Genomic DNA, 56,278 nt, shown 5'->3' with positions numbered 1-56,278 from the left:
CGGCCACGTAGAATGCGCGGCATTGCGCGTTGCGCTTCCCGCATTTCGAGGCACCCATTCTCATGTCTTCCTCCTTTACCGTCTCCAGCGCGCCGGATGCGCGTGCCGAGTTCCTGGGCCTGCTGGCCGACGCCATGGCCGATGGCAGCCTGACCCGCTTGGTGCTGGCCCGCCATGTCGGCGCCGACCAGACCTTGCAGCGGATCATCGCCAAGCCGGTGCTGATCAAGGGGGAGCCATGCCTGCAACTGGTCTACCGCCACCAGACCCGCGACATCACCCGCAACCTGCCGCTGCCGCAGGCCCAGGCGCTGGCTGCCGAACTGCTGCCGACGAGCTTTCGCAATGCCCATCTGTTCACCGGCGCCGGTGAGGTGCAACTGGAGTTCAGCAAGAAGGGCAAGCCGATGATCCGTCGCCATCTCGCCCAGCAGGCTCCGCGCGAAGCGGCGGCGGGCGGGCATGACCGGGAGAAGAAGCGTTACCTGGAGTTGTCGCGGCCTTTCCTGCGTGATCTTGGGGTGACCGATGCGCAAGGTGCGTTGATCCCGTCGATGTCACGCAAGTGGAAGCAGATCAACAAGTTCATCGAAGTCTTCGACCACGCCCTGGCCGGTGCGCCGGTAGCGGCGAACCAGGTGCTGCGGGTGGCGGACTTCGGTTCGGGCAAGGGCTACCTGACCTTTGCCATGCACGACTACCTGAGCAACACGCTGGGTCGCCAAGCGCAGGTTACTGGCGTCGAGTTGCGTCCGGACATGGTCGAGCTGTGCAATGCCGCTGCCATGCGCCTGGAACACCCGGGGCTGGTGTTCGAGTGTGGCGATGTACGCAGTGTTGTCCCCGAGGCCATCGAGGTGATGATTGCCTTGCATGCCTGCGATATCGCCACCGACTACGCCATCCATACCGGGATCCGCTGCAACGCCGCGATCATCATGTGTTCGCCGTGCTGCCACAAGCAGGTTCGCCCGCAGTTGCACAGCCCGGGGCTGCTGCAGCCGATGCTGCAGTACGGGCTGCACCTGGGGCAGCAGGCCGAGATGCTCACCGACAGCCTGAGAGCCCTGTACTTGGAAGCTTGTGGTTATGAGACCAAGGTTTTCGAGTTCATCTCGCTGGAGCACACCAACAAGAACAAGATGATCCTCGCGGTCAAGCGCCGGCAGCCACAGGACAACCGTGTGCTGCTGGAGAAGATCGACCAGCTCAAGGCGTTCTACGGCGTGCGCGAGCACTGCCTGGAAACCCTGTTGCGGGCTGATGGGCTGATCGCTTGAGTGCAGGGCAGCAAGCGCAGAGGTTTCGCTGGTTTGGATAGGCCGTTTCCGAAGCGCTAGTTTTCAGGAAAACGCCTGCGGCACAGGGCCTAGGCTGGGTCGGGACAGCGCTTGTCGGCGCTCCTTGGTTGTCACTTGACAACTTTTTTTCTCGGCCCATACTGGAGCCCTGCCAATGGCCCGTCCCGTCCATCCAGACAAAGAAGTCGAACAGTCCCTGAGCCATGCCGAGACACGTGGCTGGCGAGTGGTGGTACGTGGCGGCCACTGTTGGGGGCGCATCTACTGCCCCCTTAATGACCGTGATTGCCGTTGCGGTGAGTTCTGCATCAGCAGTGTGTGGAGCACGCCGCGAAACCCGGGCACTTTCGCCCGGCAGTTGCGCCGGATCGTGGACAACTGCACCTCGGCACCCCACCCGCAAGCGGAGCACAAGTGATGGAGTACGAATTCACCCTCAAGTACCAACTCAGCGACGATCAGGATCTCGACGCGCTGGTCGAGCGTCTCGGCGCGGAGGGTTGCGATGACGCGGTGGTCGGCATCGGTCAGCCAGGGCGGCTGGCCCTGGCCTTCGCCCGCGAGGCTGCGAGTGCGCATGAGGCCATGCGCAGTGCCCTGGCGGATGTGCACCGGGTGATCCCCACGGCCCAGTTGATCGAAGCCAGCCCCGACCTGGTCGGTCTTACCGATGTGGCACAGCTGGTGGGCGTGTCCCGGCAGAACATGCGCAAGCTCATGCTTTCTCACCACCGCAGTTTTCCGGCGCCGGTGCATGACGGCAGCCTTTCGCTGTGGCACCTGGCCGACGTCCTCGCGTGGATGCAGGCGCGGGGCAGCCATGCGGTAACCCACGCCGTGCTGGAGCTGGCCCTTGCCGCGATGCAGGTGAATGTCGCCAGGGCCCAGGAGCGCCTCGTCGAACGAGGCGCATGAGCCGTCGCGACGGCCTCAGAAGAAGCGGGTCACGCTGATCTTGGCGTTGCGTCCGACGGTATAGGCATTCTCTCCCGACAGCTCTGGCCTGACCGCCTTGTTGAACAGGTTGTCCACGGTCAGGTTGACCTCGGTGCCCTTGAGGTACGCCTGCTGTGGCTTCCAGTTGGCGAACAGGCCGTGTAGCTGGTACTTCTCGTTGCCGAAATTGTCGTAGTAGCGGTCACCCAGTGCGCTGGCCGGCCCTTCGAAATACTTGTCGCTGGGCAGGTGGTGGGTGGCGCCGACGAACTGCGCGGTCCAGCCGACGCGTGCGTCCCACTCCGGGATCTTGACGCCGAGGGTGGCGATCCACTTGGGTGCCGGCACGTCCTTGGCCCAGACATCTGGCCCCCATGGGTTGGTGTAGGCACCGTCGTGACGCCCTTCCATCCATGAATACGACAACGCACCGAACAGGTAGCGGGCGTCGTAGAAGGTCTCGACTTCGAAGCCCTTGTAGGTTACGTCGCCGATATTGCGGTAGTTGCCCATCAGGCCGTCGCCGCAAGTGGCGGCGATGGTGCCGCCGGTTTCCAGTTGCCGCTGGCAGCCAATACCGGTGGCCTTGAAGATCTCGTCGGTGACCTTGTTGCGGAATACCGTGGCGCGCACCTGGGCGCTGTCGCCCTGGGTGAACACGTTGGAGAAGTTGCTGATACTGCCGACCCGCAGGCCGGTGATGCGCTCGGGGTCGAGGTCGCGGCTGGTGGCGGTACGGCTGCCCACGCCCTGGACCTCGTACTGCTCGTCCAGTACCGGGGCGCGCCAGGTCTTGCTGTAGTCGGCGAACAGCGCAGTATGTTCGTTCATTTTCCAGAACAGCGACAGACGCGGCGACCAGCCGCTGTAGGTCTTGTCGCTGTAGTCGTGGCCGGCTGCCGGATTGTTGTAGTAAGGCGCCTGGTTGGGCTTGCCTTCGTTGGTCACATGGTCATAGCGCAGCGACGGGGTGATGGTCAGGTCGCCCAGGGTGATGGCGTCCTGCAGATAGTACCCCTGGCTGTCGACCTGGCCGCTGGGCATGAAGTAGGGCTGGTAGTGACCGTAGTTGTACTTGGGCACCTGGTACATCTTGCCGGGCATCCACATCTGTGTGTCACGGTCGTGGCGGCGTACCTGCACGCCGGCGGTCAGCGCGTGTTCCAGGGGGCCGGTGAGGAAGGTGCTGGTGTTGGTCACGTCGAGCATGCGGTCCTGGTACTCGGTGTCCATCTTGCGTCCGCCGGTGGCTGGCTGGAAGAACGCCGTGGCTTCGCGTTCGTCGGTCTGCTTGGTGTCGGATTCGGAATATTTCACCTGCAGGTCGAGCCACGGGTTCTCGATCGGCTGGTATCTGTAGGTGGCCGACCAGGTGGTGTCGACCGTGGTGCGGTAGGCCAGGAAACGCTTGAGCGCGGCATCGTAGCCGTAGCGCTTGATGTCGGCGGCAGTGGGCGGGGTGGCGAAGGCGGTGGAGGCGAAGGTGGTCCAGCGATCGCTTTGCGAGCGCGACCAGGACAGCCCCAGGCTGTGCTCGTCGGTGAAGTGGATGTTGGTCTTGAGCAGCGCACCGTCGAGGTCAAGGGCGCTGTAGGGCAGGCGCTGCGGGTTGACCGGCCAGCGATTGGTCGGGTCGGGCAGGCTGTCGGCCATCTTCAGGTTGCCACCGTCGCGCTTGGTGTAATACACCAGGCCGTCGATACGCCCGTCATCGGTGCGGCCGAACAGCGCCGAGCTGTAGATCTGCTGGTGGTCGTTGCTGGCGTAGCCGTACTTGAGCATGGCGCCGCTGTTGCGTCCGTCCTGCAGCAGGTCCGTGGCATCCTTGGTCTGCATGTTGACGCTGCCGCCGAAGCCACCGTTGCCGGTCTTGACCGAGTGCGGGCCCTTGTCCACCTCGATGTGCTTGATCAGTTCGGGCTCGATGAAGATGGTGCCTTGCTGATAACGCTCGAAGCCACTCTTGGGGGCGCCGTCGACGGTCATCGGCACATCCTCGGCATCGCCCATGCCCCAGATGTTGATGGTCTGTCCGCCAGGCTTGGACGAGCCACCCATGTTGATCCCCGGCAGGGTGGCCAGCACGCTGGGAATGTTGCTCGGCTGGTAGCGGTCGATCTGCTCCTGGTCCAGCGTCGAGCGCCCGACATTGCCAGCATCGACCTGCTGGCCGTCACCAACGATGCTCAGCGCGCCGAGTTGCAGGCTGTTGTCGGCACTGGGTTGGTCTTCGCGCAAGCGCACCACGTAGGTATTGCCCATGCGTACCACGTTGAAGCGGCTGCCGACCAGCAGGCGGGCAATCGCCACTTCGGCCTCGAAGTCGCCCTTGAGCGCTGGCGCCTGGGCGCCGCCAAGCTGGGCCTCGTCGAACAGCAACTGGACCTTGGCCTGCTGTGCCAACTGGCTCAGCGAACGTGCCAGCGTCTGCGCGGGCAGGTCGACAGGCAGTGGCGCGGCTTCGGCGGACAGGCTCACGGCCAGGCCGATCGCCAGCGGCAGGGCGAGCAATGTGGCTCGGGCAGGCAGGCAGTGCAACGGACGCAACGCGGACAACATGGATTCCCCCAAACGGCAAAAGGCCGGAAAAAGCCCGCCGTCATGGAGCGGGCATGGAGGAAGACGCGGACTTGCGAAAAAGCCACACCTGCGAATGATAAAAATTCTCAAAAAGATTCAATCAACGCCGTTCGATCCGCAGACGGCCGTCTGCCAGCAGCGTTGTCTTGACTGGCAGCAAGGCGGGTAAAGCGTTGAGCAGGGCATCCGGGTCGTGCACGTCGAGGTTGCCGGACACCTTGTGCCGACCCAGCGCCGGGTCGGCGAGCAGCACCGGCTGCCGCCGGTACAGGCCAATCTCGTCGATCAGGCTGGCCAGTTCGCGGTTGTGAAAGCTGACATGCCCTTCGCGCCAGTCGGCCACTGCCTGGCCGGACAGATCCTGGCGGCTCAGGGTGCCGCGTGCCAGGTCATAGGTGGCACCCTGGCTGGCGCCAAGCAGCAGGGGGGGCAACCGCTCGCCAGGCACCTCGAACGCCACCTGGCCATGGGTGACGCCGACCACCAGTTCACGGGCCCCACGGCGCAGGTCGAAACCTGTACCGACTACCCGCACCCGGGCACTGCCGGCGTCGACGAACAGCGGGCGCTCCTTGTCGGGGGCGACGTCGATGTACATCTGCCCCTGCTCGAGCAGGATCAACCGGCGCTCGGCATTGAAGTCCAGGCGTAGGTGGGTCTGGGCATTGACGTAGAGCTGGCTGCCATCAGGCAGGCGCAGGCTGCGCATCGCCTGGCTGGCGCCGATGCGCTCGGCGAATGCTTCGGGGCCGTTGCCGAGGTTGCCTGCCAGCACCGCGCACAGCAGCGCGGCCGCAGTCGCCAGCGCGGGTCGCCAGCGCACGGCACGGCGCACGGGCAGGGGCGTTGGCCGATTGACCTGCTTGAGCGCGGCGAGGTCGTCCCACAACTGCTCGAACTGGCGGTAGGCGCGGGCGTGTTCGGCCTGCTGCATCCATTGGGCGAAAGCCTTGCGTTCATTGCGCGACGGGTTGTTGCGGTTGCGGCTGAACCAGCTTGCTGCCTGGTCGTCGATCGGGCGCGGGTCGGGCTCATCGATGGGAATCATGGAAACTGCTCCGTGCCGGTGTCACTGTCCAGGCGTTGCTTGCACTGCAGCAGGGCGGCGGCGATGTGCTTCTCGACCATGCTGACGGAAATGTTCATGCGTTCGGCGATCTGGGCCTGGGTGAGGCCTTCGAAGCGGTGCAGCATAAGGGCTTCGCGCCGGCGCGGCGAGAGTTCGTCGAGCACCTGGCGCAATTGATTCAGCCGCTGTTGCTGCTGGGCATGATCCAGCGGGTCATTGGCAGCCGTTGCCGGCTCCTCCTCGATGGGGTGCGTCTCGAGCACGCCATGGCGCACTTGCTGCCGCCGCCAGTGATCGCTGAGCAGGTTGCGCGCCACCTGGAACAGGAATGCCCGGGGTTGCTGCACCTTGGCTCGGTCGCGATAGCCCAGCCATTGGGCGAACACATCCTGGGTCATGTCGGCGGCATCGTTGGCATTGTCCATGCGCTTGCGCAGGAAATGCAGGATGTCGGCGTAGAAACCTCGGCAGGTTTCCTGGGCGACGGGATCGGGCTTGAGGCGCTGCATGCACGCTTTCCGGAGCTGGGCAGGGAAAAGGGTGCGGATCTTATCGAGAATTATTCACATTTGCAAAACACCGATATGCCCTGCCTCAGCGCTGTCGGTTGAAGCTGGCGGGCACCTCGATGGCCAGTTCGGCTTGGCCCAGCGGATGGCTGGAAGCATCGAAAAAGTGCAGTGAAGTGCGCTCAAGATCGGCGAAACGTTGCGCGTAGTGCTGTTTCTGGTTGAGGATCGATGCCTCGCTCAAGGGCCGGATCGCCACCGCCAGGTGCGTGGGCCGGGCCTGGCGAATGGCCTCCAGCAGGTGCTGGTCGCTGGCGTCCAGATGTTGACCGAACAGGCACAGGCCCTGGTGCTCGCGTGCCAATTGCGCCAGTCCCCACGACAGGTAGTCGGAGTTGCGGATGGCCCGCAGCTTGTCCTCGCTGCGACTTTCGTTGACGAACAATGGCACTTCGCCGGGAATGTTGACGGCGAAGCCTTCGAGCAGTTCGGCCTGTTCCGCGCCGCGCCGGCGGGTGCTGCCGTCGGGCAGCTTGAGCAGGTGCATGCCGCCGTGCAGGTGGATGACCCGCACGCCTTTGTCCGATACGCGGCGTACATCGAAGAAGCCCTCGGCGTCGAACAGCTCGGCGAAGCCTGTCGGGGCCTGGGCCACGGCCCAGGGCAGGAGCAGGTCGTAGTTGCTGGTGTAGACCGTGCGGTATTCGCGCAGCGCCTGGTTGAGCGCCAGGCGGGTGGCCTCGGGCAGCAGTGGCCAGGGCAGGTGCACCGTGCGCACGGCGTGGATCAGGGCTTCCTTGATCGAGTAGTAGCGGTTCAGCGGCGCGGTGGCGTTGATCGCCAGCGCGGCATTGGCCCGCACGGTGGTGTTGAGGGCGCTGAGCGCCGGTTCGAACAGCTCGCTGCCCAACGCCTTGAACAGCGCCTGGTCACTTACCCCCAGGGCCTTGTGGCGGACCTGGCGAGCCTGCTCGAACAACGAGAAGTAGCCGAACGGCTTCCACAGGGCGCGACTGGCACCGTTGCCTAGCAGCAGGGCGGTGCAGGGGTGGCGCTGGTTGAGGTCGGCCCAGGAGGGCAGGTGGGCGTCGAGAGCGGGCATGGGCGGTCCGTAGGGCATGGCGGAAAACGCCGGGGACTTTAGCATGTCATGCAGAGTGTGCGAGGCTTGCGCCCTCAAGGACCGCACCGTAGACCTCGCCGGCCCTGTTTCGTGACAGGACCGGCCCCGATTTGCCAAGGACTCACCGAATGTTCAAACCTCTCCTGTTGGCCACGCTGCTGGCAACTTCCACCGCGCACGCCGCGGACGGCCAGGCCCTCGCCGCCGCCCAGGGCATCCCCCATCCGGCGGTGATCGCCCACCGAGGCGCTTCCTTCGACGCTCCGGAGTCCACTACCCCGGCTTATCTGCTGGCGCGCGAACTGGGCGCCGACTACCTGGAAATGGACCTGCAGCGCACCCGAGACGGCGTGCTGGTAGTGGTTCACGACGATGTCCTGGCCCGCACCAGCAATGTCGCCGAGCGTTTCCCCGAGCGCAAGGCCAGTCCGGTCAGCGACTTCACCCTGGCCGAGCTCAAGTCGCTGGATGCCGGCAGCTGGTTCAACAAGGCCTATCCCGAGCGCGCACGCGCAGCTTTCAAACAGCAGCGCATTCTCACCCTGGACGAGGTGATCGACATTGCCGAAGGCAATCCCGAGCGGCATCCGGGTCTGTACATCGAGACCAAGGAACCGGCCCAGTTCCCTGGTATCGAACAGGACCTGAAAAAACGCCTCGAAGCGCGTGGCTGGCTCGACAAACCGGGCCGTGTGGTGCTGCAGACATTCGATCGCAACAGCCTCAAGCTGCTGCACGAGGCCATGCCGCAAGTACCGAAGATTCTCCTGCTGTGGGTAGCCAAGGGCAGTATCGAACCGGCCTCCGGGCAGGATTTCGCCGAGTCGGGCGAGCATGACAAGTCGACCTTCTATGCTCGCCAGCAACCCAAGGACCGGGCCGAGTTCGAGCGCTGGCTGGACTACGCCAAGGCAGACGGCGCCATCGGCACCGGCCCTTCGGCAGTGCGCAGCAACCTTGGCGAGCAGAGCTATTCGGACCTGATCCAGCCATGGATGAACAAAGCCAGCCATGATCGCGGCCTATTGGTGCACGTCTACACCCTCGATGACCGAATCGACTTCGACAAGGCGATGAAGGCCGGCGTCGACGGTATTTTCAGCAATCGCGCCGGGGAGCTGCTGCGCTTCTACGGTCGCCCGGTGCCTGTCGCCGAGGGGCAGTTGCTGCACAAGCTCGGCTATTGAGGTCGGACGAGGTGGTGCTGGCGAGTGCCGGACGACATGTGTGAGAATGATACGAATTTTCATTAACGGTTCTCGCCACAGCCACCTGCAATGACTTCCCTACCTACTGCCTGGAGCGCCCGACCGGCGCTCCAGGCCGTCGTCGACGATCTGCTCGCCCACTACAGCGACCTGCGCCGCTACCTCTGCGGGCGTCTACGCAATCCCGACGATGCCGCCGACATCGCCCAGTCCAGCTTCGCCCAGGCCTATGCCCATGCGCTGAGCGCACCGGTGATCAATGCCCGCGCGTTGTTGTTCCAGGCCGCGCGCAACCTGTGCATCGACCAGTACCGACGCCGCAGCACCGAGCTGGCTGCGCTGGAAGACTGGCTGACACGCGTCGAGCTGCTCAGCCCCAGTGTCGAAGACATCATCATCGCCCGCGAACAGTTGCAGTCCCTGATCGATCGTATCGAACGCATGCCGCGCCTGCGCCGCGAGGTGTTCGTCCGCGTGCGCCTGCATGGCCACAGCCATCGCGACGTGTGCGAGGCGTTGGGGCTGACAGCCAAGTCGGTGGAACTGCATATCGCCCGGGCGGTGTTCGATCTGTCCGAGCTGCGCCTGGCGGTGCGCGATGACTGAACCGGTTTCGCCGCGCAAGGTCCAGCAGGCCCTGGCCTACCTGGCGGCGCTGCAGGGCGACGACCCCGAGCGGGTACGCCAGGCGGGCGGGCAGGCGTCGCGCTGGCGGGGCCGTAGCGACGAGCACGAGCGTGCCTGGCTGGAGGCCGAGCAGCGCTGGCAACTGGTGCATCGGCTGGCGCCACAATTGCGTGGCGCACTCCAGCCCGAGGCGTTCGACCCGGCGCGTCGGCGACTGTTGCGCCAGGGCGGCGTGCTGGCGCTGGTGCTGGCCACTGGCGGCTGGCTAGGCTGGATGTACCGGCGTACGGCGCCGTTCCAGCTCGATCTGCAGACTGCCCACGCCGAAGCGCCACGCAGCGTGCACCTGCCCGACGGCAGCCAACTGCTGGTGGCCGCCGAGAGCAACCTGCGGGTGCGCTTCGAGCACACCGAGCGGCAGGTGCTGCTGCTGCACGGCAACGCTTACTTCGATGTCGCCCATGCGTCGTGGCGTCCGTTCCTGGTCAGCACCCGGCTGGGCCTGGTGCAGGTGCTGGGCACGGCGTTCAGCGTCAGCGACCGCGGCGATCGCGTCCAGGTGGCGGTGGCCAGGGGGCGGGTGCAGGTTCGCGACCTGCAAGGCACGCAACAGATCCTGCACGCGGGCGAGCGTATCTGCCTGGATGCCCAGGGGCGCCTGGGCAACCTGCGTGGCGGTGGGCGTTTCGGTCCCGACCTGGGGCACTGGCAGCGGGGATGGTGGTCGTTCACCGACCAGCCGTTGGCCGAAGTGGTCGGTGAGCTCAATGCCTATCTGCCTCGTCCGTTGGCCGTGGCGGCAGAGGCTGGGACATTGCGCCTGACCGGCAGCTTCCCCAGCGACCAGCCCGAGGTACTGCTCGATGCGTTGCCGCGCATCCTGCCGGTGAAGCTCGTGGAGCAGGGCGCTCGGCGCAGGCTGGTCCTGCGCTGAGTGGCCAGGCAAAAAAATTGAGGGGTTGTTCGCGGCTGCCACGTCATCAGCAGTGAACCCATCTCCTGCAAGGACCGATCATGTCGCTCTCCACCTCCCGCTTTCCTGGCACCCTGCGGCGCCTGGCCCTGGCCTGTGCCCTGGGTGGCGCCGGCCTGTTGCCCGCCGGCCAGGCTCTGGCCGACAGCCAGCCACTGAGCCTGGACCTGCCAGGCCAGTCGCTGGAGGCCACCGTCCATGCCCTGGCCCGTGAGTCGGGCCAGGCAATCGCTGCCGACAGCCGTCTGCTCGCCGGACGCAACGCTCCGGCCCTGCAGGGGCGCTATACGGTGCTGCAGGCGTTGCGCCAATTGCTTGCCGGCAGTGACCTGGTGACGGTGGAGGAGAATGGCGTGATCATCCTGCGTGGTACGGCCGAGGAGGGCGCGCTCACCCTGGGCGCGACCACGGTCAATGCCAGCGGCTTCAACAGCGACCTGCCGGACAGCTACAGCGGTGGCCAGGTGGCCCGCGGCGCACGCATCGGCATGCTGGGCAACCGCGACATCATGGAGACGCCCTTCAGCGTGATGTCGTACACCGCGCAGACCATCGAGAACCAGCAGAGCGGCACGGTCGGTGCAGTGCTGCGCAACGATCCGTCGATCCGTTTCAGTACCGGCGAGGGGCACGCCTATGAGAACTTCATGATCCGCGGCTACGCGCTGGACTCCACCGAGCTGGCGCTGGGCGGTCTGTACGGCCTGGCGCCCGACGGCCATGTGCCGACCGAATTCCTCGAACGGGTCGAGGTGCTCAAGGGCCCGGGTGCGTTGCTCAACGGCATGGCGCCCAACGGTGGCGTTGGCGGGGTGGTCAACCTGGTGCCCAAGCGCGCCGGCGAGACGCCGCTTACCCGCCTGACCACCAGCTATGTGTCAGATGGTTATGTCGCCGAGCATATCGATATCGGTCGGCGTTTCGCCGATGGCCGGCTCGGCATTCGCTTCAATGGTGTGTACGGTAGCGGCGATACCGGCGTCGACCAGCAGTCCAAGGACCGCACCCTGGCGTCTCTTGGCCTCGACTACCGCGGTGACGACTTCAAGCTCGAACTGGACGCCTACGAAAGCCACGAGAAACTCGACAACGGCAGCCCGATGATGGCCGGCTTCAGCAAGCTGGGGCATGTGACCCGGGCGCCCAAGCCCGATACCAACATCCTCGAGGGTATCGATGCCAAGCAGGTCAGCAAGGCGGTGGTGGTGCGCGGCGAGTACCAGCTGGACGACCGCTGGAGCGCCTATGCCAGCGTCGGTGGTGCGCGTACCCGCTACGATGGCTTCCTCAACGGCACCCGGGTGATCGTCACCAAGGCCGATGGCACCGCCAGCGGCGAAACCTACAACCAGGCCGGCTATACCCACAGCCTGTCCGCCGAGGCCGGCCTGCGCGGCGACTTCATGACCGGCCCGGTCAGCCACCAGCTGGTGCTCAGCACCACCTTGCTGCACCAGGATATCGGTCGCGCGCCGACGGTTACCGGCAAGAAGTACCTGACCAACATCTATCACCCCGGCAAGGCGATCATCGCCGGTGGGCACGGCAGCAGCGACAAGACCGCCGACAATACCCTGTCCAGCTACGCGCTGGCCGACACCCTGGGTTTCGTCGATGACCGTGTGCTGCTCACCCTGGGTGTGCGTTCCCAGCGTGTGCGGCAGAAAATGAGCAACCCCTCCTACGACGAGCGCAAGCTGACGCCGGCCGTGGGCATCGTGCTCAAACCGTGGGACGCGCCGGTGTCGCTGTACGCCAACTACATCGAGGGCCTGACCCAGGGCGGCATGGTCAGCGACGTCAAGGCGGCCAACTATGGCGAGCAGTTCGCGCCTTATGTCGCCAAGCAGATGGAGGCCGGGGTGAAATGGGACCTGGGTGACTTCACCCACACCCTGGCGCTGTTCCAGATCGAAAAACCGAGCATGATCTACGACCAGGCCAGCAACCGCTACAACGATGACGGCGAGCAGCGCAACCGAGGTGTCGAGTGGAGCATGTTCGGTGCCGTCACCCCCAGCGTGCGCCTGCTCGGCGGTGTCACCTACACCCGCGCCGAGCTGACCAAGACCGCCAACGGCACGATGGATGGCAACACCGCCCGTGGCGTGCCGGCCTGGTCGGCCAACCTCGGCGCCGAGTGGGACCTGCCCTGGGCACAGGGCCTGACCCTGACCGCGCTGGGCATCCACAGCAGCTCCCAGTACCTGGACTCGGCCAACCAGTTGAAGATCCCGCAGTGGACCCGCTACGACCTTGGCGCGCGTTATGCCACCCGCGTGCTGAGCAAGGATGTGACCCTGCGCGCCAGCCTGGAGAACGTCGAGAACCGTGCTTACTGGGCCGGCGTGTTCAACGATGGCTACGCGACCGTGAGCGAGCCGCGCACGCTCAAACTGTCTGCCAGCGTCGACTTCTGAGGTGACGAGCATGCTACGACTTCTGCGTGCGAGCGGTACGTTCGCGCTCTTGGCCCTGTGCTCGGCCCCGGCGCTGGCCGCGGCGATGAGCCTGCAACCGGGGCAGCGAGTCAGCGGCCAGGTGGGCGGGGCGAGCTCGCCGGTCTGGCAACTGGCGCTGGCGCCGGGCGATCTGGTGCGTGGCCAGGTCGAGGGCGATGTCAGCCTGCGCTTGCTCGATGACCAGGGGCAGCCGCTGCGGCTGCTGGTCGACGGCCTGGACCAGGGCCGTGAGTTTCTGTTCGTCGCTCGCCAGGGTGGCCGTTATCAACTGCGTGTCGAGCCCCTAGCCATTCGCCCGGACGAACGCTTCGGGCTGCAACTGGAGCAGGTGCTGCCAGTGAGCGCGCAACACCGCACGGTGCAGCCGCTGGCCAGCCCGACACTGCGGCGCTTGGCCGCGCAACTGGCCGCGGGTGGCGACAGCGAGGCATTCTGGAAGCGCATGGCGGCCACGGGCACGCCTTTGGTCGAACCACTGGCCAACAAGCCGGAGGTGCGCCTGTTGACCTTCCTCTGGCGTGGCGCGCATGACAATGTGCGCTTGTTCGGCGCGCCCACCGGCAACCACGAGGCGCTGCGCCGACTGGCTGGCAGCGATGTCTGGTACGCCAGTTTCGAAGTGCCGGCAGCGACACGGATGAGCTACCAGCTGGCCCCCGATGTACCGGCGGCGGACGATCGCCGGGTGATCCTGGCCGCCACCCGTAGCGATCCGTTGAACCCAGATACCTTCGCCGATGGCAGCGGTGATCCCTGGTTGTCGCGCTCACGCGTCGAACTGCCGGATGCCGCGCCGCAGCCGTGGGTCGCCGAGCGTCCGGGCGTGCCCCGTGGCAGTGTCGAGCGTCAGCGCCTGGCTAGCCGGCTGCTGGGCAACGAACGCGATGTCTATCTGTACCGGCCGCCAGGCTGGACACCTGGCCAGGCGGGCCAGGCCTTGCTGGTGTTGTTCGATGCCCATGCCTACACCCGCCAGGTACCGACGTCGACCTTGCTCGACAACCTGCTCGCCGATGGCCTGATCCCGCCCACCGCGGCGCTGATCATCGCCAACCCGAGCAGCCGCAGCCGCGAACAGGAGCTGCCACCCAATCCGCTGTTCGCCCGTTTCATGGCCGAGGAACTGATGCCCTGGGCGGCAGGCCAGGGGCTGGCGGCCCCGGCATCGCGGACGGTGATCGCGGGATCGAGCTACGGTGGCCTGGCGTCGGCCTATCTGGGACTGCAGCATCCGCAACTGTTCGGCAATGTGCTGAGCCTGTCGGGTTCGTTCTGGTGGTCGCCGCCTGGCACCGAGCCCGGCTGGCTGACCCGTGAATATGCCAGAGGCGCCCGCCGGCCCCTGCGTTTCTACTTGCAGGCAGGCTTGTTCGAGGGGCCAAGGATTCTCGACACCAACCGCCATCTGCGTGATGTGTTGCGGGCCATGGGCTATGCCCTCGAGCATGTCGAGTTTCCCGCAGGTCACGACTACCTGCAGTGGCGGGGCAGCCTGCCATGTGGACTGATCAGCCTGATTGGCAAGGGCACCCGGACGGTTGCCGAGGCCTGTGTGCCGAGCTAGTGGCTAAGGGAGCCCCCGATGGCCGGATGGGATGAATGATGGCAAAGTGCCCTGGCGTGACGCCTCTCGCGTCGCTGCCAGATCACAAGGAGCCAGTGTGAAATACAGGATTGCGGCCGTCCTCGCTTGCGGCCTGATAGGGACCTCGATGGCCGAGGCCCAGGACCTCTCGGCGCTGTACCAGGTGTACGAACAGAAGGGCTACTCGACACTGGGCATGGAAGAACTGAACCGGAGCGTGCGCTTCAGCGCTGTCGCCCTGGAAGTCTCGACCAACCTGAAGGGCGCGGCGATGCTTGCCGCAGGCGACGACGACGGCTACGAGCTGGCCCGCCTGCGTGGCGCCGACGCGGGTCAGGACGCACGCCTGAAGAAACTGCGCACAGGCGAGAAATTCGACGCCGAGTGCGTACTGCAGTTCACCTCCGGCAGTGACTACCTGTCGTTCAGCCAATGCATCTTCGATTAAGCAAGGAAGCCCTCATGCAAACCACCCTGCGTATTTTCACCCTGGCCGGTTGCCTGGCCGCGTTTTCCGTTTCCGCTGCCGAGCCGTCCCAGGCCGAGCTGTACCAGAAACTGGCCGAGTGCCAGGCCAGTACGGAACAGGTCGAGGCTTTCAACGCCCTGGCCGATGCCGAGCAGGTGACCTTCGCCAAGGACGAGGAGCACAGCCCTTGGGGCGGCGCGGCCTGGCGAGTGGATCCTGCGTTGAAGGCCAATGGCGTGTCGTCGCCACTGGCGGTGATGACCGATCGCAACAGCTTCTTCCTGCAATCGGCCAGTACCGCGCCGCTGGCCGACGCGGCGAAGCTGGCCAGCGCGCTGAAGCTGCGCAAGACACTCGACACCGACGGTTATGTCGACTACCAGCGCACCCTGGACAACGGCGCCACGTTGCGGGTGGTGTCGACCGAGGACAAGAACACCGACCTGTATGTCGGCTGCAGCTACCCGCAGAACTGAAAACCTACCCGGGCGTGCGGCGATGAACTGGAAGTCCTCAGGGCGTGAGCGCCTTGAGGACGTGCTCGGGATCGTTGTGAATCGCCCGTGGCAACGCCTTGGCAGGGCCGGTGGTTTGCCGCCGGCCCTGTTCCCAGTTGCGCAGCGTGGCGACCTGCACGTCGATCATCGCGGCGAAACGCGCCTGTGACAGGCCGGTGGCCATGCGGATCTGCCTGACGTGTTCGCGCCGGGTGAAGATGGCTGTTTCGGTTATTTCTCCGCTGCCTCCCGGCGAGTGCGATTACGCCATACCCGGTACGCCCGGATTCCCGCCCGCACCGAGCCGAACAGCAACTTGTCTTCCATTTCCCGGGCCATCCCCGAACGCACCAGCATGCGCAGGAAGGTACCGCGGGCGCGGGCAATGGCGAAGTGGATGCCTTGGGCGGCGAGGGTGTCGCGCACCTCGCGCAGGGCGGCGATGCCGCTGACATCGATGCTGCTCACGGCCTCGGCGTCGAACAGCACCACCTGGGTCTGTTCCCCACCTTGCACCGCTTCGAGCAGGCGCATCTTGAAGTAGTCGGCGTTGAAGAACAGGATCGCGTCGTCGAAGCGGTATACCAGCAGCCCGGGCACGGTGCGGGCATCCTTGTGCTGGCGCACGTCCACCTGGCCTTCGATGCCAGGCAGCCAGCCGAGCACGGCGTCGGTGGGTTGGTAGATGCTGTAGAGCAGGCGCAGGATCGCCAGGGTGACGGCGAACACGATGCCTGGCAGTACGCCGAGGCCGAGCACGCCGACCGTGGTCAGCAGACACAGCCAGAACTCGAAGCGGCTGAGCTTGCGAATGGTCTTGAGCGACTTGACGTCGATCAGCCCCCAGCCGGCCATCAGCAGCACGGCCCCCAGCGCGGCCTGGGGGATCCAGGCCATCGGCGCGGTGAAGCACAGCAGGATCAGGGCGATCACCAGCGCGGCGATGATCCCCACCAGTTGGCTCTTGCCACCGACCATGTCATTGACTGCCGTGCGCGAGTCGGCGCCGCTGATGGCGAAGCCCTGGGAGATGCCCGCCGCCAGGTTGCTCACGCCGAGGGCGACGAACTCGTGGTTGGCGTTGATTGCATAGCCGTGACGGGCAGCGAAGCTGCGGGCGGTGAGCATGGCGCTGCAGAAACTGATGGTGGCGATCCCCAGGGCGTCGCGCAGCAGGCTCTTGGTCTCCGCCAGGTTGCTCTGCGGCCAGGCCAGCTCGGGGATGCCGGCCGGTACCGGGCCGAGGATCGCCACGCCGAAACGGTCCAGGCCGAACAGCCCGGCCAGGGCGGTGAACACCACGACGGTCACCAGGGCCGCCGGCAGGCGTGGGTAACGTCGGGGTAGCCAGATCAGCAGGCCGAGTCCGGCAAGGCCGATGGCCAGGGTCAGCCAGTGGATCTCGCCCAGGCGCTGGAGGAAGTTGATCAGGCTGAGGATGAAACCGTCGCCTTCGATCTTGAACCCCACCACCTTCGACAGCTGTCCGGCGATCAGGCTCAGGCCGATGCCGTTGAGGTAGCCGATCAGGATCGGGCGCGAGAAGAAACTGGCGATGAAGCCGGCCCGTGCCACCCCGGCGGCGATCAGCATTGCGCCCACCAGCACGGTGACGATCACCGACAGTTCGGCGATGCGGTGCGGGTCGCCCATGGCCAGCGGCGCCACGGCGCCGCCGATCATGGCGCAGGTGGCGGCATCGGGGCCGACCATCAGTTGGCGCGAACTGCCGATCAGGGCGTAGACGATCATCGGCAACACGCAGGCATACAAGCCGTATTGCGGCGGCAGCCCGACGATCTGGGCATAGGCGATGGCGATGGGGATCTGGATCGCGGCCACCGACAGCCCGGCCTGCAGGTCGGCGTGGAACCATTCGCGGCGGTAGTGCAACAGGTTGGCCAGGCCTGGCAGCCAGCGGGAGAGAAACATGCGCAGTCCTTTGGAAATGTTTCGGGAAGCTTAGGTGTTTGCGCTGGCAGCCGCTGCGCGTGCAAGCCGATTCTGGCGCAGGCCATGCGAGATGGCCATGGGCCAAGTCAATGAACACGTTCGTTGACCAATCGCTGCAGGCGCCGGCCTTGCCTCGCGGTGCTGGGTTTGCCAGTACGACCGGCTTCTACGGTTTGCATGTGTTGACGACGGAGTGGGTTTTCTCCGGCGTCGCTCTTGCCAGCTCGTTCGCTACTTCGATGAACGCACGTGCCGCAGCGCTCTGGTAGCCACCCCGGCGTTGCAGCAGGGCGGCGGTGCGCTCAAGACGCCAGGGCTCCAGGGCCAGGGCGCTCAGGCCGTCAGCATTGGCGGCGATGGCGGCCGGCAGCAAGGTCGACAGCGATGTGCGGCGCACCACCTCGAGCACGGCACTGATGGCGTTGGCCTCCATCAGGATGCGCGGCTGGATGGCATGCTGGCGGCAGTAACGGTCGATTTGCTCGCGGGTGGCGAATTCGCTGCCGAGCAGGATCAGCGATTCCTTCCCCAGTACCCGTGCATCGATCGTGGTCTGCCCGGCCAGCGGGTGACTGTCACCGACCACCAAGGCCAGGGTCTCCATCAGTAGCGGGCGGGCCTCGATATCCTGGGCATTGGCCTGTTCGAAGGCGATGCCGACATCCAGTTCGTCAGCCAGCAGCAGGGCCTCCATCTGCTCCTGGGGGAGTTCGCGCAGGTGCAGGCGGATGCTCGGGTAGAGGCGGTGAAAGGCTTCGACCAGCGGCCCGACCAGGTAGGCGGTGAAAGTCGGCGTCACGGCCAGGCGCAGCAGCCCTTCGCTCAGGTCGGCCACATCGTGCAGGGCGCGTTGCCCTTGCTGCAGCGCCTGCAACGCGGCGCGGGCGTGGCGCAGATAGACCTCGCCGGCGTCGGTCAGGCGAGTGCTGCGTCCAGAACGGTCGAACAACTGCGTGTCGAGGCTTTCCTCCAGTTGCCTGACCTGCTGTGACAAGGCCGGTTGCGAGACATGCAGGGCCGAAGCGGCACGGGTGAAGCTGAGGTGTTCGGCGACGGCGAGAAAGTACTGCACCTGGCGAGCAAGCATGGTGTATTCACATAAGATAATCGGATTGGTGCAATCATAAATTAGACTTTTACCTTATGCGAATGCTTGCCTAACCTCTGCTCCATCGCCACGCGAGCTAGAGGTTTTCACCATGAAGGACATCATTGACGGCTTCCTGAAGTTCCAGCGCGACGCATTCCCTGAGCGCGCCGGGCTGTTCCGCGAGCTGGCCAGCGGGCAAAAGCCGCGGGCCCTGTTCATCTCCTGCTCGGACAGCCGGCTGGTGCCGGAGCTGGTCACCCAGCGCGAGCCGGGCGAGCTGTTCGTCATCCGCAATGCCGGCAACATCGTGCCTTCCTATGGCCCGGAGCCAGGGGGCGTGTCGGCCTCGGTGGAATACGCCGTCGCCGCGCTGCAGGTGACCGACATCGTCATCTGCGGTCATTCCGATTGCGGCGCGATGAGCGCCATCGCCAACTGCTCGTGCCTCGAGCACATGCCGGCGGTCGCCGGCTGGCTGCGCTACGCCGAGTCGGCGCGGGTGGTGAACGAAGCCCGCCGTCACCCGGATGCGGCGGCCAAGGTCGAGTCGATGGTGCGCGAGAACGTGATTGCCCAGCTGGCCAACCTGCAGACCCACCCCAGCGTGCGCCTGGCTCTCGAGCAAGGGCGGGTGGCACTGCATGGCTGGGTCTATGACATCGCCAGCGGTCGCATCGATGCCTACGACGGAGCCAGCGGCCGCTTCGTTTCCCTGGCGCGCCATCCCGAGGTGCGCGCCCTTGCCCCACAACTGCCCCGGGCAGTGTGAACCGATCAAACCCACCCTAGGAGTAACGCCATGATCCAGTCCCAAGTCAGCCAGAACGCCCGTGTCGCCCTGACCGACGTCATCCTCCTGGCCAAGGCCCGCAAGGACCTGTCGTTTGCCCAGATCACCGAGGGCACAGGTCTGTCCGAAGCCTTCGTCACCGCCGCGCTGCTCGGCCAGCACGCCCTGCCACGAGAAGCGGCCCAGGTGGTTGCCGACAAGCTTGGGCTCGATGCCGACGCAGTGACCCTGCTGCAGGCGATCCCGCTGCGCGGCAGCATCGACAACCGTGTGCCGACCGACCCGACCATCTACCGTTTCTACGAGATGCTGCAGGTGTACGGAACCACCTTGAAGGTACTGGTGCACGAGAAGTTCGGCGACGGCATCATCAGCGCCATCAACTTCAAGCTGGATGTGAAAAAGGTGGAAGATCCGGAAGGCGGTTCGCGTGCAGTGATCACCCTGGATGGCAAGTACCTGCCGACCAAGCCGTTCTGATCGCGCAATGAACAAGGCCCGACTGGCGTATTGCGCCAGTCGGGCCTTGTTCATGGATTCGGGGGGGGTTGCCAGGGTCTCGACGGGCGATGCGACTGCCCGGAGAAAAGGTGGAGCGGGTAGAGGGAATCGAACCCTCGTCGGAAGCTTGGGAAGCTACTGTTCTACCATTAAACTATACCCGCGTCAGCGCTCGACTTTTTACCAGAACCCTCCATGAAATAGAAGCCCAAGCCTATAAAAAAGCCTGTCGGCGGCCCGTAGCCTGCGGGTAGGGGAGGGCTACAGGTCGCCGATGCGCTCAGATGGCCAGTGCATGTTGCCCCTGTACAGGTGTGTAGCGTTGGCGGGCTTCGCGCACGGTCGGCTTGAGGAATCCGAGCATGGCGTCGCGGGTGTCCTCGCAGGCGGTCTTGTGCTCCATGTCGAGGAAGTGGCCGGCATCGCGGATCACGCTGAAGTGGCACTGCCCCATATGCTGGCTGAACTGGCGGGCATCCTCGACGGTGGTGTACTCGTCGCGGTCGCCGTTGATGAACAGCACCGGGATGTCGATGTTGCGCGCGGCCTTCAGTGCCCGCTCCAGGTCGTGCTCGAGCACCTGGTTGATGTGGAAGTGCATCTGCGCGTACTCGTGGCTGTCGAGGCTGCTGACATGCCGGTAGTTGAAGCGCTTGAACAACGAAGGCAGGTGCTTGCCGATGGTGTCGTTGACCAGGTTGCCGACCTGGTAGCGATCACACGCCGCCAGGTACTGGCAGCCGCGCTCCAGGTAGTCGCGCATCGGTTCGTTGATCAGTGGCGAGAACGAGCTGACGATCGCCTTCTTCACCAGGCGTGGCTGGTGCGCCAGCGCCAGCAAGGTGCAGGCGCCGCCCCAGGAGAACGACATCACGTGGTCGGCGCGGAAATGCTCGATCAGCTCGAGCAGGATGTGCGCCTCGGTCTCCTTGGTGAGCAGCCGCTCATGGTGGTTGTGCGGCTTGGACTTGCCGGCATACGGCTGGTCGTAGAGCACCACGTTGAACTGCGGATGCAGGCTGCGCACCGTCTGGGCAAAGGACGCTGTCGTGGCCAGCGAGCCATTGATCAGGATGATCGTCTTGTCGGCGCCTTGCGCGCGATGGAACTCCGTGTAAACCCGGTACTGCCCTTGGATATCAAGTACAGCGATTTCTGGCCTCATGTCATCGACTCCTGGCGCAAAAAAGGGTATTCGCGTCACCTGGTGGTCTGTGGGGGTGAGGGGGCTCATCCGAACAGGCCGTCAGCATGCGCGCTCTTTATGACAGGTAGGCATTCGCCTTGAACTGAACTCGGTAGGCCCTGGTGTCGATCCTTGACGCGGGTGTCGACGCTATTGTTGTGGCGGGCGATTTGCCGTGCCCCGGGGTATCGGGACCCAGGGTGGCCGGCAAAGGGCGTCTTGGACTGCGCTTGTGACTGATGAGTCACATGCGGACCGACGAGTTAGCAGTCAAGCAGTGGGGACGGGATCGCGCAAGTGCCGTTGGGGAGATCTTCGCTGTCGGAAAATGCCGAGCAGTCCAGGCTCCACACAGGTGGCGGGCGGATCAGACGGCGGCGATTTCCGCTGTGCTCAATACCCTGAACTCACCGGGGCCCAAGGCCGGGTCCAGTTCGATCGGCCCCATGCGCTCCCGGTGCAGCCCCACCACTTTGTTCTGGAAATGCCCGAACATCCGCTTCACCTGGTGATAACGCCCCTCGACGATCGCCAGCCGCGCCTCGCGAGGGCCGAGGATGTCCAGTTGGGCGGGCTGGGTGGTCAGGTCCTCGAAGGCAAAGTAGAACCCTGCCTGGAACTTGTCGACGTAATGCGCGCCGATCTCGTCTTCGGTCTGCACGCGGTAGACCTTTGGCAACTTGGTCCGCGGTTGGGTCAGACGGCGCGACCACTGGCCATCGTTGGTCAGGATCAGCAGCCCGGTGGTGTTGTAGTCCAGGCGCCCGGCGATGTGCAGGTCGTCGCGCAGTGCGGCGGGCAGCAGGTCGAGCACCGTCCGGTGCTGCGGGTCGTGAGTGGCGCTGACGCAGCCCGTGGGTTTGTGCAGCATCAGGTAACGGGCCGGGCGGCCGGCCTGGTGCAGTTGTTCGTCCACCTCGATGCGGCTGAATTCACGTACCTCGTGCAAGGGATCGGCCACCACTTCACCGTCCACGCGCACACGCCGCTGGATCAGCAGCAGGCGCACTTGCTGGCGGTTGTAGCAGGGCAGGTTGCCGAGGAATCGATCGAGGCGCATGGCAGGCAGGTCGTGGGAGTCGGCGCGCAGTCTAGCGGATCGCCGCTGCCTTGAGTTGGGCGTCCACCTGCGCGCAGCGTGGGCACAGGCAGGCCGTGTCACGCAGCTCGGCGGGCAGGGCCTGGATGATTGCCGGATCGATGCTCACGCTGAAGCACCAGCAGCCCTGGGCGGCGCTGCGAGGGTCGGCCAGGCCGCACTGGTTGGGCGCGCCGCAGGCGGGGCAATGTCGAGGATCGGGCATGGTCGGTTCCGGCTGCCGGGCAACAGGTGCCGCCCTGGGCGGCCAGTATATCGGAGGGCAAGGCATGCGCGCCGCTGGGGACGACGACCTGTTTCAATTTGTTTCAGAAATCGCACCGAACCGCGGCGGCGTTGTCTGATCCTGTGTCGACGAACGCATTGCCGTCGACGCCCGTCAGCGCCGCTTACCGGGCATCCCTGCGGTCCAGGAGGCCGCCATGTATCCACGAATCCTGCTCATTGTCCTGTTGGGACTGCTGACATCCGCCTGCGCCCCGTACTACGAGAGCGACGGCTATTACCGTAGCGACTACTACAGCACCGAGCGCTACGCCTATCCGGGTTACTACCGCTACGACCGCTATTACGCGGTACCGCAGCCCCGCTATTACTACCAGCCGGTACCACGTTACTACCGCCCGGCGCCCATGCCGCAGTACCGGCCGTACCCGGCGCCGGGGATGCAACCAGGCTGGCATGGCAATCCGCGTCATGACTATGGCAACCGCCAGCGCTACGACTATGGTGGTGATCGCAACCGTAATGACTACCGCAATGACAACCACGGTGGCCAGGGTGGCCGCTGGCACGCCAATGGGCAGGGCAACAATCAGGACCACCGGCGTGAGGGCGGCTGGGGCGGCAACCGCAACTGACGGGGCTGGGTCCTCCACCCTGTAGCCGATTGGCCGGCAACGCCGGTTGCTGTCGTTCGGTCAACCCAGGTCTGCCAGCGGATGGCGGCCTTCCCACACCTTGGCGAAGTGCGCCGCCACCACCGCGGCGGGCACCTGGGCGACATCCGGCCAGTGCCAGCGCGGTGTGTTGTCCTTCTCCAGCAACCTGGCCCGCACGCCTTCGCTGAATTCCGGGTGACGGCAGCAGTTCAGGCTCATGCCGTACTCCATCTGCAACGCCTGCGCCAGCGACAGGTAGCGTGCCCGCCGGATCTGTTCCCACACCAGGTGCGCAGTCAACGGGCAGCCCTCGTGCAGGCGCTGCCCGGCAGCGGCGAGCAGCGGGTCGGCGTGCCGGGCCAGCCCGGCCAGGGCACGCCAGGCGGCCACCGGGTCGGCCACGTCGAGCACTGCGTCGATCACCGCCCGCCGCGCCAGCCACTGGCCTTCGGGCAGCTCGGCGCAGGCTCGATGCTGTTCGGCCTTGAGCAGGCTGTTGAGCTGCAGCGCGGTCTGCTCCTGCCAGTTCAGTTGCAGCAGCTCTTCGATCAATGCCTCTTGCTGGTACTCGCCCAGGAAGCGATCGGCCAGCCCTAGGTCCAGGGCATCGCGGGCATTGATCGGTGCGCCGGTCAAACCGAGGAACAGGCCGAGCTTGCCGGGCAGGCGGGCGAGGAACCAGCTGGCGCCCACGTCCGGGTACAGGCCGATGCCGATTTCCGGCATGGCCAGGCGGCTGGACGGTGTGACGATGCGCACCGCCGCCCCTTGCAGCAGTCCCATGCCGCCGCCGAGCACATGGCCATGCCCCCAGCACAGCAGGGGCTTGGGATAGGTGTGCAGGCGGTAGTCGAGGCGGTATTCGCTGGCAAAGAAGGTGGCCGCCAGAGGCGGCACGCTACCGGGCTGTTCAAGGCAGGCCAGGGCCAGGGCCCGGACATCGCCGCCCGCGCAAAATGCTTTCGGCCCGTTGCCGCGCAGCAGCACGCAGACGACTCCGGGATCGTTGGCCCAGGCGCGAAGATGCTCCTCGAGCGTTTCGATCATCGGCAGGTTCAGGGCGTTGAGCGCCTTGGGCGCATCCAGGGTGGCGATGCCGATACGCGCGCCATCGACGCCGGTGAGTACCTCGCAGTGGATGGACATGGGCTACCTCGCGCAAGTCATCTCCCCAGTATGGCTTGTGACAGCCGGGCTGCCGGTCGCCGGTCGGATCGATTGACAAGCCGGCGCGGCTTTCCTAGTGTCGCGCCACTTTGCCATTGGATGCCCCCATGACCGACGACGATCGCATCAAGCTCGAAGCCAGCTGGAAAGCCGCGCTGCGTGCCGAGTTCGACCAACCCTACATGCACCAGCTACGTGAGTTCCTGCAGGCGGAGTACGCCGCAGGCAAGGAGATCTACCCACCGGGCCCGCTGATCTTCAACGCCCTGAACTCCACGCCGCTGGACCAGGTCAAGGTCGTCATCCTCGGCCAGGACCCGTACCATGGCCCTGGCCAGGCCCACGGCCTGTGCTTCTCGGTGCAGCCAGGCGTGCCGACCCCGCCGTCGCTGGTGAATATCTATAAGGAACTCAACCGCGACCTCAACTTGCCCATTCCCAATCACGGCTACCTGCAGAGCTGGGCCGAGCAGGGCGTGCTGCTGCTCAACACCACCATGACCGTGCAACGGGCCAATGCCGCTTCGCATGCGAAAAAGGGCTGGGAGTTCTTTACCGACCGGATCATCCAGGTCGTCAGCGAACAGTGTCCGCACGTGGTGTTCCTGCTGTGGGGCGCGCATGCCCAGGGCAAGCAGAAGCTGATCGACGGCACCAAGCACCTGATACTCAAAGCGGTGCATCCGTCACCGTTGTCGGCGTATCGAGGATTCTTCGGCTGTGGGCATTTCAGCCGCGCCAATGGCTTCCTGCAGCAGCACGGCATGGCCCCGATCGACTGGTCGCTGCCGGAGTTGTAGGACCACCGCACCTAGCATTTTTGCCAGTTCCGCCCGGTAGAACACCACCCTACAGTGACGTCAGGGCTCGGCGTACAAGCGTCGAGCCGCCACTGTCAGGGGATGTGTGATGACCATACTCGTTCAACGTAGCAGTGCCATGACCGGCACCTTGGCGGGCAATCAGCCGCTTGAGCTGCAAGTACCAAGGCTGTTGGACGCCTTGCCCCTTCTGGATGACGAAAACGGCATCTTTACCTTGCCTCTGGCGGTCCAGGCACAGCCTCTACGCTTTGAGCTGCATGCCTGGGATGGTTATGAAGATGACTACAGGATGTTGGTCGAGAGCGGGTACACCAACCTTCAGGTGGCGTGCCAAGCGGTGCGTGACGCAATACCGATTGGCGATACCGTCATAGTTGCCATGGTCGCCGAGCCAGAGCGATTCCGTGCCGAGCTCGAGCTTCCTGCACCGTCACCATTGCGTGATCGTGAATTCGATATCGCTTATGACCTATGGATCGTGGATGTCGAAAACGTCGTCAGATCCAGTTCGACCCAGGTCTACTATGACCGTACCGCGCCTGGCGAGAACGCTCCTTTCACCTTTTCCGGACCTTCGCTCATCGACCGTGAGCATTTGGACGCCAATGATGGCTCTGCCACGTTGGAACTGCAGCGTTGGACTGACCTGCGTCTGGAAGATCAAGTACTGGTGTTCTTCCGCCCAACGGATGGAGCGTTGCCAACGGTGCCCACTGCGGTCATCACAATTACCGAGACCAACCACCTTCTGCCCAGCATTCCATTGTTGATCGCCGAGCAATTGTTGGTTTCGGGGAGCTTCCACGTCAGTTGTCAGTTGCGCGATCGCGCCGGGAACGTCAACCGTGCTTCCAACGTGCTGTCAATTACCGTCGATCTCTCCGCCGGGGGAGCGTTGTTGCTTCCGATCGAGCGTATCGTACCGGATTTCGTAAACCTTAACGGCTGGATCAATTGCAAGTCGCTTGAGCGCAGCCTGTTAGATCCATGGCCTGATCCTGATATTCCGCGAGGCATACTTTTCCGCGTGCCGCTGCCCCAGGATGGCGTGAGCGCCGGTGACCCGGTGCAGATCATCTGGCAGATGTGCAGTGACCTGTCTGGTCGGGTGCCTATTTCCAAACCTTCTTTTCTCCCGTCCAAACCGTCGTTGTTACGTGCGGACGGGCTTGTCGTCATGTCTGCAATCGATGAACTGATTGTCGAGGAGTTCAGGAAAGCGTTCGGACCGGAAGGTAAACCTTTCGAGGGCTCGGTCAATGTGGCCTACAGGATTCAAACGCCGGCGGGACGTTGGCGTACCAGTGAGCTGGATTCGCTCTACGTGTCGCTGCAAAAATCAAGTGGTGTGTGTAGTGGTCCTTGGTTAACAAAGCAAGTGCAGTTCCCACAGAACAGGAGCTTGATCATGGGTGCATATGAAGGTGCGGGTACGAATGGACCGTCTGAGTTGAGTGCTGAAGATGAACGCCAACTAGAGCTGAAGTCGAAAGCTGCACTCAAGGCTGAACGCGACAATATTCTCGAGAAGCGCACGAGCAAGCCGACATTTATCGGCAAGGTCAAAAACGAGGGCATGGGCATTTTCGCAGACCTCTTGGCCGACGAGTTTACATTTAAAGATACGTTACCGAATAACGCTGTCGTTCGCCCCAACGAGATTCCCATTAGAGCTCTTACGGATGAGGATGAGAAAGGGGAAGACAATTCGAATCATTTCATCACGATCCTAGTGCCTAAATGGGCGGAAACCGGTGGGAAGGACTACACATCCTCGAGCGATCAGGTACGACTTATCTTCAATGGTATCCCGTGGCGTTACGCGGGAGAGGAGGGTGAGCCTGAGGATGATCCTGACGAAGAGCTTCGCCGTGGCGAGCCCTTCAGCTTGGCGCACGGTGACCTGGAAAAAGTGGAATTTCCCGTATCCGTTCAGATCACCCCGAAGATGTTCGAGTCCCTTGGGGAGGGGATTCATCGGATCGCCTACGAGGTGATAAACGATCAGGCTCTCAACTCGGATAGGTCTTTGCCTCAACGCTTTACCCTTGATCGGGTCCCACCTTCGTTTGGTGTACCTCCGGGGGCACTGTTGACGCCGACCGTGCCCCCACCTGTGGAAGCAGGTAGGCCGGTTTTCAGCAAGGAATACCTGGATGCCAATGCGACGGTAATTTTCCCGATACCGGCTTACACCGTGTCGCGTGCGGGTGATCTGATCCGCGTGCTCAATGGCAGTAATGAAGCTGAAGTTGTGCGTTATACCGTGATTTGGCCTGAAGCAGATCCGGTCGCGCCTGTGCGGCAGATCTCGGTGCCCGCTGAAGAGCTACGGAGGTTGGGCAATGGTAACCATCAGCTGGTCTACATCCTGGCCGACCGTGCTGGTAATCCATCCGGCAAATCGATCGGCTACAACTTCACCGTACGCCTTGAAGAGTTGCCGAGCGCTTTGTTAGCGCCAGAGATCAACAACCCGGACGGTACGCCAAAGATTGATCCGATCGTGCGTGCTGATCTGTCCGCCACGGACGAAACGAAAGTCGTGGACATAGTCATCCCGGCTTATACGGGCTCGCAACCCACTGACTTGATCGAAGTGACCTGGACCGATGGAACCGGTACCCCTCATTTAATTACCCCGTTCCCCTTCTCCGCTGGCAAGGTGAGTGTGGGCTGGGCCTTCCTGTCGATACCTGATTCCCGAGCGCTATACACGGCCTCGGTCACCTATCGTGTACTGCGCAATGGGCAACCGTTTGGCCCGTCACCAGCGGCGAGCCCACGGGTCGACCTGCGGATCGTGGGGCCGGTAAATCCAGACGAGCCCGAGCCGGTCAACCCTAACCTGAACACGCTGACCGTTGTCGGTGGGAGTGGTAAGTCTCCGGACAACTTCATCACACCGCAGGACCGTGTGGACGAGGGGGGAACGATCAGGGTCCTGGACGGCACCATCAAGTTCACAGTTTATCAAGGGGCCGAGGCAGGTCATGTCGTGACCATCTTCTATGGTGGGCAGCAAGTCACGACCCTGACCTTGGGCGCCGAACTACCAGGTCAGGTCATTGAGTTCAATTTGCCAGGCGCTATTATCCAGGCGCAGGGCAATGATGTGGTCCTCGCCTACTACACGATCAAGGAAACCGCAGCATCTTCCAATTTCCAGCAGTCGCGGAACACGCGAGTGACCGTGAGTGTCATTACAGTGCTGATGCGGAACTTTGTCTGGTTCAACTATGCCCAAGGCGTGCCATTAGCTCGGCAGAACAAGCGACCAGGCCTAATAACCGGAGCTACCAACCTGACCGGGGTACTAAACTGCAACGCCAGTCCCTGGGCCGGTATCAACCTGCTTTTGCGCGACTTCCGCACAGGTGATCCTGAGTTAGGCGAAGAAGCAGTTAATCCACCGGTTTCGGTAAACATTCAACCAGGTGATTTCCTAACGGTGTACTGGGAATATCATCCTGGCACTTCGACCGGTGTTCAGGATCCTTCACTTCCTCCAGTCCCTCCAGCCATCGAGCATGTCTTGAGGGAGGTTGAGGTACCACCGGAATTCAATCCAGCGGCAGGTTTTGCATATTCGATCCCGTATACTAACGAGCTGTTTGGTCAGACTAAAAATCCACCGGATGCCGCGGCTGACTCGATCGTCTGTAGGTTCTCAATTCGCAGAGGTGTAAATTCTTGGATCTCGCGTAGGTGCTTGGTCAAGTACAATACTAAGCAAAATGGTTTATGCAGTGGCTGGGTCGCTAGGTGACTCTAGATAAAGTGTAAAGTTCAAATCACCTTGTGGGCGGCGTCATGCCCGCAAGGTGATTGTAGGAATAATCCTGTTCCCTATAAGGCAATTCTTACATATGTACATCTTGGGGACTACTAGGATTGCAGCGGTTATCAACGCCGTGTCGGCTAAAAACTGCTTCTCAAAGGTAGTGTCCATGCGAGATTTTCCCCGCGCCAGAGCGAACACTTTTTCAAATTTCTCCTTATCCAGGCTGGCATGTTTGCTGGCTCTAGGCACCCTCAGTCCACAGGTTTCGGCGCTGGTCCTGAATAACCAAACGTTGACGATCACCTCAGCCAATGCACCGACCAACTATGTGCTGATCAACCAGTCCGTGCTAACCGTTGACGGTGCGCAAGCGACCAGCATCTCGGTCACTGATTCGCAGCTCAATATCCTCAGCGGTACCTCGCGAGTGACCAATGGCACGGCAGTAGGCCTGAGCGACAGCCAGGCAAGCATTGCCAATGCCACTATTACCAGTGCCAATGGTGTCGGTTTGGCGCTGACGCATTCTGCGGGCGCAGGTTCCACGGCGGTCGTGCGTAACAGCCAGATCCAAGGAGGAACAGCTGCGGTGCAGGTCAACGCGGATGGTGTTCTCGACATTGCTGGTTCAGAAATGACTGCGACCGCAGCCGGTGGCAATGGCCTGCGCCTTCAGGGGGGCACGGCCCACGTCAGCGGCAGCAGTATCGTTGGGCAAGGCGCTGGTGTGTTCATGCTGACTGAAGTGGCCCGGCCGAGCGTGGCAACCTTGCGTCTGGATGGTAGTTCTGTAACCAGTACCGCAGGTCTAGGTGTCGATGTACGAACACGCAGCGATGCTGTCATAGACCTGAGTAACGGAGCCTCGATCAAGGCAGGCAATGGAACCGCGATCCAGGTGGCAGGGTTCTCCAACCTTGCCCTTACCGCCAGTGATTCGGCAATCAGCGGTAACGTTAATGTGCTGGCAGGTGGCCGGACGAGCCTGGCACTGCAGCGCGCCACGCTGAACGGCGACGTTATCGCCGGAGAGGGTAGCGATGTTGTGGTGGCATTGGCTGAACGCTCGCAACTGACCGGCAACTTGCAGCAGGTGCGGGCCATGACGCTGGACAGTGGAGCCCAACTGACCGGCTCCACGAGCGGACTGGGTCAGGCCCGTATCGGTACGGGCGCTAGCTGGACGCTGACGGGCAGTAGCGATGTCGGAAAACTGACCATGATGGGGGGGACCATCGTCTTTGGTGGCACGCCCAGCTTCCAAACCCTCACCGTTACCGACCTCTCCGGCAATGGCAACTTCCATATGGACGGTGACTTCATCACTGGCCGGGCGGATCAGTTGATCATTACAGGCACATCTGAGGGCCAGCACGGTCTGCTGGTGGGCAGCACTGGTCAGGAGGCCAGCGTGGAACGGATGCCGCTGGTGCAGACGGCCGATGGCGGGGCCCAGTTCCATCTGCTCAATGCCCGCGAGCGGGTGGATGTCGGCGCCTTCTCCTATGAGCTGGCGCAGGAGGGCAACGACTGGGTGCTGAACCGCGAGACCCGTACCGTCGCGCCTATCACCTTGTCGGCCATCGCCCTGTTCAACACGCCGATCACTGTCGCCTATGGCGAGATGAGCTCGCTGCGCACGCGCATGGGCGAGTTGCGCTACAGCGAAGGCCGCAGCGCGGGTGTCTGGGCGCGGGCCTATGGCAACAAGTTCAACGTGTCGGGCCTGTCGAACTACCAGCAGAACCAGAACGGCGTGAGCGTCGGTGCCGACATGCAGGTGGCGGAGACCGATTGGCTGGTAGGTGTGCTGGCCGGTAGCAGCCATTCGGACCTCAACCTCGACTATGGCAGCTCCGGCAGTGTCGACAGCTACTACTTCGGGGGTTATGCCACCTGGCTCGACCCAGAGACCGGTTACTACGTCGACACGGTGCTCAAGTACAACCGCTACGACAGTGTCGCCAAGGCGGCGATGAGCGATGGCACTCGCTCCAAGGGCGATTACGACTCCCATGGCCTGAGCGGCTCGGTGGAGGTGGGCAAGCATATCAAGCTCGACCAGGGGTATTTCATCGAGCCGTTCGCCCAGGTGAACGCAGCCATCGTCACCCCCAAGGACTACACCTTCGACAACGGCCTGCGTGCTGAGAGCGATCATGCCAAGTCGTTGCTGGGCAAGGTCGGTACCACGGTGGGCAAGACCATCGCGCTGGATGGCGGTGGCATGATCCAGCCGTATGTCAAGGCGGCCCTGGCCCATGAGTTTGCCCAGCGCAGCGAGGTGCAGGTGAACGACAACGTGTTCCGCAACGACCTGTCAGGCTCCCGGGCCGAGCTCGGGGCGGGGGTGTCGCTGGCACTGTCGAAGCAATTTCGTGTGCACGCCGATGTGGAGTACAGCCATGGCGAGCACATTGAGCAGCCATATGGCGTGAACGTTGGGGTTCGCTACGACTTCTAAGCGTGCACGCAAACACAGACAGGCAGCCTTGGCTGCCTGTCTGTGTTTGCGTCAAGGCAATCCTGACTTGCCGTTCCAGCGATGGAACAAGGGCTCGGCCAGGAACAGCACGAACAACAGCCGCATCACCTGCAAGGCCGTCACCAATGGCACCGACAACTGCAGCGTCTCGGCTGTCAGGCTCATTTCGGCGATCCCCCCGGGCATCATGCCCAGGGTCAGCGAGCGTAAGTCCAACTGCGTCAGCAGGCTCAGTGCCCAGGCCGCACTGGCGGCGATCAGCATGCACAGCGCCGTGGCCAGCAAGGTGCGACCGAGGAACGACGGCGCGCGACGGAAGAATGCCCGGTTGAAGTGGCAGGCCAGGCCGCTGCCGATCAGCCACTGGCCGATCTGGCTGGCGCCATTGGGCAGGCCGATATGCAGGTCGCCGGCCAGGCTGGCGCTGGCGGCCACCAGCAACGGGCCGAACAGCCAAGGGTTGGGTTGGCGCAGACGCTGCCAGAGCAGTGCCGCCAGCACGCCCAGCGGCGCGATCAACAGCAGCCAGCCCCAGCTGACGCTGGCGCTGTGATTCAGTGGTACCCCATCGCCGAGCAACAACTTGAACAGCGCCGGCACGCACAACACCACCGCCAATACCCGCAGGCTCTGCGCCGCAGCGACCTGGCTGAGCGCCGCGCCATTGCGCGCCCCAAGGTTGACCATCTCCCCCGAACCGCCCGGCATGCTGGCGAAGAACGCCGTGGCCCGGTCCTCGCCGGCGCACCGCAGCAACCACACGCTGATCACGCTGGACAGGGTGGTGAACAAGGCGCCGAAGACGATCAGTGCGAAGTGGCTGGCGACCTGCTCGATCACCGCCGGGGTGAAGTGCAGGCCGATGCCCAGGCCGATGATGCACTGGCCGCATTTGCGGCCATTGGGAATCTCCGTCAGTTGCCATGGCGTCAGGCAGCGCACCAGGATGATCGCCAGCAGCGCGCCGACCATCCACGGCAAGGGCCAGCCGACCTGGCTGGCGGCATAGCCACCGGCCAGGCCGACCAGCCCGGTTGCGACGAACAGCGGCAACCTGCGCTCAGGCATCGGCCATGGCCCGGCGTTGCAGGGCCCGTTTGCGCCAGATGCGCAGCAGCGGCAGGCTCAGCATGCACACCACCAGCACCCACACCCCCATGCTGATCGGACTCGACCAGAGGATGCCCAGTTCGCCATTGGAGATCGACAACGCACGGCGCAGGTTCTGCTCCATCAGCCCGCCGAGGATGAAGCCCAGCAGGATCGGCGACAGCGGGAAGTCCAGCTTGCGCAGGATATAGCCCATGATGCCGATGCCGACCATCAGGAACAGGTCGAAGGTGGTGGCATGCACCGCGTACACGCCGATCGCGGTGATGATCGCGATCACCGGCACCAGCGCCCAGTTCGGCACGGCGAGGATACGGGTGAAGATGCGGATCATCGGGATGTTCAGGATCACCAGCATGATGTTGGCGATGAACAGCGAGGCGATCAGGCCCCAGACGATGTCCGGCTGCTGTTCGAACAGCAGCGGGCCGGGGGTGATGTTGTACAGGGTCAGCGCACCGATCATCACCGCGGTAGTGCCCGAGCCGGGTACGCCGAGGGTCAGCATCGGCACCAGGGCACCGCAGCAGGAGGCGCCGATGGCGGTTTCCGGGGCGGCCAGGCCACGGGCGTCGCCCTTGCCGAAGTTGCCCTTGTCGCCGGCCATGCGTTTTTCGGTCATGTAGGCCACGGCGCTGGCCAGGGTCGCGCCGGCACCGGGCAGCACGCCCATGAAGAAGCCGAGCAGTCCACAGCGGATGTTGACGAAGAACACCGACGCCGCTTCCTTGAAGTTGAACAGCATGCGCCCAGTGGCCTTGACCGCGATATGGCCGTGGTGGGTCTTTTCCAGCAGCAGCAGGATCTCGCTGATCGAGAACAGCCCCAGCACCAGCACCACGAACTGGATGCCGTCGGCCAGGTGCACGCTGTCGCCGGTGAAGCGGTATACGCCACTGTTGGCATCGATGCCGACCGCCGACAGGAACAGGCCGATCAGCGCGGCGATGAAGGTCTTCAGCGGCTTGTCGCCGGCCATGCCGCCGAGGGCGACGATGGCGAACACCATCAGTACGAAGTACTCCGCCGGGCCGAAGGCAATCGCCCATTTCGCCAGCAGCGGGGCGAACAGCACCATGCCGCAGGTGGCGATCAGCGCGCCGATGAATGAGCTCCAGGCCGACAGCGACAGGGCGACGCCGGCCAGGCCCTGGCGGGCCATGGGGTAACCGTCGAGGGTGGTCATCACGGTGGAGGCTTCGCCGGGGATGTTCAGCAGGATCGAGCTGATCCGCCCGCCGTATTCGCAGCCAAGGTATACCGCGGCGAGCAGGATCAGCGCCGACTCCGGCGGCAGGCCGAGGGCGAAGGCGATGGGGATCAGCAGGGCCACGCCGTTGATCGGGCCCAGGCCTGGCAGCAGGCCGACCACGGTGCCGATCAGGGTGCCGGTGAGGGCGGTGACCAGGTTGTACGGGCTCAGGGCGACGCCGAAGCCCTGGCCGAGGTAGCTCAAGGTGTCCATGTGTCAGTTCTCCAGTACGTCGAGCAGGCCAAGGGGCAGGGGCACGTCCATCACCCGGTCGAACAGCCAGTACAGCAGTAGGCTCATGCCCACCACCACCACGGCGCTGTGCAGCCAGCGGCCGCCGTACAGTCGGGCCATGGGAATGCCGACCAGCACCGCGCTGAGGATGAAGCCGAGGGTTTCGAAGGTGGCGGCGAAGACCAGCAGCAGGCCGACGCAGGCGGTGATCTTGATCAGGGTCTCGCGGTCCAGCTCGGGTTCGTCGTCCTTGCGCACGATGGGCGTGGGGCGGATCGCCAGGTAGAGCAGGCCCAGGCTCATCAGGCCGAGCATCAGCAAGGGGTAGGCGCGTGGGCCCACCGGTTCATAGGAAAACGCGGCCTGGTAGGGCCAGGCCATGACCGCCAGGGCGGCGCATACCGCCAGCAGGACCAGGGCGAAGATACGTTGCAGGATCATGGGGGGAATCCTCATGGTTCATCAGCATGACGCGGTCCCTGCAGGAGCGGCCTTGTGCCGCTCCTGCAGAGGGCGCCTTGTGAGTGGCTTACTGGATCAGGCCGAACTCACGGGCCAGTGCCTTGTAGTCCGCCACCTGCTTCTTCACGTAGCTGTCCAGCTCCTCGCCGGTCATGGCGAACGGGAACAGCTCGCGCTGGTCACGCAGCTTGGCGAAGTCTTCGGAGGCCAGCATCTTGTCGAACGAGGCCTTCCACCAGGCGTAGTCCTCGTCGCTGACCTTCGGCCCCAGGTAGAAGCCGCGCACTACCGGCCAGACGATGTCGTAGCCCTGCTCCTTGGCGGTGGGGATGTCCTTCATTTCCGGCTCGTCCAGGCGGTTTTCGGCGAACACCGCGAGGATGCGCATGTTGCCGGCCTGGATGTGCGGCATGGAGTCGGAGATGTCGGTGGAACCGACCTGGATATGCCCGCCGAGCAACGCCGTGGCGATCTCGCCGCCGCCTTCCAGGGCCACGTAGCGCAGGTCGCGCGGGTTGATGCCGGCGGCCTTGGCGATCAGCGCGGTCTGCATCCAGTCCTGGCTGCCGACGGTGCCGCCGGAGCCGATCACCACCTTGCTAGGGTCCTTCTTCAGGGCCGCCACCAGATCGTCGAGGGTCTTGTACGGCGAGTCGCTCTTCACCGCGATGGCGCCATAGCTGGTGCCGACTGCCGCCAGCCATTTCACCGCGTTCTCGTCGAAGCGGCCGAACTTGCCCTGGGCCAGGTTCAGCAGCGAGCCGCTGGACCAGGCCACCAGGGTGCCGGCATCGGCCGGGCGCTGGGCGACCACGGCGTTGTAGGCCACCGCGCCGACGCCGCCGGGCATGTAGGTCACGCGCATCGGCTTGCTGAGCAGCTTTTCCTGCACCAGGGCGCTCTGCACCAGCTTGCAGGTCAGGTCGAAACCGCCGCCGGGCGAGGCCGGGGCGATGCATTCGGGGCGTTTCGGTTCGGCGGCCAGGGCGTTGCCTGCCAGCAGCAGGCAGCCGGTGGCCAGTACCAGGCGGCGCAGTGAAAAGGTCATCGTCTATCTCCGTGAGCGTTGTTGTTATGGGTTAGCGCTGTCGGCTTACCACAGGGCCACGCTGTAGCTCACCAGCAGCCGCACCTCGTCCGCGTCGCGGGCGAAGTTGGAGCGGAAGGTGGCGTTGCGCAGACGCACGGCGACGTTTTTCAACGGGCCGCTTTGTACCACGTACTTCAGTTCGGTGTTGCGCTCCCATTCCTTGCCTTCGCCACCGGTCGCGCGGCTGACATTGTCGCCGCTGAGGTAGCGGGTCATGAAGGTCAGGCCGGGAATACCAAGGGCGGCGAAGTTGTAGTCATAGCGCGCTTGCCAGGAGCGCTCGTCTCTGCCTGCGAAGTCGTTGATCTGGACGAAGTTGACCAGGTACGGATCGGCACCGTCGACATAGGGGAAGGCGCTGTCGCCGGAGAGCTGCTGCCAGGCGCCGCTGAACTTGTGCCCGCCAAGGCTGTAGCTGAGCAGGCCGTTGAAGGTGGTGTTGTCGATGCGCCCGGCCTTGGCGGCGCCGGCGTCGTCGCTGAGCGCCAGGCGCAGGTCGGCGCCGAAGGTACCCGGGCCCCAGGGCTGGCTGGCGACCAGGCCGATGAAGTGCTGGCGGTAGATGTCGTCGAGCTGGGCGAAGTGGTAGCTGCCGGTGATGCGGTCGCTGAACTGGTAGTCGAGGCCACCGGTGTCGAAGTGGTCGGCGCTGAAGGTGCCGCCGAAACGGCCGTTCTTGTTGTTGAGGGCCAGGTCTTCCCAGTTGGTGTCGTTGCGGTCCTTGGCTTTCTCGAGGCGCGCGCCGGTGAAGGTCAGGCCTTTGATTTCCTTCGAGGTGAGCAGGCCGCCCTCGAAGGTCTGCGGCAGAATGCGCCCGTCGTTGGGCTGCAGGGTCGGCAGTTCGGGGATCAGCGTGCCGATCTTCAGTTCGGTCTGCGACAGCTTGACCTTGCCGGTCAGGCCGAGCTTGGAGTATTCGTTCGCGGCCTTGCCGTCGTCATGGGTCGGCAGCAGGCCGGTGCCGGTGCGGTCGGGGCTGGAGTCGAGCTTGATGCCGAGCATGCCCAGCGCATCCAGGCCGAAACCCACGGTACCGTCGGTGTAGCCGGACTCGAAGTTGAGCATGAAACCCTGGGCCCATTCGTCGCGCTTGGACTGCTGCGCGCTGGTGCCATCGCGAAAATCGCGGTTGAAGTACATGTTGCGGGTTTCGAAGGTGGCCGTGCTGTCTTCGAGGAAGGCGGCCTGGCTCATGGGCGCGACGCCGGCAAGGGCGAAGGCGAGGGCGGAAGGTCGGGCGGCGAGCGAACGGGTAGGCGCGAGCGCCTGCGGCTGCATGGACAGCATCGTCGGTGACTCCATTTATTGTTCTTATGTGTTGCACCTTGCTGGTGCTTTTCACGGCGCGCGGGGCGACCGTGGTGCGATGCTAGGCAACCAACCTTTCGCCAACCTTTCAGCGCGAAAGGTTTGTCGTCGGGGCTTCACAGCCCGCCTGCCGGCGGTACACTCCGGGCGAAAAGCCCAGTCGAACAGGGAGAATCCGATGCGAGTGCTGCTGGTCGAAGACCACCTGCAACTGGCCGAAAGCGTGGCCCAGGCCCTCAAGGGCCTGGGCCTGACCGTGGACGTGCTGCACGATGGCGTGGCCGCCGACCTGGCGTTGGCCAGCGAGGACTATGCCGTGGCCGTGCTGGATGTCGGCCTGCCCCGGCTGGACGGCTTCGAAGTGCTGGCGCGCCTGCGCGGGCGCGGCAAGACCTTGCCGGTGCTGATGCTCACCGCGCGCAGCGACGTGAAGGACCGTGTGCATGGCCTGAACCTGGGGGCCGATGACTACCTGGCCAAGCCGTTCGAGCTCACCGAGCTGGAGGCACGGGTCAAGGCCTTGCTGCGGCGCAGCGTGCTCGGTGGCGAGCGCCAGCAGCACTGCGGGCCGCTGGTCTATGACCTCGACACCCGGCGTTTCGCCCTCCAGGGCGAGCCGTTGACCCTGACCCAGCGCGAACAGAGCGTGCTCGAGGCGCTGATCGCCCGGCCCGGGCGGGTGATGAGCAAGGAGCAACTGGCCGCCCAGGTGTTCGGCCTGGATGAGGAGGCCAGCCCCGACGCCATCGAGATCTATATCCATCGCCTGCGCAAGAAGCTCGACGGCCAGTCCGTGGCCATCGTCACCTTCCGCGGCCTGGGCTACCTGCTCGAGCATCGCGATGCGTGAGTACGCCAGCCTGCGCGGGCGCCTGCTCGGCAACCTGGCGCTGTTGCTGGTGGTGCTGATGCTGGCCAGCGGCCTGAGTGCCTACTGGAATGGTCGCGAAGCCGCCGACACCGCCTACGATCGCACCCTGCTGGCGTCGGCGCGGACCATCGCCGCCGGCCTGTCCCAGCGCGATGGCAGCCTCAGCGCCGATGTGCCCTACGTGGCCCTGGACACCTTCGCCTACGACAGCGCCGGACGCATCTACTACCAGGTGCTGGACATCCAGCAGAAGCTGATCTCCGGCTACGAGCACCTGCCGCCGCCGCCGCCGGGCACGCCGCGCACCGACGACTACCCGGCCCTGGCCCGTTTCTACAACGCCACCTACCTGGGGCAGGATGTGCGCGTGGTCAGCCTGCTCAAGGCAGTCAGCGAGCCGAACATGAACGGCATGGCCGAGATTCGCGTGGCCGAGACCGAGGAGGCGCGGGTACGCATGGCCCGTGGGCTGATGGCCGACACCTTGCTGCGCCTGGGCATGCTGGCGTTGGGCGCGCTGGTGCTGGTGTGGTTCGCGGTCAGCGCGGCGTTGCGTCCGCTGGAGCGCCTGCGTCGCGCGGTCGAGGAGCGTCAGCCGGACGACCTGCGCGCCTTGCCGACCGTGCAGGTGCAGCGTGAGCTCGGGCCGCTGGTGCGCTCGCTCAATCACTTCACCGAGCGCCTGCGCGGCCAGTTCGAGCGCCAGGCGCAGTTCATCGCCGATGCCGCCCACGAACTGCGTACGCCGTTGGCGGCGCTCAAGGCACGGGTCGAGCTGGGCTTGCGTTCGCAACAAGCGCAGGAATGGCACGCCACCCTGGAGGCTGCGGCCCAGGGGACAGACCGCCTGACTCACCTGGCCAACCAGTTGCTATCGCTGGCACGGGTGGAGAATGGCGCGCGGGCTATCGCCGAGGGGGGGGCCCAGCGCCTGGACCTGAGCCAGCTGGCCCGTGAGCTGGGCATGGCCATGGCGCCTCTGGCCCATGCCCGTGGTGTGGCCCTGGCCCTGGAGGCCGAGGCACCGGTGTGGCTCAAGGGCGAGCCGACCCTGCTCAACGAACTGCTCAGCAACCTGGTGGACAATGCCCTGGCCCACACGCCGTCGGGCGGGGACGTGATCCTGCGGGTGCTGGCGCCGGCGGTGCTGGAGGTCGAGGATGACGGCCCGGGGATCCCCGAAGGGGATCGCGAGCGAGTGTTCGAGCGTTTCTACCGGCGTGGCGCGCAGGGCAGCGGGCTGGGGCTGGCGATCGTCGGCGAGATCTGTCGGGCGCATCTGGCGCAGATCAGCCTGCATGATGGCGAGCGCGGTGGCTTGAAGGTGCGGGTGAGCTTTATCGCGGATTGATGGGCCTTGTCGCGGGCCTGCCTCAACGCAACATGCTCCGGGCATCGAGCAACTCGGCGATATCCAGTTCGGTCCCGAAGGGCAGCCCCAGGTGGCGATAGGCCGGCAACGCCGCCAGGGGGCGGCTGCGCCCGCGCTGGCTGATGCAGCGGGCGATCTGCACGATATCGATGTAGTCGATCCGGTCGGTGCGTCGGTCCAGGTCCTGGACCTGGCTGGGCAGGTTGACCAGTTGTTCGGGGAACTCCCAGGCGCTCAGGATCTTGTCGCCCAGCGCGGGCTGGATGTGCTCGATCACGTAGTGCAGGCACACCGGGTCCGACAACAGTTCGTTGTGCTCCTCGGCGTAGATCAGCACCGGCAGGGCGCCGATCTGGTGGACCAGCCCGCCCAGGGTCGCCTGGTCGGGCTTGAGCTGGGTATAGCGCCGGCATAGCTCATAGCTGATGCCGGCGACTTCCAGGCTGTTGGCCCAGATATCCCGTAGCTTCTGCTCCACCGCCGGGGCGCGGGCATGGAAGATCTGCTCGATCACCAGGCCGATGGCCAGGTTGCAGCTGTAGTTGATGCCCAGGCGGGTGATGGCGGTGTGCAGGTCGGTGACTTCGACGGCAGCGCGCAGCAATGGGCTGTTGACCACCTTGATCAGGCGTGCCGACAGCGCGGCGTCGCGGCCGATCACCTTGCTCAGGGCGACGACGCTGATCTCGCTGTCCTCGGCGGCTTCGCGGATGCTCAGGGCCACTTCCGGGAGCGTCGGCAGGACCAGGTCGTCGTTGTCGATGGCGGCGAGCAATTGTGCCTGGACCATCTCGGCCAGCTTGTTCATGGACTTCTCTACTGCAAAGGTGGTGCGGCCCCACCCAGTGGCGGGGCGGGCTGGTCAGCGCTGGATTTCCCGGTCGCGGTCCAGTTCGTAGGGCAGGTCGAGCAGCGTCAGGCGCGGGCCTTCCAGGCTGCCCAGGTGCAGGTTGTCGTCTGCCACGGCCTCGGCGCTGAGCACGGCGAGCAGTTCGACGCCATTGCCGGCGTCGGCGGCAATCACCACCTCGCCGACCGACGAGCCGTGGGTCGGCGAGAAGATCTCGGCGCCCGGAGCAGGCACTTCGGCCTGTTGGAGCGCCAGGCGGTACTGGCGCCGCTTGAGCTTGCCTAGGTATTGCATGCGCGCGACGATTTCCTGGCCGGTGTAGCAGCCTTTCTTGAAACTGACGCCATCGACCGCCTGCAGGTTGATCATCTGCGGGATGAACAGCTCGCGAGTGGGGCCCATGACCTGGCCGATGCCGGCGCGGACCTGGCCGAGCAGCCAGGCGTTCAGCGGCGCTTCGGGCAGCAAGGCGCAGAGGTGCTGGCGCACGTCTTCGGCCTGGGCGGCAGGTACCCACAGTTCGACCCGGTGCGCCGAGGCGCGGACTGCGATCAAGCCTTCGTGGCGTGCGGTACTGCCGGCTTCGTCCGCGACAACCAGCCCCAGAGCCTGCAGCGCGGCGGCGCCATGCTCAAGGCCGAAGCGGGTCCAGGCGGCGCTTTCGTCGACGAGGGTGGCCTTGGAGAAAACGGCGTATTTCTTCAGGTCGGCCAGTTGCGCCTCGAGCAGCTCGCGGGCCATGGCCAGCAGGTAGCCGTTGCCTTCGGGCAGGATACGGAAGCTCGATTGCATGCGGCCCTTGACCATGCAGCGGGCGCCGAGGCTTGCGTGTTCATCGTCGAGGTAGTTGATGTTGCAGGTCAGTTGGCCTTGCAGGAACTTGCCGGCGTCGGAGCCGCGGACGGCAAGGATGCCCTCGTGGGAGAGGGGGGAGAAGAAAGCGGAATCGGCCATGGGTCATCGCGGTAGCTAGAGACTGGCGGCCATCATAGAACGCCGGTAACAAAATAGGTAGGTGACTAGACCAACGCCCGGTGTCGCTTCGTCTGTCGCGCGGTATACTGCCCGACCATTCGAGGAGGGCCCCATGGTCGAACAAACTGAACTGAACCGGCTTTTCTGGCATAGCCGCCGCGGCATGCTGGAACTGGACGTGCTGCTCGTCCCCTTCACCCAGGAAGTCTACCCGAACCTGAACGAAGCGGACCGCGAGTTGTACCGTCGCCTGCTGACCTGCGAAGACCAGGACATGTTCGGCTGGTTCATGGAGCGTACCGAGTCCGAGGACCCGGAGCTGCAGCGCATGGTCCGCATCATTCTGGATCGTGTCCAGCCCAAGTGATGCATTCGAGTGCCGTTGGCAGGGCTCGCGCCTGCTGCTGGCGGCCTACCTCGCAAGTTGGGTGACGGCGCTCGTCACCCTTGCCCTAGTCTCCCTTCCCCATGGGTTGCGCCTGCTGTTGCTGGTGGCTTGCCTTGGCCACGCTTGCTGGGCCATTCCCCGCCGTATCCTGCTGACTCACCCGCGCGCCATCACGGGTTTGCGCCGCGATCCGCGTGGCTGGCAGTTGTACAGCCGTGCGAGGGGTTGGCAGCCCGTGCGCTTGTGCCGTGACAGTGTCGCGTTGCCGAGGCTGGTGGTCCTGCGTTTCGTGCGCAAGGGCCGCTGGTGGAGCGAGGGGCAGTGCATCCCGGGGGATGCGCTGGGGCCTGAGCAGCATCGGCGTTTGCGGGTGCGGCTGAAGTTCAGTCGACGCCGCTGGGCCGACGCGCCTTGATGATAGGGCATCGTGGCCCACTCGGCCTGGCAGGACCGCCCGTAGGCGCCGGCATGCAGCGCGTTGCCTGGTTCGCCAGCAAGGCGCGCTGCTACAGGGTGGGCGTGAGGATGGTGTCCACGGCCTCGGGCAGCATCCCTGGGTAATCCAGGGTGTAATGCAACCCGCGGCTTTCCTTGCGTTGCATCGCCGAGCGGATCATCAGTTCGGCCACCTGCGCCAGGTTGCGCAGCTCGATCAGGTCGCGGCTGACTTTATAGTTGCTGTAGAACTCGTCGATCTCGTCCAGCAGCATCCGTACCCGGTGCTCGGCACGTTGCAGCCGCTTGCTGGTGCGCACGATACCCACGTAGTCCCACATGAACCGTCGCAGCTCGTCCCAGTTGTGCGCGATGATCACGTCCTCGTCGGAGTCGGTGACCTGGCTGGCATCCCAGCAGGGCAGGGCGCGCGGCATGCCTACGGCGTCGAGGTGGGCCTCGATGTCGGCAGCGGCGGCGCGGCCGTAGACGAAACACTCGAGCAGCGAGTTGCTGGCCATGCGGTTGGCACCGTGCAGGCCGGTGAAGCTGGTCTCGCCGATGGCATACAGGCCTGGCACGTCGGTATGTCCGCGGTCGTCGACCATCACGCCGCCACAGGTGTAGTGGGCGGCGGGCACCACAGGGATCGGCTGGCGGGTCATGTCGATGCCAAAGGTCAGGCAGCGCTCGTAGACCGTGGGGAAATGGGTCTTGATGAAGTCGGCGGGTTTGTGGCTGATGTCGAGGTACACGCAATCCACGCCCAGGCGTTTCATCTCGTGGTCGATGGCGCGGGCGACGATGTCCCGCGGCGCCAGCTCCTCGCGTGGATCGAAGCGCGGCATGAAGCGCTCGCCATTGGGCAGGCGCAGCAGCGCGCCCTCGCCGCGCAGGGCCTCGGTAATCAGGAAACTCTTGGCCTGCGGGTGGTACAGGCAGGTGGGGTGGAACTGGTTGAACTCCAGGTTCGCTACCCGGCAACCGGCGCGCCAGGCCATGGCGATGCCATCGCCGCAGGCGCCGTCGGGGTTGCTGGTATAGAGGTAGACCTTGGCCGCGCCGCCGGTGGCCAGCACGGTGAAGCGCGCGCCGAAGGTATCGACTTCGCCGGTATTGCGGTCCAGCACGTAGGCACCCAGGCAGCGTTCGCCGTCCAGGCCGAGGCGCCGCTCGGTGATCAGGTCGACCGCTACCCGCTGCTCCAGCAGCTCGATGTTCGGCCGCTGGCGGGCCTGCTCGAGCAAGGTCTTGAAGATCGCCGCGCCGGTGGCATCGGCGGCATGGATGATGCGCCGGTGGCTGTGGCCGCCCTCGCGGGTGAGGTGGAACTCGAAGCCGCCATCGTCGACGCTGTAGTGCTCGTCGCGGGTGAACGGCACGCCTTGCTCTATCAGCCATTGAATGGCCTGGCGACTGTGTTCGACGGTGAAGCGCACTGCGTCTTCATGGCACAGCCCGCCGCCGGCGTTGAGTGTGTCCTCGACATGGGACTGCACGGTATCGGTGTCGTCGAGCACGGCGGCGACGCCGCCCTGGGCCCAGAAGGTCGAACCGTTGGCCAGGTCGCCCTTGCTCAGCACGGCAATGCGCAGCTGGCCAGGAAGGTTCAGTGCCAGGCTGAGACCGGCGGCACCACTGCCGATCACCAGGACATCATGTTGGAATTGTTGGCTCATGTCGGGACACTAGTAATCTTTGGAAGGGGCACGGCACAATAGTCACGCGCCGATGGCACAGTGAAACTATCGTGGAAGTGGGCCGGGATGCCTTTATAGCAGCCCCAAGGGCCTGATTTCCAATGGCGCTTGCGGCATGCTGGCGATCTTTTTGGGAACTTTCCGACAGCCTGGGAAATCCTATGAAGGCTGCCCGTGCGCCTCACTTTGCCGCGGCGACGCAGGGCGGCAGCTCTACCTTGGGCTGACACCTGCGTATATGAGTCCAGATTATCGACGCAGCCGGCTGTGACCGCGCTGCGTCTTTCGTGCGGCCGATCGAAGGCCGCAGGAAACTTGCTTGAAGGGGGAGAACTTTTGCGCAAAGCCCGAGTCTATGGTTGCAAGCCTGAACGATGGCTGTCGCAACGCTCCTTCGAGTTCACTGAGGAGTGTTCATGCTAACCCAGGAAGAGGATCAGCAGCTTGTCGAGCGCGTGCAGCGCGGCGACAGGCGAGCGTTCGATCTGTTGGTGCTGAAGTATCAGCACAAGATTCTCGGGTTGATCGTGCGTTTTGTCCACGACACCCATGAAGCGCAGGACGTGGCGCAGGAAGCCTTCATCAAGGCATACCGTGCGCTGGGCAACTTTCGCGGCGACAGTGCGTTCTACACGTGGCTGTACCGCATCGCCATCAATACGGCGAAGAACTACCTGGTGTCTCGTGGAAGACGGCCGCCAGACAGTGATGTGAGCTCCGAGGATGCGGAGTTTTACGACGGCGATCATGGCCTCAAGGATCTCGAGTCCCCAGAGCGCTCGTTGTTGCGGGATGAAATCGAAGGCACTGTCCATCGCACGATCCAGCAACTGCCGGAAGACCTGCGCACGGCCCTGACCCTGCGTGAGTTCGACGGTCTGAGTTACGAAGACATTGCCAGTGTCATGCAATGTCCGGTGGGTACCGTGCGCTCTCGAATCTTCCGCGCTCGGGAGGCCATAGATAAAGCCCTGCAGCCTCTGTTGCAGGAAACCTGAGACAGCGGCGACAGCCAAGAGAGGAACCGCCATGAGTCGTGAAGCTTTGCAGGAATCGCTGTCCGCGGTGATGGATAACGAAGCGGACGAACTGGAACTGCGTCGGGTGTTGAATGCCACCGACGATGCCGAAACCCGTGCCACCTGGTCGCGTTACCAGGTCGCTCGCGCAGCGATGCACAGGGAACTGCTGCTGCCCAAGCTGGACCTCGCCTCGGCGGTGTCCGCGGCGCTGGCCGACGAGGCCGTACCGGCCAAGGTCAAGCAGGGGGCTTGGCGCAGCATCGGTCGCCTGGCGGTCGCCGCCTCGGTAACCGTCGCCGTACTGGCAGGTGTGCGCTTCTACAACCAGGACGAGATCACCGGTGCCCAGCTGGCCGCCCAGCAACCGGTACAGCAGGGTCTGAGCATGCCGCAGGCCAAGGGGCCAGCGGTTCTGGCCGGCTATAGTGAGAGCAGCGAACAACCGACCGGGCCGATGGCCAATGGCGTGCTGCAGAATCAGGCCGGATGGGATCAGCGCCTGCCAGGCTACCTGCGCCAGCATGCCCAGGAGTCCGCGCTCAAGGGTACCGAGACCGCACTGCCTTATGCGCGTGCCGCCAGCCTGGAAAACCGCTAAGTAAGGAGGATCATGCGCGCGCTACCTCTCCTGTCGCTGCTGCTCGGCAGCAGCCTGACGGTGCAGGCACTGGCGGCCAATTCCTCGCCCGAGGCGAGCGAGTGGCTGAACAAGCTGGCACGGGCTGAACAAGAGCAGAGTTACCAGGGCTCCTTCGTCTACGAGCGCAATGGCAGCTTCTCCACCCATGTCATCTGGCACCGTGTCCAGAATGGCAAGGTCAGCGAGCGGTTGCTGCAGCTCGATGGCTCGACCCAGGAAATCGTGCGTGTCGATGGCAAGGTGCAGTGCGTCAGTGGCGCCCTGGTCAGTGGCGTGGGCGCAGCCCCCGACAGCGCACCGCGTGTGCTTGATCCCCTCAAGCTGATGAGCTGGTACGACCTGAGCGTGGCCGGCAAGTCGCGGGTTGCCGGTCGCGACGCGGTGATCGTCACGCTCACCCCGCGCGACCAGCACCGCTATGCCTTCGAACTGCACCTGGATCGTCGCACAGGCCTACCCCTGCGCTCGTTGATGCTCAACGACAAAGGCCAATTGCTCGAGCGTTTCCAGATGACCCGCCTGGACACCGATGATCTGCCGACTGACGACGACCTGCGCGCCGGCAGCGCTTGCAAGCCGGTCGAGCACATCGCCTCGGCTCATTCAGATACGGTCGCCGACTGGCGCTCCGACTGGCTGCCGCCGGGCTTCGAGTTGATCAACAGCAGCGTTCGCCGCGACCCGGAGCGCAAGAGCATGGTCAGCAGCCTGATGTATGACGATGGCCTGGCGCGATTCTCGGTGTTCCTCGAGCCGGTCAACGATGGCGGGGGCAGTGACATCCGCACCCAGCTCGGCCCGACCGTGGCCGTCTCGCGTCGTCTCACCACGCCCAACGGCAAGGTGATGGTCACCGTGGTCGGTGAGATCCCGCTGGGGACCGCCGAGCGTGTTGCCTTGTCGATGCGAGCCCAGGATGCTCAGGCGCGCCAATGAAGGTGCGCCGCCTCGCTGACAGTTCTTGTTACACAGAGCTGACATGAAATTAAAGCATTGTCATTTGCAATCCAGCCGCAAATTTTCTATAGGTCAGGCTTCTTGGAGTCTGGCCTTTCCTGCGTCTGCAGGAACCTTACAGCTAACTACGCTCGTTGTGACGGGAGCCGTATGTCAATACCACGCTTGAAAACCTACCTATCGATGTTCGCCGCCGTGCTCATGCTCGGCCAGGTGCTCAGCGCCCAGGCCGAGGAGTCGCTGCCGGACTTCACCACCCTGGTCGAGCAGGCCTCGCCGGCCGTGGTCAACATCAGTACCAAGCAGAAACTGCCGGAGCGCCGTGTGGCCGCCGGGCAGATGCCTGATCTGGACGGCCTGCCACCGATGTTCCGCGAGTTCTTCGAACGCAACATGCCGCAGCAGCCCCGTGCGCCTCGCGGTGATCGCCAGCGTGAAGCGCAGTCGCTGGGCTCGGGCTTCATCATCTCCAGCGACGGCTATGTGCTGACCAACAACCACGTGGTCGCCGATGCCGATGAAATCATCGTCCGCCTGTCTGATCGCAGCGAGTTGCAGGCCAAGCTGGTTGGCACCGATCCGCGCACCGACGTGGCGCTGCTCAAGGTCGATGGCAAGGACCTGCCGACCGTCAAGCTGGGTGACTCCGAGAAACTCAAGGTCGGTGAGTGGGTGCTGGCCATTGGTTCGCCGTTCGGTTTCGACCACTCGGTGACCAAGGGGATCGTCAGTGCCAAGGGCCGCACCTTGCCTAACGACACCTACGTGCCGTTCATCCAGACCGATGTGGCGATCAATCCGGGCAACTCCGGTGGCCCGCTGTTCAACATGAAGGGCGAGGTGGTGGGTATCAACTCGCAGATCTTCACCCGCTCCGGTGGCTTCATGGGCCTGTCGTTCGCCATCCCGATCGACGTGGCGATCGATGTCTCGAACCAGTTGAAGAAGGACGGCAAGGTCAGTCGCGGCTGGCTGGGCGTCGTCATTCAGGAAGTCAACAAGGACCTCGCCGAGTCGTTCGGCCTGGACAAGCCTGCTGGCGCGCTGGTAGCCCAGGTACTGGAAGATGGTCCAGCGGCCAAGGGTGGCTTGCAGGTGGGCGATGTGATTCTCAGCATGAACGGCCAGCCCATCGTCATGTCGGCTGACCTGCCGCACCTGGTCGGTGGCTTGAAGGATGGCGAGAAGGCCAAGCTGGAGATCATCCGCAATGGCAAGCGCCAGACCCTGGACATCACCATCGGCGCGCTGCCGGACGAAGACGCCGACATCGGCACCGGTGGCCAAGGCGGTGCCGAGCGCAACAGCAATCGTCTGGGGGTTTCGGTGGCCGACCTGACCGCCGAGCAGAAGAAGTCCCTGGAGCTCAAGGGCGGCGTGGTCATCAAGGAAGTCCAGGATGGTCCGGCGGCGTTGATCGGCCTGCGCCCGGGCGATGTCATCAGCCATCTGAACAACCAGGCCATCACTTCGGCCAAGCAGTTCACCGAAATCGCCAAGGACCTGCCGAAGAACCGTTCGGTGTCCATGCGCGTGCTGCGCCAGGGGCGCGCAAGCTTCATCACCTTCAAACTGGCTGAATAAGCTGGATGAACGGTAGGAAAAGGGCAGCTTCGGCTGCCTTTTTTCGTAGAGCGATGCAGGTTGAAAGTGCTTGCGTGAGCGCGCGCTTGCCCGGCGATGAGGGTTGATAAGGCAACATTGCTGTCTGGTCTGCTCTTATCGCAGGGCAAGCCCGCGCCCACAAAGGGTTGTCCACAGACCGATAGAGGAATCTCCCATATCCCTCCGGCTTGAGGTACAATTCCCGGCTATTTTTCGGCGGGCGTCCGGCTCGCAGCCTTTTCGAGTGTTGACCCGTGAGTGATTTGAGTCATATCCGCAATTTCTCCATCATCGCCCACATCGACCATGGCAAGTCGACGCTGGCCGACCGTTTCATCCAGATGTGCGGTGGCCTGACGGCACGCGAAATGGAAGCCCAGGTCCTCGATTCCATGGACCTCGAGCGCGAGCGCGGTATCACCATCAAGGCCCATAGCGTCACGCTCAACTACAAGGCGCAGGACGGCAAGGTCTATCAGCTGAACTTCATCGACACCCCCGGCCACGTCGACTTCACCTACGAAGTCTCGCGTTCGCTGGCGGCCTGTGAGGGTGCGCTGCTGGTGGTGGACGCCGGCCAGGGCGTCGAGGCCCAGTCCGTGGCCAACTGCTATACCGCCATCGAGCAGGGTCTGGAAGTCATGCCGGTCCTCAACAAGATGGACCTGCCCCAGGCCGACCCGGACCGCGTCAAGGACGAGATCGAGAAGATCATCGGCATCGACGCTACCGACGCAGTGGCCTGCAGCGCCAAGAGCGGCATGGGCGTGGACGAGGTGCTCGAGCGTCTGGTACAGACCATCCCCGCGCCGGAAGGCGATATCGACGCGCCGCTTCAGGCACTGATCATCGACTCCTGGTTCGACAACTACCTGGGCGTAGTCTCGTTGGTGCGCGTGCGCCACGGCCGGGTCAAGAAAGGCGACAAGATCCTGGTCAAGTCCACCGGCAAGGTGCACCTGGTCGACAGCGTCGGTGTGTTCACCCCCAAGCACACCCAGACCGCCGATCTGAAGGCCGGTGAAGTGGGCTTCATCATCGCCAGCATCAAGGATATCCATGGTGCGCCGGTCGGTGACACCCTGACCCTGTCCTCGACCCCCGAGGTCGAAGTGCTGCCTGGCTTCAAGAAGATTCAGCCGCAGGTCTACGCCGGTCTGTTCCCGGTCAGTTCCGACGACTTCGAGGACTTCCGCGACGCCCTGCAGAAGCTGACCCTGAACGATTCGTCGCTGCAGTACATGCCGGAAAGCTCCGATGCCCTGGGTTTCGGCTTCCGTTGCGGCTTCCTCGGCATGCTGCACATGGAGATCATCCAGGAGCGCCTGGAGCGCGAATACGACCTGGACCTGATCACCACCGCGCCAAGCGTGATCTACGAGCTGGAACTCAAGACCGGCGAAACCATCGTCGTCGACAACCCGTCCAAGCTGCCGGATGTCTCGGCCGTGGCCGACTTCCGCGAGCCGATCGTCACCGCGACCATTCTGGTACCGCAGGAACACCTGGGCAACGTCATTACCCTGTGCATCGAGAAACGCGGCGTACAGCGCGACATGCAGTTCCTCGGCAGCCAGGTGCAAGTGCGCTATGACATGCCGATGAACGAGGTGGTGCTGGACTTCTTCGACCGTCTCAAGTCCACCAGCCGCGGCTATGCTTCGCTGGACTATCATTTCGATCGCTACCAGTCGGCCAACCTGGTCAAGCTGGACGTACTGATCAATGGCGACAAGGTCGATGCCCTGGCCCTGATCGTGCACCGCGACAACGCTGCCTACAAAGGCCGTGCGTTGACCGAAAAAATGAAGGAACTGATCCCTCGACAGATGTTCGACGTGGCGATCCAGGCGGCTATCGGCGGCCAGATCATTGCGCGGACAACCGTCAAGGCGCTCAGAAAGAACGTACTGGCCAAGTGCTATGGCGGTGACGTCAGCCGTAAGAAGAAGCTGCTGGAGAAGCAGAAGGCCGGTAAGAAACGCATGAAACAGGTGGGTAACGTGGAGATTCCACAGGAAGCCTTCCTCGCCGTGCTCAGGTTGGATAGCTAGGTCCTATGTCGCTAAATTTCCCGCTGTTGCTAGTCATCGCCGTCGCCGTCTGCGGTCTGTTGGGCTTGATCGACCTGCTGTTCCTGGCCCCGCGCCGGCGAGCGGCGGTCGCCAACTACCAGGGTAGCGTCAACCAGCCAGAGATGGCCGTGGTCGAGCGCCTGAACAAGGAGCCGATGCTGGTCGAGTACGGCAAGTCGTTCTTCCCGGTGCTGTTCATCGTGCTGGTGTTGCGTTCGTTCCTGGTCGAGCCGTTCCAGATCCCGTCGGGGTCGATGAAACCGACGCTGGAAGTGGGCGACTTCATCCTGGTGAACAAGTTCTCCTACGGTATTCGCCTGCCGGTGATCGACAAGAAGGTCATCGAGGTGGGTGATCCGCAGCGCGGGGATGTCATGGTCTTCCGCTACCCGAGCGACCCGAACGTCAACTACATCAAGCGTGTGGTCGGCCTGCCGGGTGACCAGATCCGCTACACCAGCGACAAGCGCCTGTACGTCAACGGCCAGGCGGTCGCCGAGCAGCTGGTCGGCAGCGAGCCGGGCACCTTGGGCAGCGCCGAGCTGTACAAGGAAAAACTTGGCGCGGTCGAGCACCTGATCCGCAAGGAAATGACCCGCTACCGCATGCCGCCGGACCAGCAATGGACCGTGCCGGCCGGGCACTACTTCATGATGGGCGACAACCGCGACAACTCCAACGACAGCCGTTACTGGGATGACCCGAACATTCCAAAGGAACTGCACGGCATGGTTCCGGACCGGAACATCGTCGGCAAGGCCTTCGCGGTCTGGATGAGCTGGCCGGAGCCCAAGCTCAGCCACGTCCCCAACCTGTCGCGGGTCGGCCTGATCCATTGACCATCGACGGCGCTGTCTGCGGACAGCGCCGATTGCTTTTCTGACATAGGCTGTGTTCTCAGGGAGCGAGAGATTCCGCCGTTTCCGGCGTCGGACCATAGCCAAACCGTCTTTCAGGATGTTGATTTGAACAACGCGTCGAACACTGTACGGGTGGCCCCATGAGCGCTTCCCTTGACCGCCTGGAGCGCAAGCTCGGCTACACCTTCAAGAACCAGGACCAGATGCTGCTGGCCCTGACCCACCGCAGCTACGCCGGGCGCAACAACGAACGCCTGGAGTTCCTCGGTGACGCCATCCTCAACTTCGTGGCCGGCGAGGCCCTGTTCGAGCGCTTCCCGCAGGCCCGCGAAGGCCAGCTGTCGCGCTTGCGCGCCCGCCTGGTCAAGGGCGAGACCCTGGCCCGCCTGGCGCGAGGCTTCGACCTGGGCGATTACCTGCGCCTGGGCTCGGGCGAGCTCAAGAGCGGTGGTTTTCGCCGTGAGTCGATCCTCGCCGATGCCCTGGAGGCACTGATCGGTGCCATCTACCTGGACGCGGACATGCAGACCGCGCGCGAACGTATCCTGGCCTGGCTGACCGACGAGTTCGAAGGCCTGACCCTGGTCGACACCAACAAGGACCCCAAAACCCGCCTGCAGGAGTTCCTGCAGTCGCGTGCCTGCGAGCTGCCGCGCTACGAAGTGGTGGACATCCAGGGCGAACCGCACTGCCGGACCTTCTTCGTCGAATGCGAAGTGGTCCTGCTGAACAAGAAAAGCCGTGGCCAGGGCGTCAGCCGACGTATCGCCGAGCAGGTCGCCGCCGCCGCCGCATTGATCGCCCTGGGCGTGGAGAATGGCAATGACTGAGAACACTTCGACCCGTTGCGGCTATGTCGCCATCGTCGGCCGCCCCAACGTCGGCAAGTCGACCCTGCTCAACCACATTCTCGGACAGAAGCTGGCGATCACCTCGCGCAAGCCGCAGACCACCCGCCACAACATGCTCGGCATCAAGACCGAGGGTGACGTGCAGGCGATCTACGTCGACACCCCTGGCATGCACAAGGCCAACGACAAGGCCCTGAACCGCTACATGAACCGCAACGCCTCGGCGGCCCTGAAGGACGTCGACGTGGTGATCTTCGTGGTCGACCGTACCCGCTGGACCGACGAGGACCAGTTGGTCCTGGAACGTGTGCAATACGTCACCGGCCCGGTGATCCTGGCGGTGAACAAGACCGACCGGATGGACGAGAAGGCCGAGCTGATCCCGCACCTGCAGTGGCTGCAGCAGCAACTGCCGAATGCCGAGATCGTGCCGATCTCGGCCCAGCAGGGGCACAACCTCGAGTCGCTGGAAGCGCTGATCGCCAAGCACCTGCCGGAGAACGAGCACTTCTTCCCGGAAGACCAGATCACCGACCGCAGCAGCCGCTTCCTCGCCGCCGAACTGGTGCGCGAGAAGATCATGCGTCAGCTCGGCGCCGAGCTGCCGTACCAGATCACCGTGGAGATCGAGGAATTCAAGCAGCAGGGGCATGTGCTGCATATCCATGCGCTGATCCTGGTCGAGCGCGACGGGCAGAAGAAGATCATCATCGGCGACAAGGGCGAGCGCATCAAACGCATCGGTTCCGACGCGCGCAAGGATATGGAAACCCTGTTCGACGCCAAGGTGATGCTCAACCTCTGGGTCAAGGTCAAGGGTGGCTGGTCCGACGACGAACGCGCCCTGCGCTCGCTGGGCTACGGCGACCTGTAAGCCCGCGCGCTTTCCCTGCAGATGCGGCCTTGTGTCGCGAAAGGGCTGTGCAGCGGTCCCCGCAATCCTCGAAGCAGTCGAGATACCGGGGGCACTGCCAACCCTTTCGCGATACCAGGCCGCTCCTGCAAAGGGTGCATCAAACCTGGGTTCAGAGATTCATCATGGAACAACCGGCCCCCCAGCCTGCCTATGTACTGCACAGCCGTGCCTACAAGGAAACCAGTGCATTGGTCGACTTCCTTACCCCCCAGGGGCGGGTGCGGGCAGTATTGCGTCGGGCGCGGGGCAAGGGCGGCAGCCTGGTGCGGCCGTTCGTGCCGCTGGAGGTCGAACTGCGCGGGCGCGGCGAGCTGAAAAATGTCGGTCGCCTCGACACCAGCGGCATCGCCGCCTGGTTGCATGGCGACGCGCTGTTCAGCGGGCTCTACCTCAACGAACTGCTGATGCGCCTGCTGCCTGAGCAGGCGCCACACCCGGCGTTGTTCGAACACTACACCCTGACTCTCCAGGCCCTGGCCGTCGGCCGGCCGCTAGAGCCGCTGCTGCGCTCGTTCGAGTGGCGTCTGCTGGATGAACTGGGTTATGCCTTCGCCCTGGACCGCGACGCCAACGACGACGCGGTAGTGGCCGACGGACTCTACCGCCTGAGCGTGGACGCTGGTCTGGAGCGGGTCGAGCTGTTCCAGCCGGGGTTGTTCAGGGGCATCGAGTTGCTGGCCCTGGCCCAGGCCGATTGGGACGCGCCGGGTGCCTTGCTCGCCGCCAAGCGTCTGATGCGCCAGGCCCTCGCCGTGCACCTGGGGCCCAAGCCATTGGTCAGCCGGGAACTGTTTCGCAAGCGCTGATCAGCACGTATGCTGTCGGGCTCAACCCTCAGGAGTGCCCCTTCGTGACTCACAGCAACCGCATGCTTCTCGGCGTCAACATCGACCACGTGGCGACCTTGCGCCAGGCCCGGGGCACCCGTTATCCGGACCCGGTCAAGGCCGCGCTGGACGCCGAGGAAGCGGGGGCCGACGGTATCACCGTGCACCTGCGCGAAGACCGTCGGCACATCCAGGAGCGCGACGTGCTGTTGCTCAAGGACGTGCTGCAGACCCGCATGAACTTCGAGATGGGTGTCACCGAAGAGATGATGGCCTTCGCCGAAAAGATCCGCCCGGCGCATATCTGCCTGGTACCGGAGACCCGTCAGGAACTGACCACCGAAGGCGGCCTGGATGTCGCCGGCCAGGAGGCGCGGATCAAGGCGGCGGTCGAGCGCCTGTCGCGCACCGGCGCCGAAGTGTCGTTGTTCATTGACGCTGACCAACGGCAGATCGAGGCCTCGCGTCGTGTCGGTGCTCCGGCGATCGAGCTGCATACGGGACGTTACGCCGACGCCGAGAGCCCGACCGCGGTGGCCGAGGAGCTCAAGCGTATCGTCGATGGCGTGGCGTTCGGGGTCGGCCAGGGGCTGATCGTCAACGCCGGTCATGGCCTGCATTATCACAACGTCGAAGCCGTGGCCGCGATCAAGGGCATCAACGAGCTGAACATTGGCCATGCACTGGTGGCCCATGCCCTGTTCGTCGGCTTCAAGGCCGCAGTGGCCGAGATGAAGGCGCTGATCGTCGCTGCTTCGCGTTGAGTCGTTCGCGGGGCAAGCCCGTTCCCACAAGCCTGTGTTCGGCGCTGGTGGGAGCGGGCTTGCCCCGCGCTGTTTCTACTCGGCCTTGAAGACCAGGGTAAACCGCGTCGGCCCTGCGGCCTGACTGCTCACTTCGACGCGCCCGCCATGCAGTTGCATGATCGACTTCACGATCGCCAGTCCCAGCCCGGTCCCGCCCTCCAGGCGCGAGCGTCCGGAACCCACTCGGTAGAACCGTTCGAACAGGTGTGGCAGGTGCGCCTCGGCGATACCCGGTCCCTGGTTCTCGACCCAGATCATCACCAGGTTGCCAGCGCGCTCGATGCCCATGATCACCGATTGGCCTTCAGGGCTGTGGCGGATGGCGTTGCTCAGCAGGTTCGACAGCGCCCGCTGGAACATCAGGCGTTCAACCAGTGCCGTGCCCCAGCCTTGCAGCTCGAGGGTGATGTCCTTGAGTTCGGCGCTGAAGGCGAACAGCTCGCTGACCCGGGCCGCTTCGTCGGCCAGGGCCAGGGGCAGCAGTGCCACCTGGGTCTGTGGCTGGCTGACCTGGGCAAGGAACAGCATGTCGTTGATGATGCGGTTGAGCCGGGTCAGTTCCTCGACGCTGTCCTCCAGCGCTTCGCGGTAGCGTTCGCCGCCGCGTTCCCGAGCCAGGGTGACCTGGGCCTTGCCCATCAGGTTGCCGATAGGGGTACGCAGCTCGTGGGCCAGGTCATCGGAGAACTGTGACAGTTGTCGCACGCCCTGGTCGAGGCGGTCGAGCATGACGTTGATCGCCCGGGCCAGGTCGGCCAGCTCGGTTGGCAAGCCACTGTCGGGCAGGCGGTGGCCGAGGTCCTGGGCCGAGACCTGCCCGGCGATCCGGCGAAAGTGCCGCAGCGGGCGCAGGCCACGCTGCACCAGTTTCCAGGCGGCGATGCCGATCAGCACCAGCAGCAGCGGCAGGGCCAGCAGGGTCGAGTGCAGGTAGGCCTGTAACAGGCTGTTGTCGTCGCTGCGGTTGAGCGACATCAGCACCTTGACCACGGTGTCGTCGCGCAGGCGCATCAGCCGGCTGGCTGTGAGGATCTGGTTGCCGGCGTCATCGCGCCATTGGTAGAAGGCCAGCCGTTCATCGGCGCCCAGCGTCAGCAGGGACTGTGACTGCAAGGCCGGGCCCAGGCTCAGTTGTGCAGGATGCCTGGCGCCGGTCGCCATCACGCTGAGGCTGAGGTTGTCGTGCCCCATGACCAGGTCGAGCAGGGGGTGGGCACGGGCGACCAGGTCGTCGCTGCGCAGGTCGACCCGCAGGTTGTGCTCGACCTGTTGCATCTTGCGCGCCAGGTCTTTGCGTGCACGGCTGTCCAGCTCGTGGTCGAGGGCGAACACCGCCAGGCAGGCCAGCAGCAGCACCAGCGCCGCTCCCATCAGGGTGGCGCTCAGGCCGAGGCGCAGTGACAGGCTGGCGCGTTTCAAGCCCTGGCCTCGAGGACGTAGCCGACACCACGCAGGGTATGGATCAGCTTGTCTTCGAACGGGTCGTCGATCTTCGCCCGCAGGCGGCGGATCGAGACCTCCACCACGTTGGTGTCGCAGTCGAAGTTCATGTCCCAGACCAGCGAGATGATCTGCGTGCGTGACAGCACCTCGCCGCTCTGGCGCATCAGCAGGTGCAACAGGGCGAATTCCTTGGCCGTCAGGTCGATGCGCTGGCCGCCACGCCAGGCGCGGTGACGGCCGGGGTCGAGCTCGAGGTCGGCGACCTTCAGCGTGCTCGGTTGCAGGTGCTGGTCGTTGCGCCGCAGCAGGCTGCGGATACGGGCCAGCAGCTCGGGGAACTCGAAGGGCTTGAGCAGGTAGTCGTCGGCGCCCAGGTCCAGGCCCTTGACCCGGTCGGCCAGACGGCCATGGGCGGTGAGCATCATGATCCGCGTCGAGGATTCGGCGCGCAGGCGCTGCAGCACGCCCCAGCCATCCAGCTCGGGCAGGTTGACGTCGAGGATCACCAGGTCGTAGGGCTGTTGGCGCGCCAGGTGCAGGCCATCGGTGCCGGTGTGGGCGCAGTCGACCACATAGCCGTTTTCGCGCAGTCCTTGTTGCAGGTAGTCGGCGGTACGGGGTTCGTCCTCGATGATCAGTAGGCGCATGTTCGGGCTCGTCTCGATGAAAGGGGGCGATTCTCGACCCTGTAGTGACATCAGGGTCAAGCGCTGGGGATGTTACTGGATACGACTGACGGTAAGACGAGGATTGCGGATTTGTAATCTGGGGGTCATGTGTCTGATAGGCATGGTCTCATCGCGGGCTTGCCCCGCGATGCGGTTGTCTTGCAGGACTGTAATGTCCGCCTCACCTTGGCGTTAGCTGCGCCTTGCCATGATGGCCCTGTCGAAACGGTTATCACGAGGCAAGCACGATGAACCCGAGCAAATACCTGCTGCTGGCGGTCCTCGCCCTGGGCAGCACCAGCGTCTTCGCCGAAGGTGGCGCAGAGCGTTCGAAGCAGTTCTGGCAGGCGTTCCGCGACGACCAGGCACGCCTGCACGGCGACAAGCAGCAGGCGCTGGTAGAGCGTGAGCGCAAAGCCGAGGAGAAGGCCCGTGAGGTGGCCAAGGATTGAGTGACACGCC

51 protein-coding genes, 1 tRNA gene and 1 pseudogene are annotated in these 56,278 nt (G+C 64.2%); 31 read left to right on the top strand and 22 right to left on the bottom strand.

From position 1 onward, the window contains the following. The first annotated feature begins 62 nt into the window (after nt 1-62). The 3 genes from F3J43_RS08285 to F3J43_RS08275 all read left to right on the top strand — a co-directional run bounded on the left by F3J43_RS08285 (nt 63) and on the right by F3J43_RS08275 (nt 2,216). Nucleotides 63-1,280: a class I SAM-dependent methyltransferase gene (locus tag F3J43_RS08285; protein WP_166884604.1), complete on the top strand. Its 1,218-nt coding sequence runs from the start codon at nt 63-65 to the stop codon at nt 1,278-1,280. Between the two features lie 175 nt (nt 1,281-1,455). Continuing rightward, nucleotides 1,456-1,719, top strand: coding sequence for a hypothetical protein (locus F3J43_RS08280; RefSeq protein ID WP_166884602.1), 264 nt, complete (start codon nt 1,456-1,458; stop codon nt 1,717-1,719). Further along, the gene (locus F3J43_RS08275; RefSeq protein ID WP_166884600.1) at nt 1,719-2,216 is read left to right on the top strand and encodes a helix-turn-helix transcriptional regulator; all 498 of its coding nucleotides are present in this window, start codon (nt 1,719-1,721) and stop codon (nt 2,214-2,216) included. Before F3J43_RS08280 ends, F3J43_RS08275 begins: the two co-directional genes overlap by 1 nt. 15 nt (nt 2,217-2,231) lie before the next feature. Here the strand turns inward: F3J43_RS08275 and F3J43_RS08270 are convergent, their stop codons facing one another. From F3J43_RS08270 to F3J43_RS08255, 4 genes are all read right to left on the bottom strand, one after another. Then, entirely contained in the window at nt 2,232-4,796 is a 2,565-nt protein-coding gene (locus F3J43_RS08270) for a TonB-dependent receptor (RefSeq protein WP_166884598.1), read from the bottom strand. Between the two features lie 121 nt (nt 4,797-4,917). After that, nucleotides 4,918-5,865, bottom strand: a complete 948-nt coding sequence (locus F3J43_RS08265) for a FecR family protein (protein ID WP_166884596.1) — start codon at nt 5,863-5,865, stop codon at nt 4,918-4,920. Next, nucleotides 5,862-6,395: an RNA polymerase sigma factor gene (locus F3J43_RS08260; RefSeq protein ID WP_166884594.1), complete on the bottom strand. Its 534-nt coding sequence runs from the start codon at nt 6,393-6,395 to the stop codon at nt 5,862-5,864. Before F3J43_RS08260 ends, F3J43_RS08265 begins: the two co-directional genes overlap by 4 nt. An 85-nt stretch (nt 6,396-6,480) precedes the next feature. Continuing rightward, nucleotides 6,481-7,497 (bottom strand): DUF4917 family protein, encoded by a 1,017-nt coding sequence (locus tag F3J43_RS08255; RefSeq protein WP_166884592.1) that lies wholly within the window; start codon nt 7,495-7,497, stop codon nt 6,481-6,483. A gap of 149 nt (nt 7,498-7,646) precedes the next feature. Here F3J43_RS08255 and F3J43_RS08250 point away from each other — a divergent pair, with 149 nt between their 5' ends. The 7 genes from F3J43_RS08250 to F3J43_RS08220 all read left to right on the top strand — a co-directional run bounded on the left by F3J43_RS08250 (nt 7,647) and on the right by F3J43_RS08220 (nt 15,318). Continuing rightward, nucleotides 7,647-8,705 carry a glycerophosphodiester phosphodiesterase family protein gene (locus tag F3J43_RS08250; protein WP_166884590.1) on the top strand — a complete coding sequence of 353 codons (1,059 nt, stop codon included), beginning with the start codon at nt 7,647-7,649 and terminating at the stop codon, nt 8,703-8,705. Between the two features lie 90 nt (nt 8,706-8,795). Further along, the gene (locus F3J43_RS08245) at nt 8,796-9,332 is read left to right on the top strand and encodes an RNA polymerase sigma factor (RefSeq protein WP_166884588.1); all 537 of its coding nucleotides are present in this window, start codon (nt 8,796-8,798) and stop codon (nt 9,330-9,332) included. After that, nucleotides 9,325-10,287, top strand: coding sequence for a FecR family protein (locus F3J43_RS08240; RefSeq protein WP_166884586.1), 963 nt, complete (start codon nt 9,325-9,327; stop codon nt 10,285-10,287). Before F3J43_RS08245 ends, F3J43_RS08240 begins: the two co-directional genes overlap by 8 nt. Before the next feature lie 80 nt (nt 10,288-10,367). Next, entirely contained in the window at nt 10,368-12,746 is a 2,379-nt protein-coding gene (locus tag F3J43_RS08235; RefSeq protein ID WP_166884584.1) for a TonB-dependent receptor, read from the top strand. Nucleotides 12,747-12,756: 10 nt separating this feature from the next. Further along, nucleotides 12,757-14,352 (top strand): alpha/beta hydrolase-fold protein, encoded by a 1,596-nt coding sequence (locus F3J43_RS08230; RefSeq protein ID WP_166884582.1) that lies wholly within the window; start codon nt 12,757-12,759, stop codon nt 14,350-14,352. Nucleotides 14,353-14,449: 97 nt separating this feature from the next. Next, nucleotides 14,450-14,821 carry a hypothetical protein gene (locus F3J43_RS08225; protein ID WP_205297717.1) on the top strand — a complete coding sequence of 124 codons (372 nt, stop codon included), beginning with the start codon at nt 14,450-14,452 and terminating at the stop codon, nt 14,819-14,821. Between the two features lie 14 nt (nt 14,822-14,835). Continuing rightward, nucleotides 14,836-15,318 (top strand): hypothetical protein, encoded by a 483-nt coding sequence (locus F3J43_RS08220; RefSeq protein ID WP_166884578.1) that lies wholly within the window; start codon nt 14,836-14,838, stop codon nt 15,316-15,318. Between the two features lie 37 nt (nt 15,319-15,355). On the opposite strand, the pseudogene F3J43_RS08215 reads toward F3J43_RS08220, so the two are convergent. The 3 genes and pseudogenes from F3J43_RS08215 to cynR form a co-directional block, all read right to left on the bottom strand. Then, nucleotides 15,356-15,538, bottom strand: a pseudogene (locus tag F3J43_RS08215) (helix-turn-helix domain-containing protein); the annotation flags it as partial. Between the two features lie 32 nt (nt 15,539-15,570). Continuing rightward, entirely contained in the window at nt 15,571-17,271 is a 1,701-nt protein-coding gene (locus tag F3J43_RS08210; RefSeq protein ID WP_166884573.1) for a SulP family inorganic anion transporter, read from the bottom strand. A 187-nt stretch (nt 17,272-17,458) separates the two neighbouring features. After that, nucleotides 17,459-18,379, bottom strand: coding sequence for a transcriptional regulator CynR (gene cynR, locus F3J43_RS08205; RefSeq protein WP_166884571.1), 921 nt, complete (start codon nt 18,377-18,379; stop codon nt 17,459-17,461). A gap of 112 nt (nt 18,380-18,491) precedes the next feature. Here cynR and F3J43_RS08200 point away from each other — a divergent pair, with 112 nt between their 5' ends. Next, nucleotides 18,492-19,151: a carbonic anhydrase gene (locus F3J43_RS08200; RefSeq protein WP_166884569.1), complete on the top strand. Its 660-nt coding sequence runs from the start codon at nt 18,492-18,494 to the stop codon at nt 19,149-19,151. Nucleotides 19,152-19,181: 30 nt separating this feature from the next. Beyond that, nucleotides 19,182-19,652 (top strand): cyanase, encoded by a 471-nt coding sequence (gene cynS / locus F3J43_RS08195; protein ID WP_166884565.1) that lies wholly within the window; start codon nt 19,182-19,184, stop codon nt 19,650-19,652. 111 nt (nt 19,653-19,763) lie between these two features. On the opposite strand, the gene F3J43_RS08190 is transcribed toward cynS, so the two are convergent. The 4 genes from F3J43_RS08190 to F3J43_RS08175 form a co-directional block, all read right to left on the bottom strand. Further along, nucleotides 19,764-19,837 (bottom strand) — tRNA-Gly (locus tag F3J43_RS08190). A 116-nt stretch (nt 19,838-19,953) separates the two neighbouring features. Further along, entirely contained in the window at nt 19,954-20,838 is an 885-nt protein-coding gene (locus F3J43_RS08185; RefSeq protein ID WP_166884563.1) for an alpha/beta fold hydrolase, read from the bottom strand. Between the two features lie 388 nt (nt 20,839-21,226). Continuing rightward, entirely contained in the window at nt 21,227-21,919 is a 693-nt protein-coding gene (locus tag F3J43_RS08180; protein WP_166884560.1) for a pseudouridine synthase, read from the bottom strand. A 31-nt stretch (nt 21,920-21,950) separates the two neighbouring features. Next, nucleotides 21,951-22,163, bottom strand: coding sequence for a cysteine-rich CWC family protein (locus tag F3J43_RS08175; RefSeq protein WP_166884558.1), 213 nt, complete (start codon nt 22,161-22,163; stop codon nt 21,951-21,953). A gap of 217 nt (nt 22,164-22,380) precedes the next feature. On the opposite strand from F3J43_RS08175, the gene F3J43_RS08170 reads away from it, so the two are divergent. Further along, nucleotides 22,381-22,818 (top strand): hypothetical protein, encoded by a 438-nt coding sequence (locus F3J43_RS08170; RefSeq protein ID WP_166884556.1) that lies wholly within the window; start codon nt 22,381-22,383, stop codon nt 22,816-22,818. 60 nt (nt 22,819-22,878) lie between these two features. Here F3J43_RS08170 and dspII read toward each other — a convergent pair whose 3' ends face one another. Next, nucleotides 22,879-23,985: an enoyl-CoA hydratase/isomerase DspII gene (gene dspII, locus F3J43_RS08165; RefSeq protein ID WP_166884554.1), complete on the bottom strand. Its 1,107-nt coding sequence runs from the start codon at nt 23,983-23,985 to the stop codon at nt 22,879-22,881. A gap of 146 nt (nt 23,986-24,131) precedes the next feature. On the opposite strand from dspII, the gene ung reads away from it, so the two are divergent. The 3 genes from ung (at nt 24,132) to F3J43_RS08150 (ending at nt 31,078) form a co-directional block, all read left to right on the top strand. Then, nucleotides 24,132-24,806: a uracil-DNA glycosylase gene (gene ung, locus F3J43_RS08160; protein ID WP_502706602.1), complete on the top strand. Its 675-nt coding sequence runs from the start codon at nt 24,132-24,134 to the stop codon at nt 24,804-24,806. Nucleotides 24,807-24,915: 109 nt separating this feature from the next. After that, nucleotides 24,916-28,599: a hypothetical protein gene (locus tag F3J43_RS08155; protein WP_166884549.1), complete on the top strand. Its 3,684-nt coding sequence runs from the start codon at nt 24,916-24,918 to the stop codon at nt 28,597-28,599. 181 nt (nt 28,600-28,780) lie between these two features. Beyond that, a complete protein-coding gene (locus tag F3J43_RS08150; RefSeq protein ID WP_166884547.1) occupies nt 28,781-31,078 on the top strand; it encodes an autotransporter outer membrane beta-barrel domain-containing protein in 2,298 nt (765 codons plus the stop codon). Between the two features lie 51 nt (nt 31,079-31,129). Here the strand turns inward: F3J43_RS08150 and F3J43_RS08145 are convergent, their stop codons facing one another. The 5 genes from F3J43_RS08145 to F3J43_RS08125 all read right to left on the bottom strand — a co-directional run bounded on the left by F3J43_RS08145 (nt 31,130) and on the right by F3J43_RS08125 (nt 36,534). After that, entirely contained in the window at nt 31,130-32,167 is a 1,038-nt protein-coding gene (locus tag F3J43_RS08145) for an AbrB family transcriptional regulator (protein WP_166884544.1), read from the bottom strand. Next, nucleotides 32,160-33,674: a tripartite tricarboxylate transporter permease gene (locus tag F3J43_RS08140; protein WP_166884542.1), complete on the bottom strand. Its 1,515-nt coding sequence runs from the start codon at nt 33,672-33,674 to the stop codon at nt 32,160-32,162. Before F3J43_RS08140 ends, F3J43_RS08145 begins: the two co-directional genes overlap by 8 nt. Nucleotides 33,675-33,677: 3 nt before the next feature. Continuing rightward, nucleotides 33,678-34,136 carry a tripartite tricarboxylate transporter TctB family protein gene (locus F3J43_RS08135; RefSeq protein ID WP_166884540.1) on the bottom strand — a complete coding sequence of 153 codons (459 nt, stop codon included), beginning with the start codon at nt 34,134-34,136 and terminating at the stop codon, nt 33,678-33,680. A gap of 88 nt (nt 34,137-34,224) precedes the next feature. After that, nucleotides 34,225-35,205 (bottom strand): Bug family tripartite tricarboxylate transporter substrate binding protein, encoded by a 981-nt coding sequence (locus tag F3J43_RS08130; protein WP_166884538.1) that lies wholly within the window; start codon nt 35,203-35,205, stop codon nt 34,225-34,227. A gap of 45 nt (nt 35,206-35,250) precedes the next feature. Beyond that, nucleotides 35,251-36,534 carry an OprD family porin gene (locus F3J43_RS08125; protein WP_166884536.1) on the bottom strand — a complete coding sequence of 428 codons (1,284 nt, stop codon included), beginning with the start codon at nt 36,532-36,534 and terminating at the stop codon, nt 35,251-35,253. A gap of 199 nt (nt 36,535-36,733) precedes the next feature. Here F3J43_RS08125 and tctD point away from each other — a divergent pair, with 199 nt between their 5' ends. Together tctD and tctE are read left to right on the top strand one after the other, a co-directional pair. After that, nucleotides 36,734-37,405 carry a two-component system response regulator TctD gene (tctD, locus tag F3J43_RS08120; RefSeq protein ID WP_166884533.1) on the top strand — a complete coding sequence of 224 codons (672 nt, stop codon included), beginning with the start codon at nt 36,734-36,736 and terminating at the stop codon, nt 37,403-37,405. Further along, entirely contained in the window at nt 37,398-38,777 is a 1,380-nt protein-coding gene (gene tctE, locus F3J43_RS08115; RefSeq protein ID WP_166884531.1) for a two-component system sensor histidine kinase TctE, read from the top strand. The genes tctD and tctE overlap by 8 nt, the downstream gene beginning before the upstream one ends. 22 nt (nt 38,778-38,799) lie before the next feature. Here the strand turns inward: tctE and F3J43_RS08110 are convergent, their stop codons facing one another. Then, entirely contained in the window at nt 38,800-39,606 is an 807-nt protein-coding gene (locus F3J43_RS08110) for an HDOD domain-containing protein (protein ID WP_166884529.1), read from the bottom strand. A 54-nt stretch (nt 39,607-39,660) separates the two neighbouring features. Further along, nucleotides 39,661-40,602: a CAF17-like 4Fe-4S cluster assembly/insertion protein YgfZ gene (gene ygfZ / locus F3J43_RS08105; RefSeq protein ID WP_166884527.1), complete on the bottom strand. Its 942-nt coding sequence runs from the start codon at nt 40,600-40,602 to the stop codon at nt 39,661-39,663. Between the two features lie 133 nt (nt 40,603-40,735). On the opposite strand from ygfZ, the gene F3J43_RS08100 reads away from it, so the two are divergent. Next, nucleotides 40,736-40,990 carry an FAD assembly factor SdhE gene (locus F3J43_RS08100; RefSeq protein WP_166884525.1) on the top strand — a complete coding sequence of 85 codons (255 nt, stop codon included), beginning with the start codon at nt 40,736-40,738 and terminating at the stop codon, nt 40,988-40,990. Beyond that, entirely contained in the window at nt 40,974-41,426 is a 453-nt protein-coding gene (locus F3J43_RS08095; RefSeq protein ID WP_166884523.1) for a protein YgfX, read from the top strand. The genes F3J43_RS08100 and F3J43_RS08095 overlap by 17 nt, the downstream gene beginning before the upstream one ends. Before the next feature lie 91 nt (nt 41,427-41,517). Here the strand turns inward: F3J43_RS08095 and nadB are convergent, their stop codons facing one another. Then, nucleotides 41,518-43,125 (bottom strand): L-aspartate oxidase, encoded by a 1,608-nt coding sequence (gene nadB / locus F3J43_RS08090; protein WP_166884521.1) that lies wholly within the window; start codon nt 43,123-43,125, stop codon nt 41,518-41,520. A 437-nt stretch (nt 43,126-43,562) separates the two neighbouring features. Between nadB and rpoE the strand changes: the two genes are divergently transcribed. From rpoE to pdxJ, 10 genes are all read left to right on the top strand, one after another. Beyond that, complete coding sequence (gene rpoE, locus F3J43_RS08085) at nt 43,563-44,144, top strand: RNA polymerase sigma factor RpoE/AlgU (RefSeq protein WP_003252049.1); 582 nt, start codon at nt 43,563-43,565, stop codon at nt 44,142-44,144. 31 nt (nt 44,145-44,175) lie between these two features. Further along, on the top strand, nt 44,176-44,766 hold the full coding sequence (locus F3J43_RS08080) for an RseA family anti-sigma factor (RefSeq protein ID WP_166884519.1): 591 nt from the start codon (nt 44,176-44,178) through the stop codon (nt 44,764-44,766). A 12-nt stretch (nt 44,767-44,778) separates the two neighbouring features. After that, nucleotides 44,779-45,744 carry a MucB/RseB C-terminal domain-containing protein gene (locus F3J43_RS08075; RefSeq protein WP_166884517.1) on the top strand — a complete coding sequence of 322 codons (966 nt, stop codon included), beginning with the start codon at nt 44,779-44,781 and terminating at the stop codon, nt 45,742-45,744. 171 nt (nt 45,745-45,915) lie between these two features. Then, nucleotides 45,916-47,349, top strand: coding sequence for a DegQ family serine endoprotease (locus F3J43_RS08070; protein WP_166884515.1), 1,434 nt, complete (start codon nt 45,916-45,918; stop codon nt 47,347-47,349). Nucleotides 47,350-47,633: 284 nt separating this feature from the next. After that, the gene (lepA, locus tag F3J43_RS08065) at nt 47,634-49,424 is read left to right on the top strand and encodes a translation elongation factor 4 (RefSeq protein WP_205297733.1); all 1,791 of its coding nucleotides are present in this window, start codon (nt 47,634-47,636) and stop codon (nt 49,422-49,424) included. Nucleotides 49,425-49,429: 5 nt separating this feature from the next. Then, complete coding sequence (lepB, locus tag F3J43_RS08060) at nt 49,430-50,284, top strand: signal peptidase I (RefSeq protein WP_166884511.1); 855 nt, start codon at nt 49,430-49,432, stop codon at nt 50,282-50,284. 161 nt (nt 50,285-50,445) lie between these two features. Further along, entirely contained in the window at nt 50,446-51,135 is a 690-nt protein-coding gene (gene rnc, locus F3J43_RS08055; protein WP_166884508.1) for a ribonuclease III, read from the top strand. After that, nucleotides 51,128-52,030 carry a GTPase Era gene (era, locus tag F3J43_RS08050; protein ID WP_166884506.1) on the top strand — a complete coding sequence of 301 codons (903 nt, stop codon included), beginning with the start codon at nt 51,128-51,130 and terminating at the stop codon, nt 52,028-52,030. Before rnc ends, era begins: the two co-directional genes overlap by 8 nt. 164 nt (nt 52,031-52,194) lie before the next feature. Then, nucleotides 52,195-52,878: a DNA repair protein RecO gene (gene recO / locus F3J43_RS08045; RefSeq protein WP_166884503.1), complete on the top strand. Its 684-nt coding sequence runs from the start codon at nt 52,195-52,197 to the stop codon at nt 52,876-52,878. A 62-nt stretch (nt 52,879-52,940) separates the two neighbouring features. After that, nucleotides 52,941-53,663, top strand: a complete 723-nt coding sequence (pdxJ, locus tag F3J43_RS08040; RefSeq protein ID WP_205297732.1) for a pyridoxine 5'-phosphate synthase — start codon at nt 52,941-52,943, stop codon at nt 53,661-53,663. Nucleotides 53,664-53,738: 75 nt separating this feature from the next. On the opposite strand, the gene F3J43_RS08035 is transcribed toward pdxJ, so the two are convergent. Both F3J43_RS08035 and F3J43_RS08030 read right to left on the bottom strand, forming a co-directional pair. After that, complete coding sequence (locus F3J43_RS08035; protein WP_166884499.1) at nt 53,739-55,124, bottom strand: heavy metal sensor histidine kinase; 1,386 nt, start codon at nt 55,122-55,124, stop codon at nt 53,739-53,741. Next, the gene (locus tag F3J43_RS08030; protein WP_166884497.1) at nt 55,121-55,795 is read right to left on the bottom strand and encodes a heavy metal response regulator transcription factor; all 675 of its coding nucleotides are present in this window, start codon (nt 55,793-55,795) and stop codon (nt 55,121-55,123) included. The genes F3J43_RS08035 and F3J43_RS08030 overlap by 4 nt, the downstream gene beginning before the upstream one ends. Before the next feature lie 269 nt (nt 55,796-56,064). On the opposite strand from F3J43_RS08030, the gene F3J43_RS08025 reads away from it, so the two are divergent. After that, complete coding sequence (locus tag F3J43_RS08025; protein ID WP_166884495.1) at nt 56,065-56,268, top strand: hypothetical protein; 204 nt, start codon at nt 56,065-56,067, stop codon at nt 56,266-56,268. Nucleotides 56,269-56,278 lie beyond the last annotated feature (10 nt).

Source organism: Pantoea sp. Cy-639 (assembly GCF_011752525.1).
Lineage (GTDB): Bacteria > Pseudomonadota > Gammaproteobacteria > Pseudomonadales > Pseudomonadaceae > Aquipseudomonas.
Note: the sequence above shows the minus strand (reverse complement) of the source record. Positions and strands in the feature narration are given on the sequence as shown.

Excerpts from the sequence above, each read along its gene's own strand:
- F3J43_RS08285 (WP_166884604.1), top strand. The coding sequence starts at position 63 with ATGTCTTCCTCCTTTACCGTCTCCAGCGCGCCGGATGCGCGTGCCGAG.
- F3J43_RS08280 (WP_166884602.1), top strand. The coding sequence starts at position 1,456 with ATGGCCCGTCCCGTCCATCCAGACAAAGAAGTCGAACAGTCCCTGAGC.
- F3J43_RS08275 (WP_166884600.1), top strand. The coding sequence starts at position 1,719 with ATGGAGTACGAATTCACCCTCAAGTACCAACTCAGCGACGATCAGGAT.
- F3J43_RS08270 (WP_166884598.1), bottom strand. The coding sequence starts at position 4,796 with ATGTTGTCCGCGTTGCGTCCGTTGCACTGCCTGCCTGCCCGAGCCACA.
- F3J43_RS08265 (WP_166884596.1), bottom strand. The coding sequence starts at position 5,865 with ATGATTCCCATCGATGAGCCCGACCCGCGCCCGATCGACGACCAGGCA.
- F3J43_RS08260 (WP_166884594.1), bottom strand. The coding sequence starts at position 6,395 with ATGCAGCGCCTCAAGCCCGATCCCGTCGCCCAGGAAACCTGCCGAGGT.
- F3J43_RS08255 (WP_166884592.1), bottom strand. The coding sequence starts at position 7,497 with ATGCCCGCTCTCGACGCCCACCTGCCCTCCTGGGCCGACCTCAACCAG.
- F3J43_RS08250 (WP_166884590.1), top strand. The coding sequence starts at position 7,647 with ATGTTCAAACCTCTCCTGTTGGCCACGCTGCTGGCAACTTCCACCGCG.
- F3J43_RS08245 (WP_166884588.1), top strand. The coding sequence starts at position 8,796 with ATGACTTCCCTACCTACTGCCTGGAGCGCCCGACCGGCGCTCCAGGCC.
- F3J43_RS08240 (WP_166884586.1), top strand. The coding sequence starts at position 9,325 with ATGACTGAACCGGTTTCGCCGCGCAAGGTCCAGCAGGCCCTGGCCTAC.
- F3J43_RS08235 (WP_166884584.1), top strand. The coding sequence starts at position 10,368 with ATGTCGCTCTCCACCTCCCGCTTTCCTGGCACCCTGCGGCGCCTGGCC.
- F3J43_RS08230 (WP_166884582.1), top strand. The coding sequence starts at position 12,757 with ATGCTACGACTTCTGCGTGCGAGCGGTACGTTCGCGCTCTTGGCCCTG.
- F3J43_RS08220 (WP_166884578.1), top strand. The coding sequence starts at position 14,836 with ATGCAAACCACCCTGCGTATTTTCACCCTGGCCGGTTGCCTGGCCGCG.
- F3J43_RS08210 (WP_166884573.1), bottom strand. The coding sequence starts at position 17,271 with ATGTTTCTCTCCCGCTGGCTGCCAGGCCTGGCCAACCTGTTGCACTAC.
- cynR (WP_166884571.1), bottom strand. The coding sequence starts at position 18,379 with ATGCTTGCTCGCCAGGTGCAGTACTTTCTCGCCGTCGCCGAACACCTC.
- F3J43_RS08200 (WP_166884569.1), top strand. The coding sequence starts at position 18,492 with ATGAAGGACATCATTGACGGCTTCCTGAAGTTCCAGCGCGACGCATTC.
- cynS (WP_166884565.1), top strand. The coding sequence starts at position 19,182 with ATGATCCAGTCCCAAGTCAGCCAGAACGCCCGTGTCGCCCTGACCGAC.
- F3J43_RS08185 (WP_166884563.1), bottom strand. The coding sequence starts at position 20,838 with ATGAGGCCAGAAATCGCTGTACTTGATATCCAAGGGCAGTACCGGGTT.
- F3J43_RS08180 (WP_166884560.1), bottom strand. The coding sequence starts at position 21,919 with ATGCGCCTCGATCGATTCCTCGGCAACCTGCCCTGCTACAACCGCCAG.
- F3J43_RS08175 (WP_166884558.1), bottom strand. The coding sequence starts at position 22,163 with ATGCCCGATCCTCGACATTGCCCCGCCTGCGGCGCGCCCAACCAGTGC.
- F3J43_RS08170 (WP_166884556.1), top strand. The coding sequence starts at position 22,381 with ATGTATCCACGAATCCTGCTCATTGTCCTGTTGGGACTGCTGACATCC.
- dspII (WP_166884554.1), bottom strand. The coding sequence starts at position 23,985 with ATGTCCATCCACTGCGAGGTACTCACCGGCGTCGATGGCGCGCGTATC.
- F3J43_RS08155 (WP_166884549.1), top strand. The coding sequence starts at position 24,916 with ATGACCATACTCGTTCAACGTAGCAGTGCCATGACCGGCACCTTGGCG.
- F3J43_RS08150 (WP_166884547.1), top strand. The coding sequence starts at position 28,781 with ATGCGAGATTTTCCCCGCGCCAGAGCGAACACTTTTTCAAATTTCTCC.
- F3J43_RS08145 (WP_166884544.1), bottom strand. The coding sequence starts at position 32,167 with ATGCCTGAGCGCAGGTTGCCGCTGTTCGTCGCAACCGGGCTGGTCGGC.
- F3J43_RS08140 (WP_166884542.1), bottom strand. The coding sequence starts at position 33,674 with ATGGACACCTTGAGCTACCTCGGCCAGGGCTTCGGCGTCGCCCTGAGC.
- F3J43_RS08135 (WP_166884540.1), bottom strand. The coding sequence starts at position 34,136 with ATGATCCTGCAACGTATCTTCGCCCTGGTCCTGCTGGCGGTATGCGCC.
- F3J43_RS08130 (WP_166884538.1), bottom strand. The coding sequence starts at position 35,205 with ATGACCTTTTCACTGCGCCGCCTGGTACTGGCCACCGGCTGCCTGCTG.
- F3J43_RS08125 (WP_166884536.1), bottom strand. The coding sequence starts at position 36,534 with ATGCTGTCCATGCAGCCGCAGGCGCTCGCGCCTACCCGTTCGCTCGCC.
- tctD (WP_166884533.1), top strand. The coding sequence starts at position 36,734 with ATGCGAGTGCTGCTGGTCGAAGACCACCTGCAACTGGCCGAAAGCGTG.
- tctE (WP_166884531.1), top strand. The coding sequence starts at position 37,398 with ATGCGTGAGTACGCCAGCCTGCGCGGGCGCCTGCTCGGCAACCTGGCG.
- F3J43_RS08110 (WP_166884529.1), bottom strand. The coding sequence starts at position 39,606 with ATGAACAAGCTGGCCGAGATGGTCCAGGCACAATTGCTCGCCGCCATC.
- ygfZ (WP_166884527.1), bottom strand. The coding sequence starts at position 40,602 with ATGGCCGATTCCGCTTTCTTCTCCCCCCTCTCCCACGAGGGCATCCTT.
- F3J43_RS08100 (WP_166884525.1), top strand. The coding sequence starts at position 40,736 with ATGGTCGAACAAACTGAACTGAACCGGCTTTTCTGGCATAGCCGCCGC.
- nadB (WP_166884521.1), bottom strand. The coding sequence starts at position 43,125 with ATGAGCCAACAATTCCAACATGATGTCCTGGTGATCGGCAGTGGTGCC.
- rpoE (WP_003252049.1), top strand. The coding sequence starts at position 43,563 with ATGCTAACCCAGGAAGAGGATCAGCAGCTTGTCGAGCGCGTGCAGCGC.
- F3J43_RS08080 (WP_166884519.1), top strand. The coding sequence starts at position 44,176 with ATGAGTCGTGAAGCTTTGCAGGAATCGCTGTCCGCGGTGATGGATAAC.
- F3J43_RS08075 (WP_166884517.1), top strand. The coding sequence starts at position 44,779 with ATGCGCGCGCTACCTCTCCTGTCGCTGCTGCTCGGCAGCAGCCTGACG.
- F3J43_RS08070 (WP_166884515.1), top strand. The coding sequence starts at position 45,916 with ATGTCAATACCACGCTTGAAAACCTACCTATCGATGTTCGCCGCCGTG.
- lepB (WP_166884511.1), top strand. The coding sequence starts at position 49,430 with ATGTCGCTAAATTTCCCGCTGTTGCTAGTCATCGCCGTCGCCGTCTGC.
- rnc (WP_166884508.1), top strand. The coding sequence starts at position 50,446 with ATGAGCGCTTCCCTTGACCGCCTGGAGCGCAAGCTCGGCTACACCTTC.
- era (WP_166884506.1), top strand. The coding sequence starts at position 51,128 with ATGACTGAGAACACTTCGACCCGTTGCGGCTATGTCGCCATCGTCGGC.
- recO (WP_166884503.1), top strand. The coding sequence starts at position 52,195 with ATGGAACAACCGGCCCCCCAGCCTGCCTATGTACTGCACAGCCGTGCC.
- pdxJ (WP_205297732.1), top strand. The coding sequence starts at position 52,941 with ATGCTTCTCGGCGTCAACATCGACCACGTGGCGACCTTGCGCCAGGCC.
- F3J43_RS08030 (WP_166884497.1), bottom strand. The coding sequence starts at position 55,795 with ATGCGCCTACTGATCATCGAGGACGAACCCCGTACCGCCGACTACCTG.
- F3J43_RS08025 (WP_166884495.1), top strand. The coding sequence starts at position 56,065 with ATGAACCCGAGCAAATACCTGCTGCTGGCGGTCCTCGCCCTGGGCAGC.